This is a genomic window from Acidovorax benzenivorans, from assembly GCF_028680575.1.
Taxonomy (GTDB): Bacteria; Pseudomonadota; Gammaproteobacteria; order Burkholderiales; family Burkholderiaceae_C; genus Acidovorax; species Acidovorax benzenivorans.
The window spans coordinates 57,672-114,435 of record NZ_JAPCKI010000016.1 but is presented as its reverse complement, the minus strand read 5'-3'; the positions used below and the strand labels follow the sequence as shown (position 1 = coordinate 114,435).

Annotated in this window: 56 protein-coding genes (2 of these 56 only partly in view); 30 read left to right on the top strand and 26 right to left on the bottom strand. The window is 64.6% G+C overall.

Going from position 1 to position 56,764, the window contains the following annotated elements; genetic code table 11:
- Positions 1-857, top strand: partial view of a 5-methyltetrahydropteroyltriglutamate--homocysteine S-methyltransferase gene (gene metE / locus OIN59_RS20755; protein ID WP_274113430.1) — the end only. 1,537 nt of this gene lie to the left of the window's left edge; only the last 857 of its 2,394 coding nucleotides appear in the window; the start codon falls outside the window, past its left edge; the stop codon is at positions 855-857.
- Positions 858-869: 12 nt separating this feature from the next.
- Here the strand turns inward: metE and OIN59_RS20750 are convergent, their stop codons facing one another.
- Positions 870-1,823: a ketopantoate reductase family protein gene (locus tag OIN59_RS20750; protein WP_274113428.1), complete on the bottom strand. Its 954-nt coding sequence runs from the start codon at positions 1,821-1,823 to the stop codon at positions 870-872.
- Between the two features lie 147 nt (positions 1,824-1,970).
- Between OIN59_RS20750 and OIN59_RS20745 the strand changes: the two genes are divergently transcribed.
- The 8 genes from OIN59_RS20745 to OIN59_RS20710 all read left to right on the top strand — a co-directional run bounded on the left by OIN59_RS20745 (position 1,971) and on the right by OIN59_RS20710 (position 10,541).
- Entirely contained in the window at positions 1,971-2,312 is a 342-nt protein-coding gene (locus OIN59_RS20745) for a TA system antitoxin ParD family protein (protein WP_274113426.1), read from the top strand.
- Between the two features lie 6 nt (positions 2,313-2,318).
- Positions 2,319-2,960 (top strand): zeta toxin family protein, encoded by a 642-nt coding sequence (locus OIN59_RS20740; RefSeq protein ID WP_274113424.1) that lies wholly within the window; start codon positions 2,319-2,321, stop codon positions 2,958-2,960.
- Positions 2,961-3,155: 195 nt separating this feature from the next.
- The gene (locus OIN59_RS20735; RefSeq protein WP_274113422.1) at positions 3,156-3,677 is read left to right on the top strand and encodes a MarR family winged helix-turn-helix transcriptional regulator; all 522 of its coding nucleotides are present in this window, start codon (positions 3,156-3,158) and stop codon (positions 3,675-3,677) included.
- Between the two features lie 41 nt (positions 3,678-3,718).
- Positions 3,719-5,194 (top strand): efflux transporter outer membrane subunit, encoded by a 1,476-nt coding sequence (locus tag OIN59_RS20730; protein ID WP_274113420.1) that lies wholly within the window; start codon positions 3,719-3,721, stop codon positions 5,192-5,194.
- A 71-nt stretch (positions 5,195-5,265) separates the two neighbouring features.
- A complete protein-coding gene (locus OIN59_RS20725; RefSeq protein ID WP_274113418.1) occupies positions 5,266-6,591 on the top strand; it encodes an efflux RND transporter periplasmic adaptor subunit in 1,326 nt (441 codons plus the stop codon).
- A 12-nt stretch (positions 6,592-6,603) separates the two neighbouring features.
- On the top strand, positions 6,604-8,247 hold the full coding sequence (locus tag OIN59_RS20720; protein ID WP_274113416.1) for a DHA2 family efflux MFS transporter permease subunit: 1,644 nt from the start codon (positions 6,604-6,606) through the stop codon (positions 8,245-8,247).
- A gap of 158 nt (positions 8,248-8,405) precedes the next feature.
- Complete coding sequence (locus tag OIN59_RS20715; protein WP_274113414.1) at positions 8,406-8,564, top strand: DUF3309 family protein; 159 nt, start codon at positions 8,406-8,408, stop codon at positions 8,562-8,564.
- 327 nt (positions 8,565-8,891) lie between these two features.
- Positions 8,892-10,541: a sensor histidine kinase gene (locus OIN59_RS20710; protein ID WP_274113412.1), complete on the top strand. Its 1,650-nt coding sequence runs from the start codon at positions 8,892-8,894 to the stop codon at positions 10,539-10,541.
- A gap of 63 nt (positions 10,542-10,604) precedes the next feature.
- On the opposite strand, the gene OIN59_RS20705 is transcribed toward OIN59_RS20710, so the two are convergent.
- From OIN59_RS20705 to OIN59_RS20695, 3 genes are all read right to left on the bottom strand, one after another.
- The gene (locus OIN59_RS20705; protein WP_274113410.1) at positions 10,605-11,177 is read right to left on the bottom strand and encodes an EF-hand domain-containing protein; all 573 of its coding nucleotides are present in this window, start codon (positions 11,175-11,177) and stop codon (positions 10,605-10,607) included.
- Positions 11,178-11,366: 189 nt separating this feature from the next.
- Positions 11,367-11,819, bottom strand: coding sequence for a YiiD C-terminal domain-containing protein (locus tag OIN59_RS20700; protein WP_274113408.1), 453 nt, complete (start codon positions 11,817-11,819; stop codon positions 11,367-11,369).
- 141 nt (positions 11,820-11,960) lie between these two features.
- Positions 11,961-12,884 (bottom strand): LysR family transcriptional regulator, encoded by a 924-nt coding sequence (locus OIN59_RS20695; RefSeq protein WP_274113406.1) that lies wholly within the window; start codon positions 12,882-12,884, stop codon positions 11,961-11,963.
- Between the two features lie 157 nt (positions 12,885-13,041).
- Between OIN59_RS20695 and OIN59_RS20690 the strand changes: the two genes are divergently transcribed.
- The 6 genes from OIN59_RS20690 to mmsB all read left to right on the top strand — a co-directional run bounded on the left by OIN59_RS20690 (position 13,042) and on the right by mmsB (position 18,333).
- Positions 13,042-14,565 (top strand): CoA-acylating methylmalonate-semialdehyde dehydrogenase, encoded by a 1,524-nt coding sequence (locus tag OIN59_RS20690; protein WP_274113404.1) that lies wholly within the window; start codon positions 13,042-13,044, stop codon positions 14,563-14,565.
- Positions 14,566-14,706: 141 nt separating this feature from the next.
- Positions 14,707-15,123 (top strand): lysozyme inhibitor LprI family protein, encoded by a 417-nt coding sequence (locus OIN59_RS20685; protein ID WP_274113402.1) that lies wholly within the window; start codon positions 14,707-14,709, stop codon positions 15,121-15,123.
- A gap of 45 nt (positions 15,124-15,168) precedes the next feature.
- Positions 15,169-16,335: an acyl-CoA dehydrogenase family protein gene (locus OIN59_RS20680; RefSeq protein ID WP_274113400.1), complete on the top strand. Its 1,167-nt coding sequence runs from the start codon at positions 15,169-15,171 to the stop codon at positions 16,333-16,335.
- A gap of 66 nt (positions 16,336-16,401) precedes the next feature.
- Positions 16,402-16,887: a TfoX/Sxy family protein gene (locus OIN59_RS20675; protein ID WP_274113398.1), complete on the top strand. Its 486-nt coding sequence runs from the start codon at positions 16,402-16,404 to the stop codon at positions 16,885-16,887.
- Positions 16,888-16,928: 41 nt separating this feature from the next.
- Positions 16,929-17,330, top strand: a complete 402-nt coding sequence (locus OIN59_RS20670) for a DUF488 domain-containing protein (RefSeq protein ID WP_274113396.1) — start codon at positions 16,929-16,931, stop codon at positions 17,328-17,330.
- A 100-nt stretch (positions 17,331-17,430) separates the two neighbouring features.
- The gene (mmsB, locus tag OIN59_RS20665) at positions 17,431-18,333 is read left to right on the top strand and encodes a 3-hydroxyisobutyrate dehydrogenase (protein ID WP_274113446.1); all 903 of its coding nucleotides are present in this window, start codon (positions 17,431-17,433) and stop codon (positions 18,331-18,333) included.
- Positions 18,334-18,450: 117 nt separating this feature from the next.
- Here mmsB and OIN59_RS20660 read toward each other — a convergent pair whose 3' ends face one another.
- The 4 genes from OIN59_RS20660 to icd form a co-directional block, all read right to left on the bottom strand.
- Positions 18,451-22,083 (bottom strand): EAL domain-containing protein, encoded by a 3,633-nt coding sequence (locus tag OIN59_RS20660; protein ID WP_274113394.1) that lies wholly within the window; start codon positions 22,081-22,083, stop codon positions 18,451-18,453.
- Between the two features lie 18 nt (positions 22,084-22,101).
- Entirely contained in the window at positions 22,102-22,515 is a 414-nt protein-coding gene (locus tag OIN59_RS20655; RefSeq protein WP_274113392.1) for a response regulator, read from the bottom strand.
- The gene (locus OIN59_RS20650) at positions 22,512-24,362 is read right to left on the bottom strand and encodes a PAS domain S-box protein (RefSeq protein ID WP_274113390.1); all 1,851 of its coding nucleotides are present in this window, start codon (positions 24,360-24,362) and stop codon (positions 22,512-22,514) included. The genes OIN59_RS20655 and OIN59_RS20650 overlap by 4 nt, the downstream gene beginning before the upstream one ends.
- A 390-nt stretch (positions 24,363-24,752) precedes the next feature.
- Complete coding sequence (icd, locus tag OIN59_RS20645) at positions 24,753-26,012, bottom strand: NADP-dependent isocitrate dehydrogenase (protein ID WP_274113388.1); 1,260 nt, start codon at positions 26,010-26,012, stop codon at positions 24,753-24,755.
- Between the two features lie 225 nt (positions 26,013-26,237).
- Here icd and OIN59_RS20640 point away from each other — a divergent pair, with 225 nt between their 5' ends.
- Positions 26,238-26,459: a hypothetical protein gene (locus OIN59_RS20640; protein ID WP_274113386.1), complete on the top strand. Its 222-nt coding sequence runs from the start codon at positions 26,238-26,240 to the stop codon at positions 26,457-26,459.
- A gap of 185 nt (positions 26,460-26,644) precedes the next feature.
- Complete coding sequence (locus tag OIN59_RS20635) at positions 26,645-27,184, top strand: DUF192 domain-containing protein (protein WP_274113384.1); 540 nt, start codon at positions 26,645-26,647, stop codon at positions 27,182-27,184.
- Positions 27,185-27,348: 164 nt separating this feature from the next.
- On the opposite strand, the gene OIN59_RS20630 is transcribed toward OIN59_RS20635, so the two are convergent.
- Both OIN59_RS20630 and xseA read right to left on the bottom strand, forming a co-directional pair.
- Complete coding sequence (locus OIN59_RS20630; RefSeq protein ID WP_274113382.1) at positions 27,349-27,930, bottom strand: superoxide dismutase; 582 nt, start codon at positions 27,928-27,930, stop codon at positions 27,349-27,351.
- Positions 27,931-28,142: 212 nt separating this feature from the next.
- Complete coding sequence (xseA, locus tag OIN59_RS20625; protein WP_274113380.1) at positions 28,143-29,468, bottom strand: exodeoxyribonuclease VII large subunit; 1,326 nt, start codon at positions 29,466-29,468, stop codon at positions 28,143-28,145.
- Positions 29,469-29,820: 352 nt separating this feature from the next.
- Between xseA and OIN59_RS20620 the strand changes: the two genes are divergently transcribed.
- From OIN59_RS20620 to adk, 6 genes are all read left to right on the top strand, one after another.
- On the top strand, positions 29,821-30,468 hold the full coding sequence (locus OIN59_RS20620) for a MotA/TolQ/ExbB proton channel family protein (RefSeq protein WP_056062406.1): 648 nt from the start codon (positions 29,821-29,823) through the stop codon (positions 30,466-30,468).
- Between the two features lie 5 nt (positions 30,469-30,473).
- On the top strand, positions 30,474-30,908 hold the full coding sequence (locus OIN59_RS20615; RefSeq protein WP_274113378.1) for an ExbD/TolR family protein: 435 nt from the start codon (positions 30,474-30,476) through the stop codon (positions 30,906-30,908).
- Between the two features lie 5 nt (positions 30,909-30,913).
- Positions 30,914-32,023, top strand: coding sequence for a tetraacyldisaccharide 4'-kinase (lpxK, locus tag OIN59_RS20610; protein WP_274113376.1), 1,110 nt, complete (start codon positions 30,914-30,916; stop codon positions 32,021-32,023).
- A 28-nt stretch (positions 32,024-32,051) separates the two neighbouring features.
- Positions 32,052-32,234 carry a Trm112 family protein gene (locus OIN59_RS20605; protein ID WP_056062396.1) on the top strand — a complete coding sequence of 61 codons (183 nt, stop codon included), beginning with the start codon at positions 32,052-32,054 and terminating at the stop codon, positions 32,232-32,234.
- Positions 32,231-33,061: a 3-deoxy-manno-octulosonate cytidylyltransferase gene (gene kdsB, locus OIN59_RS20600; protein WP_274113373.1), complete on the top strand. Its 831-nt coding sequence runs from the start codon at positions 32,231-32,233 to the stop codon at positions 33,059-33,061. Before OIN59_RS20605 ends, kdsB begins: the two co-directional genes overlap by 4 nt.
- A gap of 256 nt (positions 33,062-33,317) precedes the next feature.
- Positions 33,318-33,974: an adenylate kinase gene (adk, locus tag OIN59_RS20595; protein ID WP_274113371.1), complete on the top strand. Its 657-nt coding sequence runs from the start codon at positions 33,318-33,320 to the stop codon at positions 33,972-33,974.
- Between the two features lie 178 nt (positions 33,975-34,152).
- Here adk and OIN59_RS20590 read toward each other — a convergent pair whose 3' ends face one another.
- The 3 genes from OIN59_RS20590 to OIN59_RS20580 are packed head-to-tail and all read right to left on the bottom strand — an operon-like array spanning position 34,153 to position 36,052.
- A complete protein-coding gene (locus OIN59_RS20590) occupies positions 34,153-34,623 on the bottom strand; it encodes a DUF6152 family protein (RefSeq protein WP_274113369.1) in 471 nt (156 codons plus the stop codon).
- A gap of 30 nt (positions 34,624-34,653) precedes the next feature.
- Positions 34,654-35,073, bottom strand: coding sequence for a hypothetical protein (locus OIN59_RS20585; RefSeq protein ID WP_274113367.1), 420 nt, complete (start codon positions 35,071-35,073; stop codon positions 34,654-34,656).
- A gap of 19 nt (positions 35,074-35,092) precedes the next feature.
- Entirely contained in the window at positions 35,093-36,052 is a 960-nt protein-coding gene (locus OIN59_RS20580; protein ID WP_274113365.1) for an asparaginase, read from the bottom strand.
- A gap of 83 nt (positions 36,053-36,135) precedes the next feature.
- Between OIN59_RS20580 and lexA the strand changes: the two genes are divergently transcribed.
- Both lexA and OIN59_RS20570 read left to right on the top strand, forming a co-directional pair.
- A complete protein-coding gene (gene lexA / locus OIN59_RS20575; protein ID WP_274113363.1) occupies positions 36,136-36,810 on the top strand; it encodes a transcriptional repressor LexA in 675 nt (224 codons plus the stop codon).
- Positions 36,811-37,878: 1,068 nt separating this feature from the next.
- Positions 37,879-38,886 (top strand): D-2-hydroxyacid dehydrogenase family protein, encoded by a 1,008-nt coding sequence (locus OIN59_RS20570; RefSeq protein ID WP_274113361.1) that lies wholly within the window; start codon positions 37,879-37,881, stop codon positions 38,884-38,886.
- A gap of 139 nt (positions 38,887-39,025) precedes the next feature.
- On the opposite strand, the gene OIN59_RS20565 is transcribed toward OIN59_RS20570, so the two are convergent.
- From OIN59_RS20565 to OIN59_RS20550, 4 genes are all read right to left on the bottom strand, one after another.
- Positions 39,026-40,153, bottom strand: coding sequence for a branched-chain amino acid ABC transporter substrate-binding protein (locus tag OIN59_RS20565; protein WP_274113359.1), 1,128 nt, complete (start codon positions 40,151-40,153; stop codon positions 39,026-39,028).
- Between the two features lie 131 nt (positions 40,154-40,284).
- Positions 40,285-40,878, bottom strand: coding sequence for a hypothetical protein (locus OIN59_RS25390; protein ID WP_407655127.1), 594 nt, complete (start codon positions 40,876-40,878; stop codon positions 40,285-40,287).
- On the bottom strand, positions 40,878-41,312 hold the full coding sequence (locus tag OIN59_RS20555) for a DNA polymerase III subunit chi (protein WP_274113356.1): 435 nt from the start codon (positions 41,310-41,312) through the stop codon (positions 40,878-40,880). Before OIN59_RS20555 ends, OIN59_RS25390 begins: the two co-directional genes overlap by 1 nt.
- A 7-nt stretch (positions 41,313-41,319) precedes the next feature.
- Positions 41,320-42,876, bottom strand: coding sequence for a leucyl aminopeptidase (locus OIN59_RS20550; RefSeq protein WP_274113355.1), 1,557 nt, complete (start codon positions 42,874-42,876; stop codon positions 41,320-41,322).
- 23 nt (positions 42,877-42,899) lie between these two features.
- Here OIN59_RS20550 and lptF point away from each other — a divergent pair, with 23 nt between their 5' ends.
- The 5 genes from lptF (at position 42,900) to OIN59_RS20525 (ending at position 47,748) form a co-directional block, all read left to right on the top strand.
- Complete coding sequence (gene lptF, locus OIN59_RS20545) at positions 42,900-44,006, top strand: LPS export ABC transporter permease LptF (RefSeq protein WP_274113353.1); 1,107 nt, start codon at positions 42,900-42,902, stop codon at positions 44,004-44,006.
- Positions 44,003-45,112 (top strand): LPS export ABC transporter permease LptG, encoded by a 1,110-nt coding sequence (gene lptG / locus OIN59_RS20540; RefSeq protein WP_274113351.1) that lies wholly within the window; start codon positions 44,003-44,005, stop codon positions 45,110-45,112. The genes lptF and lptG overlap by 4 nt, the downstream gene beginning before the upstream one ends.
- Before the next feature lie 20 nt (positions 45,113-45,132).
- The gene (locus OIN59_RS20535; protein WP_274113349.1) at positions 45,133-45,504 is read left to right on the top strand and encodes a sirohydrochlorin chelatase; all 372 of its coding nucleotides are present in this window, start codon (positions 45,133-45,135) and stop codon (positions 45,502-45,504) included.
- 72 nt (positions 45,505-45,576) lie between these two features.
- Complete coding sequence (locus OIN59_RS20530) at positions 45,577-46,518, top strand: CysB family HTH-type transcriptional regulator (RefSeq protein ID WP_274113347.1); 942 nt, start codon at positions 45,577-45,579, stop codon at positions 46,516-46,518.
- Positions 46,519-46,581: 63 nt separating this feature from the next.
- Positions 46,582-47,748 (top strand): pyridoxal phosphate-dependent aminotransferase, encoded by a 1,167-nt coding sequence (locus OIN59_RS20525; RefSeq protein WP_274113345.1) that lies wholly within the window; start codon positions 46,582-46,584, stop codon positions 47,746-47,748.
- A 21-nt stretch (positions 47,749-47,769) separates the two neighbouring features.
- On the opposite strand, the gene OIN59_RS20520 is transcribed toward OIN59_RS20525, so the two are convergent.
- From OIN59_RS20520 to kdpB, 9 genes are all read right to left on the bottom strand, one after another.
- Positions 47,770-48,672, bottom strand: coding sequence for a DMT family transporter (locus OIN59_RS20520; RefSeq protein WP_274113343.1), 903 nt, complete (start codon positions 48,670-48,672; stop codon positions 47,770-47,772).
- A 479-nt stretch (positions 48,673-49,151) separates the two neighbouring features.
- Positions 49,152-50,687: a RimK family protein gene (locus OIN59_RS20515; protein WP_274113342.1), complete on the bottom strand. Its 1,536-nt coding sequence runs from the start codon at positions 50,685-50,687 to the stop codon at positions 49,152-49,154.
- Between the two features lies 1 nt (position 50,688).
- A complete protein-coding gene (locus tag OIN59_RS20510; RefSeq protein ID WP_274113341.1) occupies positions 50,689-51,807 on the bottom strand; it encodes a peptidase C39 family protein in 1,119 nt (372 codons plus the stop codon).
- Complete coding sequence (locus OIN59_RS20505; protein WP_274113339.1) at positions 51,804-51,926, bottom strand: hypothetical protein; 123 nt, start codon at positions 51,924-51,926, stop codon at positions 51,804-51,806. Before OIN59_RS20505 ends, OIN59_RS20510 begins: the two co-directional genes overlap by 4 nt.
- 87 nt (positions 51,927-52,013) lie before the next feature.
- On the bottom strand, positions 52,014-52,313 hold the full coding sequence (locus OIN59_RS20500) for a hypothetical protein (RefSeq protein WP_274113337.1): 300 nt from the start codon (positions 52,311-52,313) through the stop codon (positions 52,014-52,016).
- Between the two features lie 210 nt (positions 52,314-52,523).
- Entirely contained in the window at positions 52,524-53,228 is a 705-nt protein-coding gene (gene kdpE / locus OIN59_RS20495) for a two-component system response regulator KdpE (protein ID WP_274113335.1), read from the bottom strand.
- Positions 53,229-53,236: 8 nt separating this feature from the next.
- Positions 53,237-56,008 carry a DUF4118 domain-containing protein gene (locus OIN59_RS20490; RefSeq protein ID WP_274113333.1) on the bottom strand — a complete coding sequence of 924 codons (2,772 nt, stop codon included), beginning with the start codon at positions 56,006-56,008 and terminating at the stop codon, positions 53,237-53,239.
- Between the two features lie 50 nt (positions 56,009-56,058).
- Positions 56,059-56,631 carry a potassium-transporting ATPase subunit KdpC gene (gene kdpC / locus OIN59_RS20485; protein WP_274113331.1) on the bottom strand — a complete coding sequence of 191 codons (573 nt, stop codon included), beginning with the start codon at positions 56,629-56,631 and terminating at the stop codon, positions 56,059-56,061.
- A 10-nt stretch (positions 56,632-56,641) separates the two neighbouring features.
- Positions 56,642-56,764 carry the 3' end of a potassium-transporting ATPase subunit KdpB gene (gene kdpB, locus OIN59_RS20480; RefSeq protein WP_274113329.1) on the bottom strand. It continues 1,977 nt past the right edge of the window, so only the last 123 of its 2,100 coding nucleotides appear in the window; its start codon lies beyond the right edge, outside the window; its stop codon occupies positions 56,642-56,644.

The window sequence follows — 56,764 nt, the reverse complement described above, 5'->3', positions numbered from 1 at the left end:
TGGACGTGCTCGTGCACGGCGAAGCCGAACGCAACGACATGGTCGAATACTTTGGCGAGCAGCTCGACGGCTTTGCCTTCACCGCCAACGGCTGGGTGCAAAGCTATGGCTCGCGCTGCGTGAAGCCGCCCATCATCTACGGCGATGTGGCCCGTCCCACGCCCATGACGGTGGCCTGGACGCAGTACGCGCAGAGCCTCACCGCCAAACCCATGAAAGGCATGCTCACCGGCCCCCTCACCATCTTGCAGTGGAGCTTTGTGCGCGACGATCAGCCCCGCGCCACCACGGCCGACCAGATCGCCTGGGCGATCCGCGACGAGGTGTGCGACCTGGAAGCCGCAGGCATCGCCATCATCCAGATCGACGAGCCCGCCATCCGCGAAGGGCTGCCGCTGCGCCGCGCGGGGTGGAAGAGCTACCTGGAGCGCGCCACCCGCGCCTTCCGCATCAGTGCCAGTGGCGTGCGCAACGACACGCAGATCCACACCCACATGTGCTACAGCGAGTTCAACGACATCCTGCCCGCCATCGCGTCCATGGACGCGGATGTGATCACGATTGAGACGAGCCGCTCAGACATGGAGCTGCTACAGGGGTTCGGTGATTTCCGCTACCCCAACGAGATCGGCCCCGGCGTGTACGACATCCACTCGCCCCGCGTGCCCGGCGTGCAGGAGATGGCCGCGCTGCTGGAAAAAGCCGCCGAGGTCGTGCCCGTGGAGCACCTGTGGGTGAACCCCGACTGCGGCCTCAAGACCCGGGGCTGGCCCGAGACCGAGGCTGCCCTGCGCCACATGGTGCAGGCCGCGCAGGAAGTGCGCGAGCGGTTGCTGGAAGAGGCTGCGTTGGCCTGACCGATCGCCAGCTCAGTCGGTAGCGCGCTTCATCTCGGCCAACTTGACCAGCACCTGCAGCGCGTGGTTCAGCGGCGTCGGTACCCCCAGGGCCGCGCCGCGATTCACGACATAACCGTTCAGGTGGTCGATCTCGGTGGGCTTGCCCCGCGCCAGATCCTGCGCGGTGGACGAGTACTGGCCGGGCATGGTGCTGGCAATGCCGCGCACGGCGGCCTGCACATCGCCAGGAATCGTCACCCCATCGGCCGCCGCCACCGCCAGGCACTCGGCCACGATGTCGGCAATCACCTGCGTCACGCCGGGCACCTGCACCAGCGGGCCATAGGGCTGCTGCGACAGGGCCGACAGCGCGTTGTAGGCGCTGTTGAGCACCAGCTTGGCCCAGAGCGCGCCACGCACGTTGTCTGACACCTGGGTGGGGATGCCCGCCGCTGTGAGCTGGCGGGCCACCTCGTCGCTGCGCGGCGAAGGCGCAATCACCAGCTCGCCCCGGCCATGGTGCACCACATGCCCGGGGCCGCCCATGGCAGTAGCGACATAGACCACAGCGGCTGCCACGGGGGTGCTGGCGTCCAGCACGGCGCGCACGCGCTCGTCGTTGTCCACACCGTTCTGCAAGGTCAGCACCAGCGCGCCGGGCGCCAGGTGCGGGCGAATCTGCTGCGCGGCGTCTTCCGAGTCGGACGATTTCACGCAGAACAGCACCACGTCTGCCCCCTCCACGGCGCTGGCCTCGGTGCTGGCCGCCAGGGGCACCTGCACGTCCATCGCCGCCGTCTGCAACCGCAGGCCGTTGTCGCGAACCGCCAGCACATGGGCAGGCCGCCCGATGAGCGTAACGGCATGGCCCGCACGGGCCAACAACGCGCCGAAGTAGCAGCCCACAGCGCCCGCGCCCATCACAGCAAAACGCAACGGCAGGGTGGCAGAACGAGCGGCAGGGGATGTGGTGGATTCAGTCATGGAGCGGCTGCAGGTTTGTGGGGCTGAAAGAACGAAAGTCAACGCATGGTATCGCCCGGAAAAACCGTGCAGCGACCGGAGGCGCTTGACCACGTTCATTGCAACCCCATCCTGATTGGCGCAAAATGCGCCAATCAGGAGATCGCCATGTCCGCCACCGCCTTTTCTTCCGTCAAGCTCCCCGCCCACCTGGTGGAGCAGGCCCGCCAGGCCGCGCAGCCCATGCGCCGCTCGGTGGCCAGCCAGATCGAATACTGGGCCACGCTGGGCCAGATCGTGGAGCACACCGGGCTGAGCGTGCAAGAGGCGCGCAGCGCTATCGAGCAGTACGAAGCCACTGCCACGCGCCCAGCCACCCTGGCAGCACCCACATCGGTGGACGCCCTCACCGCCCGCCTGCTGGCAGCACAAACACGCGGTACCCTCGCGCAGCGGGTGCGTGAAGTGGTGCTGGAGAACCAGGCCAAAGCCGCCACCCCTGTCGCCTGACACTGCATGGTGCCCCCCGCCCAGCAGCACTCCCCACCGCCCCGCCACAACACGCCCACCCGCTGGTTCCACCTGCTGGCGGGCCCGAACGGCGCAGGCAAATCCACTCTCTACCGCGCCCTGGTGCGCGAAGGCATCCTGGGCCCGCCGCTCGAGTTTGTGAACGCCGACCTGTATGAACAGGCGCACCTGCAACACATGGCCGACCCCGAAGCCCGGTCCGAAGCCGCCCGCCAATGGGCCGATGCGCGCCGCACTGCCTTGATGAACAAAGGCGCAGACTTCGCCAGCGAAACCGTGTTTTCGCACCCTTCCAAGCTGGCGCTGATTGAAGAAGCACAGCGCTGCGGCTACACCGTGGCCTTGTACATCGTGACACTGGACGACCCGGCCCGGCTGCTGCAACGCGTGGCCCAGCGTGTGCGCGAAGGCGGGCACACCGTACCGCCCGAACGCATCCTGGCCCGCTACCCCCGCACCATGGACAACCTGGCCCAGGCAGTGCGGCAGGCCGATGTGTCGTATCTGTATGACGCCGCCGAAGCCACCAGCACCGGGCCGCAACTGGTGGCGGTGTGCTCCCCCGCCGGGGCCACCCCCTTGGCCCAACCGCTGCCCACCTGGGCGCAACGCCTGACCGGGCAGTAGCCGCTCGCGGCCGTGGAGGCTGGCAAATGACCTGCGCCACGGTTTTATGCGAAATATGCCCCTAGCGCCTATCCATCAAGCGTAAATAGCTATCTTTTAGATAGCAAAAATAACCCCATACAAACCCCTGCTAGCGCCATGGTCGCTTACTAATTGCCAAGACAATAATTGTCTAGTCAATTAAATTCGCCACCCATGACTACCAGCTCCCCCAAGCCATCGCAGACCGCCCCAGGCTTTTACAGCTCCGCCCAGCTTCAGCCTGAAAACAGCGTGGGCTACCTGATGCGCAAGGTGATGTCCTCCATCCGCACCCAGGCCGATGCGCAGCTGTCGTCGCACGAACTGACCTATGCGCAGTGGCTGCCACTGTTCAAGCTCTCGCTGTGCAAGACCGCCACCGTGGCCAGCCTGGCGCGCGACCTGGAGACCGACCCCGCCTCCATGACCCGTTCGCTCGACCGCATGGAAGCCAAGGGCCTGGTCGTGCGTGAGCGCTCCACGGTTGATCGGCGCGTCGTGCAACTGCAACTTACCGCCGAAGGCCAGCGCATTGCCGCGCTGGTCCCGCCCGTGCTGGCCGATGTGCTCAACGGCCACCTCTGCGACTTCAGCCACGACGAATGGCAACTGCTGCTGTCCATGCTGCGCCGCATGCTGGCGAACGGCGAAGCGCTGCGCCAGCAGACACCGCCTACCGACACCACCGCCGGTTGACCCACGCCTACCCCCTATTGCCTTGCCCCCTGGAGATGCCCGTGACCCCCACCGCCCCCACCCCGCTGACCACCCGCTCTGCCCTCGCTGCCCACCTGGCGGTGTCGGCCATTGCCCTGGCCGCCGCCCTCTTCCTGGTCGGCTGCGCCAGCCCCGGCCCCAGCCACACGCCGCTGGCGCAGACCACCCCGTCGGCCGTCGGCCTGAACACCTCAGCCACCGAAACCGCCGCGCCTTCCCAGTGGTGGAAGGCGCTGGGCGACGACCAGCTCAACACCCTGGTCGACCAGGCTCTGCAAGGCAACCCCAGCCTGTCCGTGAGCCGGGCGCGGCTGGAGCAAGCTGTGGCGCTGAGCCAAGTGCGCGAGGCCGCCAACGGCCCCCAAGCCACCCTGGGCGTGGACGCCACGCGCCAGCGCTACACCGCCAATGGGCTGGTGCCCGCCCCCATCGCAGGCAACACCTACAACAGCGGCAACGTGCAAGCTTCGCTGAGCTGGTCGCCCGACTTCTTCGGCCAGCATGCCGCCGAGCTGCAGGCCTCCCTGGGCCAGGCCCGTGCCGCCCAGGCCGATGCCGCAGCCGCCGCCAACACCCTGGCCGCCCAGGTGGGCCGCAGCTATGTGGCCCTGGCCCGGCTGGTGGCCCAGCGCGACGTGGCCGTGCGCGCACTGGAGCAACGCGAGGAACAACGCAAGCTCACCCAGGAACGCACGGCCGCTGGCCTGGACAGCCAGGTCGAGCTGACCCAGGCCCAGGGCGCCGTGCCCGACGCCCGCACCCAGATCGAAGCACTGGAAGAGCAAATCACCCTGGGCCGCCGCCAACTGGCCGTGCTGACGGGCCAGGCGCCTGACGCCTTGCCACAGCTCACGCCCCAGCTGGCCGCACTGCAACCCAGCGCAGTGCCCGAGGTGCTGGGCGCCGACCTGCTGGGCCGCCGCCCCGACGTGGTGGCCGCCCGCTGGCGCGTGGAGGCCGCCACCCAGGGCGTGAACAGTGCCCGCAGCGAGTTCTATCCCAACATCAACATCAGCGCCTTCATCGGCCTGAACTCGCTGGGGTTGGACAAGGTGTTCAACGGCAGCTCACGCCAGATGGGTGTCACGCCTGCCCTGCGCTTGCCCATTTTTGACGGTGGCCGCTTGCGCGCCCAGTTGGGGGGACGCCAGGCCGAGCTGGACGCCGCCATCGCCCAATACAACGGCGCCGTGCTCGATGCGGTGAAGGAAGCCGGAGACGCCGTGGCCTCCATCCAATCGCTCACCCGCCAGCAACCGCTGCAAGACGATGCCGTGGCCAGCGCAGAAAAAGCCTACCGCTTTGCCCAAGACCGCTACCGCGCAGGCCTGGGCAACTACCTGGTGGTGCTGAGCACCGAAAGCCAGGTGCTGGCCCAGCGCCGCCTGGCGGTAGACCTGCGCGCCCGCCAGCTGGACACGCGCCTGGTGCTGATGAAAGCGCTCGGTGGCGGTTGGACGGACGACACGGCGGTGCTGCACACCGCAGCCCGCTGAGGCCAAGGCCAGCCACAGCAACCAACGAACACAAAAACCATACAACAACACATTCCCGAAAGACCACTGCCATGACCGCTGCCAGCGAACCCCTCACCGCCAACGAAGCCAACACCGCCCGCCGCCGGGGCCTCACCCTCATTGCCGCCGCTGTGGCCATCGCCGCCCTCGGCTGGGGTGGCTGGCACTGGGCCAATGGCCGCCATGTCGAAACCACCGACAACGCCTACGTGGCAGGCAACGTGGTGCAAATCACGCCGCAAATCGGCGGCACGGTGGTCTCCATCGGTGCGGACGATACCGACTACGTGAAGGCCGGCCAACTGCTGGTCAAGCTGGACCCGGCCGACGCCCGCGTGGCGCTGGAGCAGGCCGAAGCCCAGCTGGCCCAAACCGTGCGCGAAGTGCGCACCCTGTTTGCCAACAACTCCACCCTCAAGGCCCAGGTGAGCCTGCGCAACGCTGACCTGGCCCGCGCCCAAGCCGACGCCGCCCGCATGCAAGACGACGTGACACGCCGCGCCCCGCTGATGGCCAGCGGCGCCGTGGGCAAGGAAGAGTTCCAGCACGCCAACGCCCAGCTGGCTGCCGCCAAGAGCACCGTGGCCGCAGCCCAGGCCGCCGTGGTGGCCGCGCAAGAGCAACTGGCCGCCAGCCAGACGCAGACCGAGGGCACCTCCATCGAGCAGCACCCCAATGTGCAGCGCGCCGCTGCCCGTGTGCGCGAGGCCTATCTGGCCGTGCAACGCGCCCAGCTGGTGGCACCGCTGGATGGCCATGTGGCCAAGCGCGGCGTGCAAGTGGGCCAGCGCGTGCAGGCCGGTGCCCCGCTGATGACACTGGTGCCGCTGCATGACCTGTGGGTGGACGCGAACTTCAAGGAAAGCCAGCTGCAAACCCTGCGCATCGGCCAGACCGCTGAGCTGGAAGCCGATGTGTACGGCACCAAGGTGGTCTACCACGGTACGGTGACGGGCCTGGGTGCTGGCACCGGCGCCGCCTTTGCGCTGCTGCCCGCGCAAAACGCCACGGGCAACTGGATCAAGGTGGTGCAGCGCGTGCCCGTGCGCATTGCACTGGACCCCAAGGAAGTGGCCGACCACCCGCTGCGCGTAGGCCTGTCGATGGAAGTGAAAGTGAACACCGCCGACCAAAGCGGCAAGCGCCTGGCCGACACCCAGCGCACCGCACCCGTGGCCGCCACCGCTGTGTTCGACGCGCAGTTCAAGGCCGCCGACGACGAAGTGGCCCACATCATTGCCGCCAACCTGGGGCGCAATGGCAAGGCCGCCGTGGCCGTGGCGTCGCCCAAGGTGAGCAGCCAGCCCGCAGTGCAGGCGCAAAAGCATGCATCGGCCCCGGCGCAGCCCGCCATGCAATCCCCGGTGGTGCAGTAAGCGGGGCGCACCATGACTGCCGCCAACCCCACTGCAGACCACGCAGAACAGGCCCCCGCCAAGGCGGCCCCTGCTGTGGCTGCCCCCTCTGGGCCACCAGCAGGGCCACCCGTGGCCCACCCACCACTCAAGGGCACCGCCCTGCTGCTGGGCACGCTGTCGCTGTCGCTGGCCACGTTCATGAACGTGCTCGACTCGTCCATCGCCAACGTCTCCATCCCCGCCATCGCCGGTGACCTGGGCGTGAGCCCCGGCCAGGGCACCTGGGTCATCACCAGCTTTGGCGTGGCCAATGCGATCTCGGTGCCGCTCACCGGCTGGCTCACGCAGCGCTTTGGCGCGGTGCGGCTGTTCACCATGAGCGTGCTGCTGTTCGTGCTGACCTCCTGGCTCTGCGGCTTTGCCTCGTCGCTGGAGATGCTGGTGTTCTTCCGCGTGCTGCAAGGCCTGGTGGCCGGACCGATGATTCCGCTGAGCCAAACCCTGCTGCTGGCCAGCTACCCGCGCGCTCTGGCGGGCACGGCGCTGGCGCTGTGGGGGGTGACCACGCTGGTCGCGCCCGTGGTCGGGCCGCTCTTGGGTGGGTGGATCACCGACAACATCTCGTGGCCGTGGATTTTCTACATCAACGTGCCCGTCGGGCTGCTGGCCGGCGTGCTGACGTGGGGCATCTACCGCAAGCGGGAGACGCCCATCCGCAAACTGCCCATCGACACCGTGGGCCTGACGCTGCTGGTGCTGTGGGTGGGCGCACTGCAGCTCATGCTCGACAAGGGCAAAGAGCTGGACTGGTTTGCCTCGGGCGAGATCATCACCATGGCCGTGATTGCCGTGGTAGCGTTTGCCGTCTTTTTGGTATGGGAGCTGACGGACAAGCACCCCGTGGTGGACTTGAAGCTCTTCAAGGGCCGCAACTTCACCTTTGGTGCGCTGGCGTTGTCGGTGGCCTACGCGCTGTTCTTTGGCAACGTGGTGTTGCTGCCGCTGTGGCTGCAGCAATGGATGGGCTACACGGCCACCTCGGCCGGCATGGCGCTGGCGCCTGTGGGTGTGTTCGCCATCTTGCTCACACCGCTGGTGGGCAAAAAGGTAGGCCAGTGGGACCCCCGCCGCATGGCTACGGGTGCGTTCATCGTGTTCAGCACCGTGCTGTGGATGCGCTCGCAGTTCACGGTGCAGACGGACTTCATCCACATCCTGATCCCCACGCTGCTGCAGGGCGCGGCCATGGCGTTCTTCTTCATTCCGCTCACCACGCTGACGCTGTCTGGCATTGCGCCCGAGCGCATTCCGGCCGCGGCGGGCTTGTCCAACTTCGTGCGGATCACCGCCGGGGCCATGGGCACGTCGATTGCCACCACGCTGTGGGAGAGCCGCGCCGCCATGCACCATGCGCATTTGACCGAAGGGCTGGTGCAAGGCCAGGGGGTGTTTGCGCAAACGCTGGACGGCCTCGTGGCCTCGGGCCTCACGCAGATGCAGGCGCTGGCGCAAATCAACCGGCTCATTGACCAGCAGGCCTTCACCCGCGCGGCCAATGACATTTTCCTGGGCTCGGCGGGGCTGTTCCTGGTTCTTATTGGTTTGATCTGGCTAACCAAACGCCCGGCTCGCGCCGCAGGTGCGGCGGCGGCAGACGCTGCGGGCGCGCACTGAACTCGCGGTAACAAACGGCAGCCCATCTGCCCGCAGCGGCACCCGCAGTCCCACGCCCGTTGTCGGAAAACCCTGACCAGCGCGCAGGCCCAGCGCCTGCGGCTGGGCTGGCGCGGCCGCCCAAGAATGCAGTGACCCCAACACACCAAGGAACTGCCATGTCCCTCTCGCTGATTCTGCTGATTGTCCTGATCCTCATCCTGGTAGGTGCCCTGCCCACATGGGGTCACAGCCGATCCTGGGGGTATGGGCCCAGCGGTGGGATTGGCCTGATCGTATTGATCCTGGTGATCCTGCTGCTCATGGGCCGGATATGACCCACCGTTAGACACTCAGCGCAGAGGCGGCGTAGCCCGTCACTGCCAGCAACATCTTTCAAGCACCCGCCAAGGGTGTTTCCCAGGGCCCCTTCGAGGGCCCTTTGTCATATGCGCCTTGTGGTGGCGGGCGCCTTGACCGGACCGCCGGGTAAACCATACCCATACGGCCGCAAGCGTCGCTCAAAAGATGATCAATGTGAACCAATCAACATATTGAATTGATATAAATTGCATTTTTATAATTTATTTGATACAAACGATAAATTCACCCAGTAATCTGTCTGTCCTGCGTCCATGCCTCTTCCACCTTCTACCGTCGGCAACATGCGGCAGTTTCAAATCCGTCTGCTCCAAGGGATTCTGTTGGCCAATATGGCTTTTGGGCTGCTGCTGCTGGGCGTGGGCTCTGCGGGACTGGTAGTCACCCCGGGGTCATGGAGCCTCACTCTCGGTACAGGCACCGTGCTGATGGTCGCGCTGTGGTGGGCCTTGCGCCGTTGGCCACAGGTGTATGCAGCGGTTGCGGTCGTTCAAACCATCATCGGGCTCGCGCTGTTCACCTACGCCCTCTGGCAGCCCCTGGGTCACGAACTGCGCGCCGTGTGGTTTCTGATCGGCCTGGGCGCTGCCTACCTGTTGCTGGGACGGACAGCAGGCATCGGCTACACGATGGTGACCTTGGCGCTCGTATTGGGTAGCAATGGCATGCAAAGGGTGCCGTATTCGTCGCATGCGCTCATCACCTTCACGCTGGCCCTGTTGCTGAGCAGCCTGTGTTTTTACCTGTTTGTGGACGAGGCGCTGCGCATGTACCAGCACCTGTCCGACCGGGATCAGCAGTTCACGCTGCTGACGGAGGGTGCTGAAGAAGTGATCTGGCGCATCAACCCCGACATGACGGTGGCGTATGTGAGCCCCTCTGACGAGCGCGCACGCGGCATCGCAGCACACGAGGTCATTGGTCGCTCCATCCACCAGACAGTGGCGCCCGAGGGCATTGCGGCACTGAACCTGGCCGTGCGCGAGCGGCAGCGGCTACTGACACTGCCGATGCGCTGCGCCAATGGCGGCGTCCGCTGGTTCGAGATGTCCAGCCGCCTGTACCGCGACGCTCAAGGCCACCCGGCCGGGTACCACAGCATTGGCCGCGACGTGACCGGTCGATTGGAGCTGGAGCGGGCCCTGCAAGCAGAGCGGCAGCACCTGGAGGCCCGGGTCAAGGAACGCACAACGGCGCTGTCCATCGCCAAAGAAGCCGCAGAGGCCGCCCTGCGCACCAAGAGCATCTTTTTATCCAACATTGGCCACGAGCTGCGTACTCCCATGACACTGATCCTGGGCATGACCGAATTGGCACGCAACCGCACACAGGATGAGCGCCTGAAGCCCGTGCTCAGCAATGTGATGGACGCTGCCAAAGGCCTCATGCGCATGCTGAACGACCTGATCGACCTGGCAGCGCTGGAGACACGGCAGGTGGCGTTTCAGTTTGCGCCACTGTCGCTGCCCGAGGTGGCTGCGGATGCCTTGCTACTGCTGGAGCCGCAGGCGCGCCAAAAGGGCTTGCAGATGTTCCTGGCGATCAATGGCGTGGGCAGCGATGCCTGCCATGTAGGGGATGCAGACCGCATTCAGCAGGTGCTAGTCAACCTGCTGGACAATGCCGTGAAATTCAGCCCGGCGGGCCACATCCAGTTGGCCGTTGAAACCGAGCAAGACACCCCGGAAGCGACGGTTTGGCGCTTGCGTGTGACCGACCAGGGTATCGGCATTGCGGCTGGAGACCTGCACCGCATCTTCACGCTGTTTGAGCAGGTCGACGGGTCATCCACGCGCAGCTTTGAGGGCGCCGGACTGGGGCTGGCGCTGTGCAAACGCCTCGTCGAAGGGATGGGGGGCAGCCTGGGGGTGGAGAGCGAACCAGGCAAGGGCAGTAGCTTTTGGGTATCGCTGTCACTGCCCAAGGTGGCCTGACACCCGCCAGCCTCTACACAACACAGGCGCCCGTCGGTACAGGTACCGGCCTACCCAGGAAGTTCAGCCTGTGTGCACACGCCGTCCTGCCAACGCAAACGCCGAGGAGAGCGCAGCAAACTCATCCTTCGCCACGGTGCCATCGGCATTGCCCGCACGGTCCATCACCTGCAGCACAGCTTGCGAAAACGGATCGTTCTCCGCTTGCGAGCCCTTGGTGCGTGCAAGCCCCTTCACGAATTCATCGTGGGTGATGACACCATCCTTGTCAGCATCAAAGCCCGCTGTGAGCTGCTGCTTCTGATCCTCGGTCGCGCCAAAACGGGTCAGCAGCGCCTGAAAATCGTCCTTGGACACAGCCCCCGCCGCACGGCCACCAGGCAATGCCGGGCTGGCCTGGCTCGCCGAACGCCCCGCAGCAGTGACGGCGCTCGAGGGTGAAGTCTGGGTCGCCAGCATGCCCTGCCCAGCCATCCCCGCCAACGTCTGCGCCTCGGGGCTGAGGGTGACCACGGCCGATGGCTCGGGCGCCGCAGCCTCGCCCCCTCGCCGCGCGGACGCCTTGCCCGCGCCGCTGGAAGCCGCATTGAAAATCATCGACGCCACCGATGCGAGGCCGGAAATGAGAGGGGACATCGCCATGAACTCCTGTGTGGCGACTGCCTTCGTGGCCCCATCCATCCAGAGTCCACGGCATCGCCCTGTGCCACAAGGTTACGCGCCTGCCGCACAGGCAATGGGGGAATCAGCGGGGCCTAAAGGGGCGAATTTGGCGCGTCGTGCATAGGTGCCCCGCGTGAGTCAAAGCCCAGCCACCCAAAGCTGTCACGCATGGCCTGGGCCGAAAGCCACAAACTCGCCAGAGAGCGATCCCACGGCCTGGCCTTGATAGTGCAGCATCGCCGTCTGCGTCAATCTACCCAGCCCCTTGCGCTGAATCATGCGGGTGAACGCTTGCCAGGCGGGCTGCGCCGGAGCATGCGCCACTGCGGTAAAGCTGCCCTCAATGGGCGCCAAGTAGTCCATGGTGTTGCGCTGGATCACCAGGCGGCTGCCCATCCCTTCGGCTGAAAGCCCCACGTGCAGCATCGACCAGGCCGCCAGGATGGCTACGGCCGACGCGCTGCCGCCAAACACCGTCTCGCGGTGGTTGATGTTGGGGGCCAATGGCGCACTCAACACCACCTGATGAGGGGACGCCTCGACCACCGTGACCTGCATGGCCAGGGACAAGGGGATGTGTTGATGGAGATATGACTGGAGTTCGAGAGAGTTCACGAGACGATGTCCAATATTCAATGGTGGGACGGGGATACAAGGCAAGGCGATCCTATTCACGGGTGGAGCCCCTCTTGGCATCTTGATGCCCAGCCAGGTTGCAAGCAATCACAACACGAAGTGTCCGCTGGCGCCTATCCATCAATCGCGATCCACACGTGACTCCACAGCACCGGCTTCCGGCAACAGCAACCCCTGCTGCGCCGCCACCGCCTCGCGCAAAAACGCCCAGGTGGCCTGCATGCGCGCTACATGTTTGTTGTCGCCGGGCATGGACATCCAGAAAGTGCGCTGAAACCGCGCGACCCCGGGCAACACGGGCACCAGCGATGGGTCTTGGGCTGCCACAAAGGCGGGCAGCACCGCTAGCCCCGCCCCCACGCGCGCAGCCTCGTACTGCGCCAGGATGCTGGTGCTGCGCAGCACAAAGTGCGCGGGGCGGTGCAGTTCGTCCAGGATCTGCAGCTCCTTGCTGAACAGCAGATCGTCCACATAACTGATGAAAGCATGACCGCGCAGGTCGTCTGCCGTGTGGATGGGCCCATGCCGGGCCAGGTAGCTGCGCGTGCCGTAGAGCTGCAGCACATAGTCGGTGAGCTTGACCACCAGCACTGCGCCGCGCGCCGGGCGCTCCAGCGAGATCACGATGTCCGCCTCGCGGCGCGACAGGTGCACCAGGCGCGGCAGGGCCAGCAGGTCCAGCACCAGGCCCGGATGCTCCAGGGCAAAGTGCGCCAGCTGGGGCGCCAGGATCAGGTTGCCAAAGCCCTCGGTGGTGCCGATGCGCACCAGACCCTGCAACCCCTGGCGCACGCCGGGTGCTGCGTTTTCCACCACCAGAAAGGCTGCTTCCATAGCCTCGACCTGTGGCAGCAGGGCGCGCCCGGCCTCGGTCAGCCGGTGGCCACCCGCCTCGCGCGCAAACAGGGCCGAGCCCACTTGTTTTTCAAGCGCCTGCAGGCGGCGCGCCACGGTGGTGTGGTCCACCGCCAGGCGGCGCGCCGCGCCCACCAGCGTGCCCGCACGGGCCAGCTCCAAAAAGTAGCGCAAGTTGTCCCAGTCCATGGTGCGGTCCGTATGGGTTGATGGAAAGCATCGATGTGCATTTTTGCAAATCTGATGCGCACCATTGTCTATTGTGCAGACAATTCTGCACAGATAGGATGGCGATGTTTTGGGCATCTTGCCCCCATCACTGCCCGCTTTTTCAGGAGACAAACCCATGAACGCACCCACTTCCTCGGCCGTACTGGCCCCCACCGTCAAGCTGCTGATCGGCGGCCAGTTCGTCGAGTCAAAGACCACCGAGTGGCGCGATGTGGTGAACCCCGCCACGCAGCAGGTGCTGGCCCGCGTGCCGTTTGCCACGGCAGACGAAATCAATGCCGCCGTGGCCTCGGCCAAGGAAGCGTTCAAGACCTGGAAGAAGACGCCCATCGGCACGCGCGCCCGCATCTTCCTCAAGTACCAGCAGCTGATCCGCGAAAACATGGCCGAGCTGGCCGCCATCCTCACGGCCGAACAAGGCAAGACCCTGCCCGATGCCGAAGGTGATGTGTTCCGTGGCCTCGAAGTGGTCGAGCACGCTGCCAGCATCGGCAACCTGCAACTGGGCGAGCTGGCCAACAACGTGGCCGGTGGCGTGGACACCTACACCCTGCTGCAGCCCCTGGGTGTGTGCGCAGGCATCACGCCGTTCAACTTCCCGGCCATGATCCCGCTGTGGATGTTCCCCATGGCGATTGCCACGGGCAACACCTTCGTGCTCAAGCCCTCCGAGCAGGACCCCATGGTGACCATGCGCCTGGTGGAGCTGGCACTCGAAGCAGGCATTCCACCCGGCGTGCTCAACGTGATCCACGGCGGCGAAATGGCCGTGAACGCGATCTGCGACCACAAGGACATCAAGGCCGTGTCCTTCGTGGGCTCCACCAAGGTAGGCACCCATGTGTACAACCGCGCCACCCTGGCCGGCAAGCGCGCGCAATGCATGATGGGCGCCAAGAACCACGCGATCATCCTGCCCGACGCGAACAAGGAACAGTCGCTCAACGCCATCGCCGGTGCCGCGTTCGGCGCCGCCGGCCAGCGCTGCATGGCCCTGCCCGTGGTGGTGCTGGTGGGCGAGGCGCAAAAGTGGATTCCCGATCTGGTGGCCAAGGCCAAAACGCTCAGGGTCAACGGCGGCACCGAAAAGGGCACGGACGTGGGGCCGCTAGTGTCCTGCGCGGCGCTCTCGCGTGTGGAAGGCCTGATCGAACGCGGCATCGCCGATGGCGCCACGCTGGAGCTGGACGGCCGCAAGCCTGTGGTGCCCGGCTATGAAAAGGGCAACTTCGTGGGCCCAACGATCTTCTCGAACGTGAAGCCCGGCATGGCCATCTACGACCAGGAAATCTTTGGCCCCGTGCTGGCCCTGGTGCCTGCTGCCGACATCGACGAAGCCATCGAGTTCATCAACAGCAACCCCAACGGCAACGGCACCGCCATCTTCACCCAGTCGGGTGCGGCAGCGCGCAAGTTTCAGGAAGAAATCGACGTGGGCCAGGTCGGCATCAATGTGCCAATCCCTGTGCCAGTGCCCCTGTTCTCGTTCACGGGTTCGCGCGCGTCCAAGCTGGGCGACCTGGGCCCTTACGGCAAGCAGGTCATCATGTTCTACACGCAGACCAAGACGGTGACGGCCCGCTGGTTTGACGACAGCACCACGTCGCATGGCGTGAACACCACCATAAGTCTGAAGTAACCCCCAGAGCCGCTTCGCGTCGTCCCCCTTCTGCATCGCTGCGGGGGACGCCACCAGCGCGGCAGGGTGGCCCTTGCGCGGTGGCACTGGCTTAGTGCCGCGCCAGTTTTTGCGCGCGGTTGTCGGTGGTAAAAGCAGGGCATGCAAATTTTCAAGACGAAGAAGCGGGGATTCGCAATGGTCTTCGGTGCGGCTTGCGTGATGCTGATGGGAGCCAATGCCCACGCACAGGCCGGCGCCGCCTGCAAGCCTAGCGGCAGCGTAGACGAAACCAATGCCTGCGCCGTGCAGGCCTTTCAGGCGGCAGACACGCAGATCGCAATCCTCTACGGCGATGTGATGCGCGCCCTGTCGGCGCATGAACGGCCCCAGCTGCGCCAGGAGCACACGGCCTGGCAACGCGAGCGAACCACCCGCTGCAAGCAGGCCACGCGCAGTGCCGAGTCGCAGCCCCAGTGGCCGCGTCTGTACCACGAGTGTTTGACGGCCGAGACCGAGGCGCGCCGCAAGGGCCTGATGCGCTGGCTGACGCTGGACCACCCGTCCGCCAAGCCCTGAACCGGGCGCACAGAACAACAAGAACCGACGACGAGACAGAACACCATGGACTTTGAACTCACCGAAGAACAACGCGCCTTTGCCCAGACGGCCCGCGACTTTGCGCAAGCCGAGTTCGCGCCCCATGCGGCGTTGTGGGACGCCGAGGGCATCTTCCCCAAAGAAGCCATCGCCAAGGCGGGCGAGCTGGGTTTTTGTGGCCTGTACGCGCCCGAAGCCGCCGGTGGCCTCGCCCTGCCCCGCCTGGACGCCACGCTGGTCTTTGAAGAAATGGCGGCCGTGGACCCCAGCACCACCGCCTTCATCACCATCCACAACATGGCCACCTGGATGCTGGGCACCTGGGCCACCCCCGCCGTGCGCGACCACTGGGGGCCGCTGCTGACCACGGGCGAAAAGCTTGCCAGCTACTGCCTGACCGAACCCGGTGCGGGCTCGGATGCCGCATCGCTCAAAACCCGCGCCGAGCTGGTCGGCAACGCATACGTCATCAACGGCGCCAAGGCATTCATCAGCGGCGCAGGCAGCACCGATGTGCTGGTGCTCATGGCCCGCACGGGTGATGCGCAATCGGGCGCAGGTGGCATCAGCGCCTTTGCAGTGCCAGCCGATGCACCCGGCATCACCTATGGCAAGAAGGAACACAAGATGGGCTGGAACAGCCAGCCCACCCGCACCATCAGCTTTGACAACGTGCGCATCCCCGCCGATCACCTGCTCGGCCGCGAGGGCGAAGGCTTCAAGATCGCTATGAAGGGCCTGGACGGCGGCCGCATCAACATCGCCACCTGCTCGGTGGGCGCGGCGCAAGGCGCACTCAACGCTGCCCAGCAGTACATGCAAGACCGCAAGCAGTTCGGTAAACCCATCGCCAGCTTCCAGGCCCTGCAGTTCAAGCTGGCCGACATGGCCACCGAGCTGGTCGCTGCCCGCCAGATGGTGCGCCTGGCCGCGAGCAAGCTCGACGCCGGTGCGCGCGACGCATCGACCTACTGCGCCATGGCCAAGCGTTTTGCCACCGACGCAGGCTTCACCGTCATCAACGACGCCTTGCAGCTGCACGGCGGCTACGGCTACATCCGCGAATACCCGCTGGAGCGCCTGCTGCGCGATGCGCGCGTGCACCAGATTCTGGAGGGCACCAACGAAATCATGCGCGTCATCATTGCGCGGCGCATGCTGGATGGCGACGCGACGGAGGCCATTCGCTAGCACTACATATTTGATAGCTGCTTGCGCTTATTTAACAAGCGCTAGCGGCCAATTTGATTCAAATCCATGCCTGCACGCCCCCTCAGCGACGAAACCCTGCACCTGATCGACGCCGTGCGCGGCGCATTCGCGCACCGCAGCGACGTGGACGAGCGCACGATGTTCGGCTGCTACTGCTTTTTTGTGGACGGCAAGCTGTGCATCGGCATCAAGGGCGAAGACCTGCTGGTGCGCCTGCCGCCCGACCGCCACGGCACGCTGCAGGAGATGCAGAACACCCGCGAACTCTCGCCCGGCGGGGGCATGCAGGGCTACTTCTGGGTGGAGCCCAACGGCTACACCACGCGTGCGCAGTGGAACTACTGGCTCGAAGAAGCCCTGGCCTACAACCCACTGGCCAAGGCTTCGCCTCGCAAGAAGAAGCCAACCACCGGCCCCCCAGCTGCGGGCAAACAGGTGCCCGCCCGCAGCCGCGCCAAGCCGAAGAACACAGCAACCAAAGCCACGGCCGCTGCCAAAAAGAAGCACAACATCTTCGAAGCCGACGACTGACCGGCCCGCCCTCTAACAACGCCCACTCGGAGCCCACCACCATGCCCCTTCGCATCGTCCGCCTTGGCACCCCGCGCGCCGCCGGGGAAGGCACCCGCATCGGCACTGTGCGCCGCCCGCCGCGTGGCGTGCCCAAGGCCGAGTTCGCCAGCCGCGACTACTACGACGTGTGGTACCCCCTGCTCTCCCCCAGCGCCGACTTGATGGCCCAGGGCCAACAGGTGCAACCCGGCCAAGAAGGCGACAAGGCGTGGGAGGCGTTCGCCAAACAGTTCCGCAAGGAGCTGGCTCAGCCCGAGGCCAGCCGCACGCTGGATTTGCTGGCCGCGCTATCGCACCACAGTGCGATGTCGCTGGGCTGCTACTGCGAAGACGAGGCGCGCTGCCACCGCTCGGTGCTGCGGGCCGAGTTGGCCAGCCGTGGAGCAGACATCGCCGAATGAACTTCAAGTCTTTTTAGCCTCTAGCGCTTGATGGACAAGCGTTACCAGCTATTAATTTCATATCAAACACAGACCCTTTCCCTTTCACCATCACAACGACATCCAGGAGCAACACACCATGAAAATCGCATTCATCGGCCTCGGCAACATGGGCGGCCCCATGGCACACAACCTGCACAAGGCAGGCCACGAAGTGCGCGCGTTTGACCTCTCGCAACCCGCGCGCGACAAGCTGGCCGCAGACGGCGTGCCCATCGCCGCTGACGCCAAGGCCGCCGTGGCGGGTGCCGAAGTCGTCATCAGCATGCTGCCCGCCAGCCAGCATGTGGAAGGCCTCTTTCTGGGCGCAGGCGAGCTGCTGGCCCAGTTGCCTGCAGGCACGCTGATCATCGACTGTTCCACCATCGCCGCCGCCACCTCCCGCAAGGTGGCCGAGGCCGCCAAGGCCAAGGGCGTGGCCTTTATCGACGCCCCCGTCTCGGGCGGCACCGGCGGCGCCATTGCAGGCACCCTCACCTTCATGGTGGGCGGCGATGCGGCCGACCTGGAACGCGCCCGCCCCGTGCTCGAAAAAATGGGCGCCAACATCTTCCACGCAGGCAGCGTGGGCGCAGGCCAGACGGCCAAGATCTGCAACAACATGCTGCTGGGCATCCTGATGGCAGGCACCAGCGAAGCCATCGCCCTGGGCGTGGCCAACGGCCTGGACCCCAAGGTGCTGAGCGAAATCATGCGCCGCAGCTCGGGCGGCAACTGGGCGCTGGAGAAGTACAACCCCTTCCCCGGCGTGATGGAGACCGCACCCGCCAGCAAAGGCTATGCGGGCGGCTTTGGCACGGACCTGATGCTCAAGGACCTGGGCCTGGCGCAAGAGAACGCGATGGCGGTGAAGGCCGCCACGCCCCTGGGCGGCATGGCGCGCAACCTGTACGCCGCGCACAGCCTGGCGGGCCATGGCGCGCTGGATTTTTCCAGCATCATCAAGATGGTGCAAAAAGGCTGAGGGTGAAGGGCTGGCGGCCCTGCCGATCATTGCGGCGGCCCCACCAGCCACACACTCCACGTCGGCCATGCCGACCCTGCCGACCCTGCCGACCTTCGGGTCGGTTTTTTTTGCCTGTTATTTCCCTACCAGAGTCCGCAGAAACTGCGCCTCAAACACCTCGGCGGGCACAGGCTTGCTCAGCAGATATCCCTGGATCTCGTCGCAGCCCAAAAGCGCAAGGCGTCGAGACTGGTCCTCGGTCTCCACGCCTTCGGCCACCACCTCCAGCCCCAGCGAGTGACCCAGGTTGATGATGGTGGACACCAATGCAACACCCTGCGGACCCGAGGCCATGTTCAGGATGAAGGACCGGTCGATCTTGAGCGTGTCCACCGGCAGTTTGGCCAGGTAGCTCAGTGACGAGAACCCCGTGCCAAAGTCGTCGATGGCGATGGTGATGCCCATCTCGCGCAGCGCATGCAGGCTGGCGGTGCTGTGCTGCACATCGTCCATGACCATGCTTTCGGTGATCTCCAGCTCTAGCCCCGCTCCAGCCCCGGCATCGTGGGCCACGGCGTCGCGTACCTCGGCGATGAAGCCCCGGTGGCGCAGCTGCAAGAACGACACATTGACCGCCACCCGCAGCGGCGCCAGCCCCGCCTGGCGCCAGCGTAGGTTGTCGGCCAGGGCCTGGCGCAGCGCCCAGCGGCCCACGTCGTAGATCAAGCCGGTTTCTTCCAGCACGGGGATGAATTGGGCGGGCGGCACCAGGCCCCGGCGGGGGTCGTTCCAGCGGATCAAGGCCTCGGCACCGGCGATGGCACCGGTGGCCAGGTGCTGCTTGGGCTGGTAATGCAGCACAAACTGGCCCTGCTCCAGCGCATCGCGCAGGCGGCCTTCCAGGCTCAGGGCCTCGGCCACGCGGGTGTTCATCTCCGAGGTGTAGAACAGCAGACTGTCGGCCGAGGCCTTGGCCTTGTTGAGGGCTGCCTCGGCGTTGCGCAGCAGGGTTTCTGCATCGGCGCCGTCCATGGGGTACAGCGCGACCCCGGCCTTGGCCGCCATGCGCAGCTCGGTGCCGCCCAGCACAAAGGGGGCGTCAAAACAGGCCCGCATCAGTCCGTCCAGCGCCATCGCCACCGCCCCCGCGTCACGCGCGTCGGTCACGGCGATGCCAAAGCTGTTGACACCAATGCGCGCCACGTCGTACGCGTCGCCCGCAGCTTGTTGCAGCCGCAGCGCCACCTGCTTGAGCAGTTCGTCCCCCTCCTGGCGCCCCAGGGTGTCGTTGACGAAGCGAAACCGGCTGATGTCCATGAGCCCCATGCCCTTCAGCGCCTTGGCCCCTTCGCGAGGCCGCAGGTGCTGGCCGCTGCGCTCCAGAAACAGGGTGCGATTGGGCAGACCGGTGATGTCGTCGTAGTACGCCAGGTAGTTCAGCCGCTCTTCCTTGTCGAGGTGATCCATGGCAAAGCCGATGTCCCCCGCCAACTCGGTGAGCAGGTGCATCTCGTCATCGTCAAAAAACCTGGCCTCATCGGCAAACAGGGCCATCACGCCCACCACCTCATGTGCCACCAGCAAGGGCAACACGGCCATCGAGGCCACGCCGCGCGCGGCCAGTTCTTTGGGCACGAGGACGCGCGGGTCGTTGCGGATGTCTTCGCACACTGCGGCCTGCTGGGTGCGCACCACGCTGGCGCTCAGGCTTTCACCCTCCCTGGGGGTTCCGCTGAGCCACAGCCGACGCCGCACGAGCATCAGAAAGTCCGCCTCTGCGCCTGCCAGGGCGACTGGAACCACCTCTTGCAGCGTGTGGTCCACGCGGCCGATCCAGGCGATCTTGAACTGGCCGTGCTCCACCGCGATGCGGCAAGCCTCGCGGAACAACTCGTCGCGCTGGCGCACGCGCACGATCAGGGTGTTGATGCCGCTGAGCACGGCGTACACGCGGTTGAGGCGCTTGACTCGGTGTTCGGCATCACGGCGTGCGGTGATGTCTTCTCCCAAGGCCGCCACCCCCGTCACCTGCCCACCCACCGAGCGCAGCACGGTGTTGTTCCAGTGCACCAGGCGCCGCCCGCCCGAGCGGGTCAGTATCTCGTTGTCGTAGTGCCAGGCAGACGGCCGGTCGGCCAGCACATCGGCAAAAACGCCGCGCACATTGCCCAACTCGGGCGGCACAAACAGGTCGAACCAGTTGCGGCCAAACACCTCGTCGCGCTGCCAGCCCGTCAGGCGCAGCAGGTAGTCGTTGCAATAGGTGATGCGCCCTTCGCAGTCCAGCATCAGCGAGATCATCTCGACCTTGTCGAGCATGTCGTTGAAGCGACGATCGCTCTCGTGCAGTTCTTCCTCGGCCCGCTTTTCCTTGGTGACGTCCTGGATGGTGTTGAACCAGCGGCCCTGCTCGCCCCGGCCCGCTTCGTCCTCCAGCGGCTCCATCACCTGGCGCAGGTACAGCGGCTGCCCGTCGCCACACAGGACGCGGTAGGTGAAGTCCATGCGCGCCCCCTGTTGCGACGCCTGCAGCGCATGGCGGCGGAACATGTCGCGGTCGTCAGGGTGCACCAGCACCAGCCAGTCGCGGGCCGAGCGGGGCATGGCGCTTTCGTCCAGCCCCAGCATGTCGGGCAAGGTGTCCAGCCAGCTTTCGAAGGCACCATCGGGCCCGCTGATGACGTGGGATATCTTGGCCAGCGCCTGGGCCCTGCGCAGGCTGGCCTTGTTGGCACGCAGAGCATCCATGGCCCGTTGGCGCTCTTGCACCTGCACCTGCAACTGCTCAGCGTGCTGCTGGATCTCCAGGTACAGGCTGCCATTCTCATAAATGCGCCCCACCTGCGCGCCCAAGATGGCCAGGACTTTCTCGTCGTCGGCGCTGAAGGCGTCGGCCCCTTGCTTGTTGGCCAGGCACAGCCAGCCGTAGGAGAACGACAACGACACGATGGGCGCGACCACCGCTGTGTGCACCGGCGGATAGCCTGCGGGCAGTCCCAGCGCCACCGGGTCGCCCCCCGGGTTGGCAAGGCGGTGCGGGCGGCGTTCCGCCCGCAACTGGCCCAGCAGCCCGTGCGATACCACGGGCAGATCTAATAGTCCGGTCTGCTGGGCAGGTTCGATGCCGCTGGTGCAGGCGATGGAGCCGTCGCTGTGCTTGCGCACCACGCACAATACGGCGTACTGCGCGCCCACCAGCTCGCGCGCCACCCGGCACACGTTGGCCAGCAGCACCTGCGGGTCGCGCTCGGAGGCCAGCTGCAGGTTCAGGTCGGTCAGCGCGGACAGGCGCCGGTTCATGGCCTCCAGCTCGGCCATGTTGCCTGTAAGCTTGTCGGTCATCAGCTGCAGGTGGCGGGTCTGAAAACTGTGCTCCAGCGCCACCGAGGGCTGGTGACGGATCTGCGTGAGCGCCTGTTCGATGGCGGCGAGGATGTCCTGCGGCTCACAGGGCTTGAACAGCACCTGGGTCACGCCACAGGCCTCGGCGAGGCGCAGGGCTTCGTCCTCGCGGTAGTGGGCGCTGCAAAAGATCACCTGCGTGGCCGCCAGGCCGTGTTCGGAGCGCAGTTGCCGCACAAACTCAAAGCCGTCCATAGTCGGCATCAGGATGTCGGAGATCACCAGGTCGGGCCGCTCGGCACGGACAACGGCCAACGCCTCGGCGCCATCGGCAGCCTCCAGCGCCTGATGGCCGCTGTGCCCGATGAGCGTGACCACCAGCGCGCGATTGGCGGGGAGGTCATCAACGACAAGGATCTTTGCCATGCTGTACGTACTGGGTGTTCAACCTGATTGGGGCGGAGTCGGACGGGTGCTGGCCAAAAACGCCTCGATCTGCTGCACAAAGGTTTCGGGCGTGATGGGCTTGGACAAGTGTTCATTAAAGCCGAATTCGAGCGCCTTCTCACGGTCGCCCGGCATCGAAAACGCCGTGACCGCCACCAGAGGCACCGCCCGCCAGTGCGGGCTGGCACGCAGGCCGCGCGCCACTTCGTAGCCGTTCATCACCGGCATCTGCAAGTCGCACAGCACGATGTCCGGCCCCTCGGCCAGGGCCAGGTCCAGCCCCACGGCGCCGTTTTCGGCGGCCAGCACCCGGTGGCCGGCGGCTTCGAGCAGGTAGGTGACCAGCATGCGGCTGGCGTCATCATCCTCAATGACCAGAACGGTGGCGGGATTTGTGGTGGTGGTAGTCATGCCACATGCTCCGGCAACTGCAAGGTGAAGGTACTACCCAGGCCCTCGGTGCTGTCAAAACCCAGCGTGCCACCCAGGGCCTCGGCCAGCTTGCGGCTCAGGTGCAGGCCCAGGCCTGTGCCCTCGTGGTGGCGCCGGTCCGCGCTTTCTACCCGCGAAAACGCCTCGAACAGGCGGGGCTGCTCCAACAGCGGTATGCCAGGGCCGGTGTCCTGCACCCGCAGCTGCACGGCGCGGCCGCTGGGTAGTTGCAGCTCCTGCAGCACTACATCCACCCGCCCCTGCCGAGTGAATTTAATGGCGTTACCCACGAGGTTGATCAGTATCTGGCTGAGCGCGCGCCGGTCAGTCTTCAGCATCAGCTCGCCCGGTGGCGTGTGCACTGCAAAGGCCAGGCCCTTGCGCCGCGCCTCCAGTTCCAGTGTGGCAGACACTTCTTCGATCAGGGTTTTGCAGTCCACCGGTTCCAGGTTCAGCGTGACTTTGTTGGCGCTGAGCTTGGCCACGTCCAGCAGGTCATTGATGAGCGACAGCAGGTGCTTGGCCCCCGTCTGCACAATGCGCAACTGCTTGTCCTGCTCGGCATTGAGCGGGCCGGGCAGCTTCATGAGCAGCGTGCCGGTAAAGCCAATGATGGCGTTGAGCGGCGTGCGCAGCTCGTGGGACATGCTGGCCAGAAAGCGGTCTTTCACCAAGGCCGCGTTCTCCAGCTCAAGGTTCTTGTCGCGCAGCACCTGCTCGATGCGCTTGCGCTCGGTCACATCGCGGATGGCGCTGGAGACAAACAGGCCCTCCTCCGTCTCCAGCGGGCTCAGGCTGATCTCCACCGGAAACTCGCTGCCGTCCTTGCGCAGGCCATGCAGCTCCAGCCCTGCGCCCATGGAGCGGGTGCGCGGTTCGGTAAAAAAATTGCGCCGGTGGTCGGGGTGGCGGGCACTGAAACGCTGGGGCACCAGCAACTCAATGGGCCGGCCCAGCAGCTCGTCGCGGCTCCAGCCAAACAGTTTGACCGCCTGCGAGTTGACGAGCACGATGCGCCCCTCGCGGTTGACGATGACCATGGCGTCGGGCGCGGCCTCCAGCAGGTCCTTGAACTTCTGGTCCGCGCGCTTGCGATCGGTGATGTCGCGGATGGCGCTCATCACCATGGTGCCCTCTTCGGTGTCGATGGGGCTCAGGCTGATCTCGACCGGAAACTCACCGCCGTCCTTGCGCAGGCCATGCAGCTCCAAGCCCGCGCCCATGGTGCGGGTGCGCGGCTGGCCAAAAAAACCGCTGCGGTGGCCCAGGTGGGCGCCCCGGTAGCGGTGGGGCAACAACACCTCCACCGCCTGGCCCAGCAGCTCGGCGCGGGGGTAGCCAAACACGCGCTCGGCCTGCGAGTTGACGAGCACGATGCGCCCGGTCACGTTGACCATCACGATCGCGTCGGGGGTGGATTCGAGCAGGTCACGAAACCGGGCCTCCAGCAGCTTTGCATCGCGCTGCACCTTGAGCTGGGTGACATCCTTCTTGCTCGACAAGAAGTACAGCACCTGCCCACCCGCATCGCGCACGGCCTTGGTCGATACATTGACATGCACCAGCGAGCCGTCTTTGCGGCGGCGCACGGCCTCTTGTACCGAGGTGCCCAGGCGCAGGGCTTCGGCACGGAAAAGGTCTTCTTCGTGTGCGCGGCCCTGGGGCACGATCAGGTCGAGAATGGAGCGCCCCTGCACTTCGGCCTGCGAGTAGCCAAAAATCAGCTCGGCCGCCGGGTTCCACTCCAGCACCACACCCTGGGGCGATAGCACCAGCAATGCATCGGGGTTTTGCTCCCAGTACGCAGCAGAAAAATCAGTCGCCATGCAGCCCTCTTACTCCAGGACGGGGCGGCATCGCAGCGTCTGCTGTGCCTGGTGCGCCCTCGCTTTCGCCCCGGTGTCGGTGTTGTTGTATGGGTGGTGATGGTGCACAACACCCTCGCCGTACTGTGCATCGTCACCACGCCTTCGTCGCACCGCAGACCCATCCCCCGCTTCGTGACGGCAGGGGCTGCGCATTGCGGCGAAAGCGCCAACCCATATTAGGGGGGAACGCGGCAAAACTCCAACACAGAAATGCCAACATGGCCGCACCCCGTCACCGGCCGCAATGGACAATGGCCGCCGCAAAAAACAAACCCCTGAGCCCATCAAGGGATCAGGGGCGCCAATGCATCACGGGCCGTTCCGCCCAGGCGGCGGTGCAGTGCAAGATTACATGTGGTCGATCATGACCTGTCCAAAGCCCGAGCAGCTCACCTGCGTAGCGCCTTCCATCAGACGCGCAAAGTCGTAGGTGACCCTCTTGGAGGCGATCGATTTTTCCAGCGAGCGGATGATCAGGTCGGCAGCTGCGGTCCAGCCCATGTGGCGCAGCATCATCTCGGCCGACAGGATCTCGGAGCCGGGGTTGACGTAGTCCTTGCCAGCGTACTTGGGCGCCGTGCCGTGCGTGGCCTCAAAGCAGGCCACCGAGTCGGACATGTTGGCGCCGGGTGCAATGCCGATGCCACCGACCTGCGCGGCCAGCGCGTCGGAAATGTAGTCACCGTTCAGATTGAGCGTAGCCACCACCGAATACTCTGCCGGGCGCAGCAGGATCTGCTGCAGGAAGGCATCGGCAATGCTGTCCTTGATGGTGATTTCCTTGCCCGTCTTGGGGTTCTTGAGGCGGCACCAGGGGCCGCCGTCGATGAGCTGGGCACCAAACTCCTTCTGTGCCAGCGCATAGGCCCAGTCGCGGAAGCCACCCTCGGTGTACTTCATGATGTTGCCCTTGTGCACGATGGTCACGCTGGGCTTGTCGTTGTCGATGGCGTACTGGATGGCCTTGCGCACCAGGCGCTCCGTGCCCTCGATGGAAACGGGCTTCACGCCCAGACCGGACGTATTGGGGAAGCGGATCTTTTTGACACCCATTTCGTCCTGCAGGAACTTGATGAGCTTTTTCGCCTTGTCGGACTGAGCTTCGAATTCGATGCCGGCGTAGATGTCTTCCGAGTTCTCGCGGAAGATGACCATGTTGGTCTTTTCGGGCTCCTTCAGCGGCGAAGGCACGCCCTTGAAATACTGCACAGGCCGCAGGCAGACATACAGGTCCAGCTCCTGGCGCAGCGCCACATTGAGCGAACGGATGCCGCCGCCCACGGGCGTAGTCAGCGGGCCCTTGATGGAGACCACGTACTCGCGCAGTACCTGCATGGTTTCTTCAGGCAGCCAGACATCGGGACCGTAGACCTTGGTGGACTTTTCGCCCGCGTACACCTCCATCCAGTGAATCTTTTTCTTGCCCCCATAGGCCTTGGCCACGGCGGCATCGACCACCTTGATCATGACGGGCGTGATGTCGAGGCCCGTACCGTCACCTTCGATGAAGGGGATGATGGGCTCGTCCGGCACATTCAGGGACATGTCGGCGTTGACGGTGATTTTCTGGCCTTCGGCAGGCACCACGATGTGCTGGTAGGTGGTCATGGGTGGGGAGTCTCCGGTATGCGCCGAGTGTGATTCGGTCGATGAGGGGCAAAGCGAGGAAAAGGAGGGCCGCCACAGGCGCGGCAGTGTGGTTTCAAACCATTCTAATGAGAAAAATTTTCTTCCAAGCCCCTGTCCACGTGCTGGGCACTGCTATCGTTGCGAGCGGATTCGTGCGGGTTTCGCACAGTCCTTCAACCTTCGTTCACACTGGAAACGGCATATATGAAAAAACTCCTCGCTGTCCTCGTGGCCGGTCTGTTCACTGCTGGCGCTTTTGCACAGGCACCCGCAGCAGCTCCTGCCCCAGCCACTGCGCCTGCAGCAGCCCCCATGGCCGCTCAGGCTCCTGCGCCGGTAGCAAAGACCAAAGCAACCAAGACCGCCAAGAAAAAGAAGACCCACAAAAAGGTCGCCAAGAAGAAAACCGCCCACAAGGCAGCCTGAAGCAGTCCGGCACGGCCTAGCGCACCCGCAACAGGGGCCTCGGGCCTTCACTGATTCAAAATCGCCCGCTGCTGCGGGCGTTTTCTTTGGCGCTGCTACAGCCCCTGCGCGCCGCCAGAACTTTTTGCACCCCCTGCAGTCCGTCGTTATTCGCCATGTTCCTTGTTGACCAGAAAGCCACGTCCATGACCGCCTCACGCTCCACCCCAGCCCTTCCGAATGACGCTCCGCGTGGTGCCACCGGCATTCAGCGCTTCGCCCGCCGAGCCGTCGGGGCGTGGGGTGTTTGGCTGGCGGCATGTGCACTGGTGGTGCCCGCCGGGGTCACCCAGGCGCAGGAGGGCCCACAGATGAATCTGCGGCGCGTGGAGCTGACCGCCGGCATGCACCGCATCGACGCCCAAGTCGCCCTCGCTCCCCAGGAGCGCCAGACGGGCCTGATGTACCGCAAGGAAATGCCCGCGCACGAGGGCATGCTGTTTGTCTTTGAGCAGACCTCCCAACAATGCTTCTGGATGAAGAACACCTTGCTGCCGCTCACTGCAGCCTTCGTTGCCGATGACGGCACCATCGTGAATCTGGAGGACATGAAGCCCCAGACGCTGGACTCGCACTGCTCAGCCAAGCCCGTGCGGTATGTGCTGGAGATGAACCAGGGCTGGTTTGCCAAGAAAGGCATCAAGGCAGGGGCCAAACTCAGCGGCACGCCGTTTGCCCGGCAATGAGGGCAAGGCCGCAAAAACTATCAATTTAATAGCTGCACAAGCATGATTCACTAGCGCATCAGCCCCAAAAGGCCACAATCTGGGATATGCAACAAAAAACGGCCCGAAGGCCGTTTTTTGTTGTCTGCGCGATGTGGACACGACACCGCGACGGACTGGATCGATCAGGCGAAGTTGGCTTCGGCAAACTTCCAGTTCACCAGCTTATCGAGGAAGGTCTCGACGAACTTGGGACGCATGTTGCGGTAGTCGATGTAGTACGCGTGTTCCCACACGTCCACGGTCAGCAGCGCCTTGTCGGCGGTGGTCAGGGGCGTGCCGGCGGCGCCGGTGTTGACGATGTCCACGCTACCGTCGGCCTTCTTCACCAGCCAGGTCCAGCCCGAACCGAAGTTGCCCACGGCGGACTTCACGAAGGCTTCCTTGAAGGCTGCGTAGCTGCCCCACTTGGCGGTGATGGCTGCAGCCAGTGCGCCAGAAGGCTCACCGCCGCCCTGGGGAGCCATGCAGTTCCAGAAGAAGGTGTGGTTCCAGATTTGCGCAGCGTTGTTATAGATGCCGCCGCTGGCCTTCTTGACGATCTCTTCGAGCGTCAAGGCTTCGAACTCGGTGCCCTTTTGCAGGTTGTTGAGGTTCACCACATAGGCGTTGTGGTGCTTGCCGTGGTGGTACTCCAGGGTTTCCTGGCTGTAGTGCGGAGCCAGGGCGTCGATGGCGTAGGGCAGCGGGGGAAGGGTATGTTCCATGGTGGTGTTTCCTCGTGGTTTGAAATTCTGGGATGCCGTCTGCAACGCGGGCTTTCCTGATCAATGCAGTCGGACACAGCGCGAAGGGGGCATTGTAGGAACATCAGGTGACCTGTGCAGCGTGAGGACTCCCGCACCCCACCTGTAACGCAGCAAACCGCCACTGTCCTACAAAAAGGCCCCCAGTCGCACCCTCGCCCTGCGCAATCCGGTTACAGCAGCCGTGGCTGCGACACCGTCACATCCACCGCACCGTCGGCCAGTGTGGCCCGCAGCGCGTCGCCCGGCTGGGCCTGGCGTACGCTGGTCACCGCCTGGCCGCTGGTGTCGGTCAGCAGCGCATAACCACGCTGCAGCACGAGGCGTGGGTCCAGCAGCTCCAGACGCAAGGCGGCGCGGTCCAGCCGCTCGGTATGCTGCGCCACGCTGCGTTGCAGTGCTTGGGGAAAATTGACCTCTAGCGCTTGTTGCACTTGCACCAGGCGCTGCATTTTCAGGAGCACGCCGTGGCGCATGCGCTGCGCGAGGCGCGCCAGTTGCAACTGCTGGCGCGCCACCAGGCCCGAGGGGCGGCCCAGCCGCGCTGCCGCCTGATCCAGCCGCTGGTGCCGGGCGTCGATCTGGCGCTGTACTCCGTCGCTGATGCGTCCGGCCAGCAACCCCAGCGCGCCCAGCCACACATCGCGCGGCTGGGCCACCAGCTCGGCCGCCGCCGTGGGCGTTGGTGCGCGCAGGTCGGCGCAAAAGTCAGCGATGGTGAAATCTGTCTCGTGCCCCACACCGCTGACCAGCGGCACCGGGCTCTGCACGATGGTGCGGGCCAGTTGTTCGTCGTTGAAGGCCCACAGGTCTTCGATGGAACCGCCCCCGCGCACCAGCAGGATTACGTCAATGGGCGGATTTTTGGTCCAATCAGCCCCTGGCGCTTGTCCTGCTTGCGCGAGCAGATACAGTTTTGATAGCGCAGCAATGATCGACGGCGGGGCAGCCACGCCTTGCACCTGCGCTGGCACCAGCACCACCGGGATGTGCGGCACACGGCGGCGCAAGGCCGTGACCACATCGTGCAGCGCCGCCGCACCGGTCGAGGTGACCAGGCCAATACCACGGGGCTGCAGCGGCAACGGGCGCTTGCGCGCCGTGTCGAACAGCCCCTCCGCTTCGAGCTGTGCCTTGAGCCGCAGGAACTGCTCGAACAGCGCACCCTGCCCTGCGCGCTGCATGCTTTCGACAATGAACTGCAGATCGCCTCGCGCCTCGTACACACCGAGGCGCCCGCGCACTTCCACCAATTCGCCATCGCGCGGCGAAAAGTCAAGCAGGGTGGCAGCGCGGCGAAACATGGCGCAGCGCAGTTGCCCGTTGGCGTCTTTGATCGAAAAATAACAATGCCCGCTGGATGCGCGCGAGAAGCCCGTGATCTCCCCGCGCACCGCGACAGGATTGAAGCGCGCCTCTAGGGCATCAGCAATGGCGCGGCACAGCGCACCAACTTCCCAAATTCGGGGCGCCGCTGCTGGGCCCGGGCGCTCAAACATGAGAAACGGCGGGCGTTGGCGCCGCGCACACCATGCAAGTACTCCACAGTTTCGGGCCAGCGGCAGCGCCTCCCAGCATAGGCACCCCAACCGGCTGCAAAACACGAGCGCACGTGCAAGTTATTGATTTATATACGTTTTTCATTGCACAATTTTTCATCAATCTGTTGTAAGCACGGCGCGGAGCCACTTTGCGGGGCTCTGGATGCGGGTTGCCCACAAAGTTATCCACAGTTTTTGTGGGTGAGCGCGGCAACGGATGGCGTGCGCGATAACGTAACGGTTTGTGACGCAGCGGCCACCGCAAGCTAGGCCATAATCGCCGATTGCTTTCATCTGCGCGGAGAGAGATTTGCTGTCCATCATACAAGCCGCAGGCTGGCCCATCTGGCCCCTGATCGCGTGTTCCGTCCTGGGACTGGCACTGATTTTTGAACGTTTTCTGGCCCTGAAAACGGCCCGCGTTGCCCCCCCCAAACTGCTCGACGAAGCCATCACGGTGTCGTCCAAGGCCTTGCCTACGCCCGATGTGGTAAACCAGCTGGCCCAGAACTCGGCCTTGGGCGAGGTGCTGGCCAGCGGCCTGCGCACCCTCAACAGCAACCCCCAGTGCAGCGAGACCGACCTGCGTGCTGCCATGGAGGGCACCGGCCGCGCGGTGGCGCACCGGTTGGAAAAATACCTCTCCGCCCTGGCCACCATCGCCTCGGCGGCGCCACTGCTGGGCCTGTTGGGCACCGTCATCGGCATGATCGAGATCTTTGGCTCGCAGGCGGGCGGCGGTGGTGTGGGCCAGGCCATGGGTGGCGGCAACCCGGCCCAGCTGGCACACGGCATCTCCATCGCGCTGTACAACACGGCGTTTGGCCTGATCGTGGCCATCCCTTCGCTGATCTTCTGGCGCTACTTCCGGGCACGTGTGGACGCCTATCTGCTCACGCTGGAGCTGGCGTCGGAGCAATTCGTCCGCCACATCCTGCGCCTGCGCAAAGCCAAATAAGCCCCATGAATTTCCGCCCCCGCGCCAAGGATGAGCCCGAGATCAACCTGATCCCGTTCATCGACGTGCTGCTGGTGATCCTCATCTTTCTGATGCTGACCACCACGTACAGCAAGTTCACGGAGCTGCAGCTCACCCTGCCCGTGGCCGACGCCGAGCAACAGCGCGACCACCCCAAGGAAGTGATTGTCTCTGTGGCCGCCGATGGCCGCTACGCCGTCAACAAGACCGGCGTGGAGGGCAAGAGTGTGGACGCGATCGCCCAGGCACTACGCAGCGCCGCCACGGCGGGCCGTGACAGCGTGGTGATCATCAGCGCCGACGCCATGTCGCCGCACCAATCCGTGGTCACCGTGATGGAAGCCGCGCGCCGCGTGGGCCTCACGCAAATCACGTTTGCCACGCAGTCGTCCGCGTCGGCACGCGCGGCCAGCCGCTGACGGGCATGGCTGGCTCCGGGCCGCAGGCGCCTCGGGCTCCGGCCCCACCGGCTCCACCCCCCTCCTCACCCGCGGCCGAACAACGGCTACAAAAAATCTGGCAGTCCAGGGGCCCAGCCGCCTGGGCGCTATGGCCTGTCTCACTGGTGTACGGCAGCTTGGTGACCCTGCGCCGTTGGCTGTACCGCTGGGGCTGGCTCCGGGCCGAACACCCGGGCCGCCCCGTCATCGTGGTAGGCAATGTGATTGCCGGGGGCGCCGGTAAAACCCCTGTGGTTATCGCACTCGTCAAACACCTGCAGGCACGCGGCCTGCGCGCGGGAGTGATTTCGCGCGGCTATGGCCGCAGCACGCAGGACTGCCGCGCGGTGCGGCCCGACAGTCCGGCCAGCGAGGTAGGCGACGAACCCGCCCTGATTGCACGCAGCGTGGCGGGCGGCGGCACGGTGCCCGTGTTTGTGGCCCCGCGCCGCATCACCGCCGCGCGCGCGCTGCTGGCGGCCCACCCCGATACCGATGTGATCATTTGTGACGACGGCTTGCAGCACCTGGCGCTGCAGCGGGACCTGGAGATCTGCATCTTCAACGACCAGGGCATCGGCAACGGTTTTCTGCTGCCTGCAGGCCCGCTGCGAGAGCCCTGGCCCCGCCCCGTGGATCTCGTGCTGCACGCGGGCAGTGCGCCACCGCGCAGGACCACGGCGCCTGCATTTGCGCTACAGCGCAGCCTGGCGCGCTATGCCCTGCAGTCGGACGGCCACCAGGTGCCGCTGGCCGATCTGCGCGGCCATCCGCTGCATGCGGTAGCTGCCGTGGCCAGGCCTGGTGACTTCTTTGCCATGCTGCGCGCCCAAGGCCTGACGCTGGAACGCACCGAGGCCCTGCCAGATCACTATGATTTTGATAGCTGGCAGCGCATATCTGATAAGCGCATACCGCTGATTTGTACCGAAAAGGACGCGGTGAAGCTCTGGGGCCACCACCCGGACGCGCTGGCCGTACCGCTGGCCGTGCAGATGGCACAGCCCTTTTTTGACGCGCTGGATGGCTGGTTGACCCAGGTCGTCCCCAGCCCTGCGGCAACCAGGCCGCCGCTATCATCTGCCCCTGCCTGAACGAACCCTCCCGGAAAGCCCCTCCCCCATGGACCCCAAACTGCTTGAACTGCTGGTCTGCCCCGTCACCAAAGGCCCACTGACCTATGACCGCGAGGCGCAGGAACTCGTCTCGCGCAGCGCACGGCTGGCCTACCCGGTGCGCGACGGAATCCCGGTGCTGCTGGAAAACGAAGCCCGCACGCTGACCGACGAGGAACTGGAACAGTGAGCGCACCCGTGGCCACTGCAGCCCACAGCCCCTTCACCGTGCTGATCCCGGCACGCATGGCTTCGAGCCGTTTGCCAGACAAGCCCCTGGCTGACATTGCCGGTCTGCCCATGGTCGTGCGCGTGGCCCAGCGTGCTGCGCAGAGCGCTGCAACCCGCGTCGTGGTGGCTGCGGACGACGCACGCATCCTGCAAGCCTGCGCAGCCCATGGCGTACAAGCCGTCATGACCCGCGCCGACCATGCCAGCGGCAGCGACCGCCTGGCCGAGGCCTGCACTCAATTAGGGCTGGAGGGTGACGACATCGTGGTCAATGTGCAGGGTGACGAGCCACTGATAGACCCCGGCCTCATCAATGCCGTCGCGAATCTGCTGCAAGACCGTGATGAAAAGCGCCCCGAAGCCAGCATGGGCACTGCCGCCCATGCCATCGCATCCCTGGCTGACTACACCAACCCCAATGTGGTGAAGGTAGTGGTGGACGCTCGGGGCCTGGCGCACTACTTCAGCCGTGCGCCGATTCCGTTCGGACGGGACCATGCAGGTAACGCGTGGTGGGAGGGTGCAGCGCAGGCCGCACACCCTGGCGTGGCAGCACTGCAAGGCTTTGCGCCGCTGCGGCATGTGGGCATCTATAGCTATCGCGCGGGGTTCTTGCGGGAATTTCCACAACTGGCGCCTGCACCGACCGAGGCGGTCGAGGCACTGGAGCAGCTGCGCGCACTCTGGCACGGCTACCGCATCGCCGTGCACCTGGCCGACGCAGCGCCAGGCCCTGGCGTGGATACGCCGGAGGACCTGGAGCGGGTGCGCGCGCTGTTTCGCTGAACGCTGCCTATAGCTGCCAGCGGCGCGCACTTTGGCCACACTTTGAATGCATTGGGGGCGTATAGCGGGCTCACATGGAGGCCAGATGGAGGAGCCGACCTAGGAATGGCTCCCCATGTAAGTCGACACAAGGTGGTCACATGCTATCCTCAACTGTAACGAGAGCACCGCATCCCGGGCGCACAGAACGGCTTCAGGCGCCCTTCGAACGTCCCCGCCAGCGGCGCCACCCGATTTCTAACCTTCGAGGACATCCATGAGACTGATTCTGTTGGGCGCGCCTGGCGCCGGAAAGGGCACGCAAGCCACGTTCATCTGCCAGAAGTACGGCATTCCCCAGATCTCCACCGGCGACATGCTGCGCGCAGCCGTCAAGGCCGGCACCCCCCTGGGCCTGCAAGCCAAGGCGGTGATGGATTCAGGTGCCCTGGTCAGTGACGACATCATCATCGGTCTCGTCAAGGAACGCATCACGCAAGCAGACTGCGCCAACGGCTTCCTGTTTGACGGTTTTCCCCGCACCATTCCCCAAGCCGATGCCATGAAGGCAGCAGGAGTCAAGCTCGACTACGTGCTCGAAATCGATGTGCCCTTTGACGCCATCATCGAACGCATGAGCGGCCGCCGTTCACACCCTGCCAGCGGCCGCACTTACCACGTCAAGTTCAACCCACCCAAGGTGGAAGGCCAGGACGACGTGACAGGCGAAGAGCTGATCCAGCGCGAAGACGACAAGGAAGAAACCGTCAAGAAGCGCCTGCAGGTCTACAGCGACCAGACACGCCCCCTGGTGGACTACTACAGCAACTGGGCCAAGGCCGAACCCGCCGCAGCGCCCAAGTACCGCGCTATCAGCGGCACAGGCAGCGTGGACGAGATCACCGCACGCGCACTGCAAGCGCTGGCCAGCTGATCCATTGAACTGATCGAAAACCGTCTGACGCCCGTTTGGCGGTCAAGCTCCACCAAAGCGACGCTCTGTATCAGGGCGTCGCTTTTTTCATGGGCCACCTCTACACGCGGTGCGGTGACCTAAACGCAGGTGCAGTGACATCCCGCTTATCCCACTTGTCGCAGGCATGTATTGCGACTCAGGCTGGGCTGGACCGCAGCCCATAGGCTTTGCCGTCCACAAACAGGTATTCGGCGCGCAGCACCGCCTCGCCCTTTTCGCCGCGCAAGCCAAAGCCCACCACCGACACAGCCGCGCCCAGTTTGATCTCGGGCACCTGCCAGGCCTGCATGCGGGTCAGAGGCGCCAACTCAATCCCCCAGACGCGGTCCTTGCGGACGGGTAGCACCGTTTTGGCCAGCAGTGCACGCCCATCCACAGGCGCTGTCTGCACTGGGATGGCGCGTTGCGCAAGGTCCGCTGGCAACCGGAGCGCGGCGGGTAGCTCCAGCTCCAGTTCCGCATGCGGGTTTTGCCAGCGCACTTTGCGTACCGCACCCTCCAGATACAGCGGTCGGTCCGCATCAAAACGGCTCCAGCCATGGTGCGCATGCGCCCCCAAAGGCAAGGCACTTGCGGCAATCAGCACATGGCGACGTTGCAGGCTCATACAGGCTCCTGATGGACGAGGGGGCCAACATCAAAGGTACGCAATCCAGCGGCCACAGGCCACCACCACCAGCCACACCACGGTAGATGCCAGCATCTGCAGGCGTGCCAGGCCATCCAGGCGCGTGAGCGAACCACGTGCATGAAACCACCCCGCATTGCAGCCCGCAAGCATTAACAACAGCATCTTCAAGGTAAAGGCCCGATTGCCGAGCAACTCGGCGGGCTGGGTGGCAAACATCAACAGACCCGACGCCGCTGCCAATCCAAAGCCACACAGCGCCAAGGTCAGGCTCAGCCTGGCGAGGTCTTTCACCGGCAAAGCGGCGCCGCGCCCAAACACCCGCAACTCCAACAACACCAGATTGCCCAGCAACAGCGCAATGCCCACGATGTGGACGACTTCGAGCGCGGGATAAGCCCAGGCGTGTGTTTTGAGGGCAGTGAACACGGTGCGCAGCCCTTCTCGCTCAATCCGCCCGCAGCAAATCAAGGATCAAGGCGACCCGCGCCTTGACGGGCGACAGACCTTGCGAGGTCGGCAGCACATCCCCCGGCTTGGACAGCACCTGCCCCTCGGCGCAGCGGGTAGAACGCAGCACCCGCACCCCTGCGTGCTGCGCGCGCACCAACGCAGCCTCCAGATCGTGGTGGATGGTGCCGTTGCCAGTGCAGGCCACCACCAGGCCCTGCACGCCCTCTCGCACCAGGGCATCGACCGCCCTGCCCGACGCACCTGCATGGCTCATGACGATTTCCACCCAGGGCCAGCCAGCCGCAATTGCTACGCTATTCATAGCAATATCTGTATATTTCACGGGCGCTACAGGCCCATTACATGCCCAACGAACGTTTCCCTCTTCGATCCAGCCCAAAGGGCCTGCCTCCCCAGAGCTGAAAGCATGGACACGGTACGGATGCACTTTTTGCACATGCCGAGCGCCATGTACTTCACCTCCAGCAACCGCCAGCACGCCCATCGCCTCGGGCGCCAGCACCGTTGCCACCGCGTCCAGCAGGTTCTGGGGGCCATCGGGGGTCAGGGCAGTGGCTGGCCGCATGGCACAGGTCAGCACAACGGGTTTGCGCGCATTCAGTACCTCGTGCAAAAACCACGCCGTCTCTTCCAAGGTGTCCGTGCCGTGGGTGATGACCACGCCCCGCACCTCCGGGTCATTCAGATGGTGCGCGCACCGCAGTGCCAACGTGCGCCATACCTCGCAATCCATGTCCTTGCTGTCGATCTGGGCCACCTGCTCCGTCACCAAGGCGCCGCCTGCCAGCGCCTGCAGGCCGGGCACAGCCGCCAGCAGTTGCTCCACTCCCACCTGCGCAGCGGTATAGCCGATGTTGTCCCCCGCCTGAGCCGAGGTGCCTGCAATCGTGCCCCCTGTACCCAAAACCACAATTTTTTGCCCACTCACTTGCATACTCCGAAAAACTGGTGAAAAATACAGTTACTGGATTAAAAAACAGTTGTTCGCCACTGTAACCGCCTGCACCGGAAACCACCATGCTCGACAACCCCAAACTCACCGCCCGCCAGCAGCAGATTCTGGATCTCATCCAGACCGCCATCGCACGCACTGGCGCGCCCCCCACCCGCGCAGAAATCGCGGCCGAGCTCGGTTTCAAGTCGGCCAACGCTGCAGAAGAACATTTGCAGGCCCTGGCCCGCAAAGGCGTGATTGAACTGGTCAGCGGCACCTCTCGCGGCATCCGCTTGCGCAGCGATACGGTGCGCTCCATCAACGCAGCCCGCGGCAACCAATTCAGTCTGCCCATCCCGGGCCTGTCACAGCTGGTGCTGCCCCTGGTGGGGCGGGTTGCTGCGGGGTCGCCCATTCTCGCGCAGGAACATGTGGACCAAACCTATAGCGTGGAAAACAGCCTCTTCCAGCACAAGCCCGACTACCTGCTCAAGGTGCGGGGCATGTCCATGCGCGACGCCGGCATCATGGACGGCGACTTGCTCGCCGTGCAGTCCACCCGCGAAGCTCGCAACGGCCAGATCATCGTGGCCCGTCTGGGTGACGACGTCACCGTCAAGCGCCTGCGCCGCACGGCCACCACCATCGAGCTGCTGCCCGAAAACCCCGACTATCCCGTCATCGTGGTGCAGCCCGGCGAACCTTTCGAAATCGAAGGCCTGGCAGTCGGTCTTATCCGCAACACCATGCTGATGTAACGCATGTCCACAGGGGCCGCGCCGTGGGTGGCGGGCGTTTGGTGAACGGATTGCGATCGGTACACCAGCCCTGCGGTGCAGGTCCCGTTGAATACCAAGGCCTCTCAGGCAAGGCGTGATGAATCGGCGGAGCAGTTGGCTGCACCGCCGGGGATCAACTCGCGCTGCTTCTGGCCGCATTGGCGTTCGACCACTTCGCAATCCTGCCTATGTTCAACCCCCGACTTTCGGAGTTTTCACATGGGAATTGCTTTGTTCACCCTCTCTGCCGTGCAGAACCCCCTTCGCAGTCTGAAAAGACTGTTTGCAAGTCCAGAACGCGCCTCCACGGGCCCGCTGGACTTGCTCGTGCAACCAGTCGGCATGGGAGAAGTCAAACCCGGCAACTCCTTAGCATCGGCCTCTCGCGGGAACTCGATCCAAGCCTTGGTACCCGGCAAATCGACGGAGCACCAGGGGCAACGTCCATTGCGCGGAAACTGGCCTTTTACCGCCAAGCCGCCAGTACGAACGCCAGAAAGCCCCGCCAGACCAACCGCCGCCCACCGCTCTTTTCTGCCCACGCACATGGCTGGCAGCAAGCGACAAGCCTTTTTGGCGTCATTGGGCACAGACACCTGCCCCCCACGGTCCGCCAGAGTGCTGCGCCAGGCCTCTGACGCAGGCGCTGTCCGCCTGGTGATTGCGGGGCGTATGGCCGACGTCTGCGCAGAGCTGGACCGTTTGGCAGCATCCGAGGCGCTCCGGGCCTGATTCGTTTGGCACAGCGGGTTGTATGAGCGGGAGCCCTCCTCTTACACCCGTACACTGCGGCCGGCCGCAGTTTCGGGTAGAGGATCGATCCGCAAACGATAGACACCAAGACGCCGACAGGTCCCAAACTCAAGGCCGTGCTGCTGCAGACCTCGCGCGTAGACGCTCTCTGACTCTAATCTGCACCACACATGCGGTGCCACGGAGTCATCTTCAGCATCTGTGCAGCACTCAGTCACCAAAAACCGCTGGCTTTGGTATGCCCCGCATGACCTGGGTGGCATTCACCCGTGCCTGCCAAGGCACAATGTCGGGATGAATATTGTGATCCTCGACGATTACCAGGATGCGGTACGCAAGCTGCATTGCGCCTCTCGGCTCGACGCGTATACCGCCAAGGTTTACACCAACACGGTCAAGGGGCTGGGGCAGCTCTCGGTGCGGCTCAAAGACGCTGACATCATTGTGCTGATCCGTGAACGGACCCAGATCACACGTCAATTGGTCGAAAAGCTCCCTCGGCTCAAGCTCATCGCGCAAACCGGCAAGATTGGCAGCCACATTGATGTGGCGGCGTGCACCGAACGGGGCATTGCCGTGGCAGAAGGGGTCGGCTCTCCCGTGGCCCCTGCGGAGCTGACCTGGGCCCTTGTGATGGCCTCCATGCGCCGCCTGCCTCAGTACATCTCCAACCTCAAGCATGGCGCGTGGCAGCAGTCCGGCCTCAAGACCGCATCGATGCCCGCCAACTTCGGTGTCGGCAGCGTGCTGCGGGGTAAAACACTGGGCATTTGGGGCTACGGCCGCATTGGACAATTGGTGGCAGGCTATGGACGGGCGTTTGGCATGAACGTGCGCGTCTGGGGCCGTGAAGCATCGCGCGCGCAAGCGCTCACGGATGGCTATCAGGCCGCGGCCACGCGCGAAGAGTTCTTTTCGCAGTGCGACGTGATCTCGTTGCACCTGCGCCTGAACGACGAAACGCGCGGCATCATCTCGCTCGAAGACCTGTCGTGCATGAAGTCCACGTCGCTGCTGGTCAATACATCACGTGCAGAACTGATTGAGCCCGACGCGCTGATCGCGGCCCTCAACCGAGGCCGCCCTGGATTGGCGGCGGTGGACGTATTCGAGAGCGAACCCATTCTGCAAGGCCACGCCCTGCTCCGTCTGGAAAATTGCATCTGCACGCCACACATTGGATACGTGGAGCAGGACAGCTACGAACTCTACTTTGGTGCAGCTTTTGACAACGTGGTGAATTTCATCAAAGGCACCCCTACCAACATCGTGAACCCTGGCTCGCTGCAGGTCAGGCGCTAACTGGCTAGGCAGTTACCAGGCAGTTGCGACGTTGGCCGCTTTGTAGTCGTACTCACAGTAAAAAAGGCTTCCCGAGGGAAGCCTTTTTTCATGGCTGCAAGGCACTGAAAGTGCCCTGCAGCGGGAAGCCACGCTCCAATTACAGAGGTGTCTTCTTGCCGTCCTTGTAGACGTACAGCGTGATGGCTGGGTTCTTCATTTCGCCGTTGGGTTCAAAGGCGATGGTGGAGGTCACGCCCTTGAAGCTTGCCTTGGCAAGTTCGTTCACGTACACCTTGGGGTCCACGGAGTTGGCACGCTTCATGGCGTCCACCAGCAGGAACGTCGCATCGTAGGTATAGGGGCTGTAAACCTGGAACTGGTTGGGGTACTTGGCATCGTACTTGGCCTTCCAGGCCGTGCCGCCAGGCATCTTGGCCAGCGAAGAACCGCCTTCTGCGCAGATCACGTTCGCCAGGGTCTTGGCACCAGCGGCCAGCTTGGCGATTTCGGACGTGCAGACGCCGTCACCACCGAAGTACTTGACGTTGGCCATACCCAGTTGCTCCATCTGGCGCAGCATGGGGCCTGCCTGAGGATCCATACCGCCGTAGAACACGGCATCAGGGTTCTTGGACTTGATGGCGGTCAAAATGGCCATGAAGTCAGTGGCCTTGTCGGTCGTGAACTGCTCGTCCACCACCTTCATGCCCTTGGCCGTAGCGGTCTTCTTGAACACGTCGGCAACACCTTGGCCGTAAGCGGTACGGTCATCAATGATGGCAACGGTCTTGAGCTTCAGGGTGTCCACGGCGTAGAAAGCCAGACCAGCACCCAGTGCGTTGTCGTTGGCGATGATACGGAACGTGGTCTTGTAGCCAGGCTTGGTCAGGTTGGGGTTGGTCGCAGCGCCCGTCACCATGGGGATGCCGCAGTCGTTGTAGACCTTGGATGCAGGGATCGTCGTACCGGAGTTGAGGTGACCGACAACGCCAGCGACCTTGGAGTCGCACAGCTTTTGTGCAGCAGCAGTGCCCTGCTTTGGATCGGCAGCGTCATCTTCAGCTTGCAGCTCGAACTTGATCTTCTTGCCGCCGATGGTGACGCCTTGAGCGTTCAGCTCTTCAATGGCCATGCGGGCGCCATTTTCGTTGTCCTTGCCGTAGTGGGCTTGGGCGCCGGAAACCGGAGCCACGTGGCCGATCTTGACCACCTGCTCTTGTGCAGAGGCCACACCAGCAACAGCCGCGATAGCAGCAACCACGGTCAGTTTCAACTTCAATTGCATATCAAATCTCCAGTAAAGATAAACGCTGAGAATCTTCTTGTGTCTCAACGCAGGCGAACATATCGCAATTTACGGGCCAGATCATTAGGGAACACGATTAAACGCGAGAGAAACCACAGGGGAATACCCTGTCATCCCTTGGGCACAGGGGGCGCGCCACTGGCCAACTCGTCCGCCACCGCCTCGTACACAGCATGCCGTACCACCGATTCGATCTCTTCGCGCAGACGTGGAAGCACTGACCGCGTCTGCTCCTGCACCACTGTGGCGATTGCCTCGCGCAGGCGCTGATCCAGTACCACATCCACGCGCTGCATGACGCGGTGTACCACGTATTCCTCCATCCCATCGGGCAGGACACGGGCCGCGCCAGGTACAGCTACCGGTGTTGGTCTTGTAGAGGTTGCAGCGGACATTGCCGGGCGTTGCGGGACAGGTGAAGCCGGAGCGCGCGATACAGGAGGAGAAACCACAGGCTGTGGTGCAGCCAGAGGAGGCGCCACAGGACGCGCAGGTGTAGCAGACGCGGCGACCTGAGCCGCCGCACTTGGTCGCAGAGCGGGCGCTGCTGCCTTCGCCAGGATCGCAGACTGCGACGGCGACAAAACCGTAGTGCGTGCCGCCGGATTCGAAGCACCCGACGCGAGGGGCGCGACATCGGGCACCTGCACCACTTCGGTGAGCGTCGGCACAAAACGCGGCGGGGTCTTGGGTGGCAGCGCCATCAGCCCGCTTTCAACACCAGATCATGGCGGGTAATGGCGTAGCCCCGGGAGGCGTAGTGGCGCCATCGCACACGCGCCTGGGCCCGGTCGGTTTCGTCCTGAGCGCTCACCACCTCCACCAGGCGGTCAAACCGGCCAAAACCTTCAGGGACTTCCGCATTGAGGTTCAACAGGACTTCATGGTGCGGCGCCAGGCGTGCGTCCTGCGCCAGCAACACCAGCGAAGCCTGAACCAACTCCTCGTCAGCATCGGCGTGGCAGTGGGCTACAAAATCCTGAGGGGCCATCAGCCACAGCATGCGGTCAAGCGCCTGAAGCGCATCCGCAGGCGCCGCAATGACCAGGCGAGCCCCGCTGCGCTGCACCTTGCGTGCAAAGCGGCACGCATAGGCCAGCTTGTCTGGAGCGTTGAAGTGAAAGGCCACCTCAGTCATGGCACTGTCACGCAGTCTTGGAGCCGGAGGACCGTTTGGCGGCGGGCTTGCCAGCAGCCCCCACAGCGGCCGTCTTGGTCGCGGGGCGCGATGTGGACTTGGGTGCCTTGGCCTGACGGACCTGCGACGTGGACTGCTCCAGCACATAGTGCACCAACAGGGCGACCGGGCGTCCTGTGGAACCCTTGGCCGCGCCTCCCTTCCAGGCAGTGCCCGCGATGTCCAGGTGAGCCCAGGGCATGTCGCCGACGAACTTTTGCAAGAACTTGGCAGCGGTGATGGAGCCACCCGCACGGCCCGCCACGTTGCCCATATCCGCAAAGTTGCTCTTGAGGCCGTCGGCATAGTCATCATCCAGCGGCATGCGCCAGCAGAGGTCTTGCGCAGCCTCACCAGCTGCCTGCAAGGACTCCGCCAGACCGTCGTTGTTGGCAAACAGACCGCTGCGCACGCCACCCAAAGCGATCACGCAGGCGCCGGTCAGCGTCGCAATATCCACCACTGCTGCCGGCTTAAATCGTGCGGCATAGGTCAACGCATCGCACAACACCAGGCGCCCCTCAGCATCAGTGTTCAAGATCTCGATGGTCTGGCCACTCATGCTGGTGACGACATCACCCGGCTTGACGGCACGCCCGTCCGGCATATTTTCGCAGGCTGGGATCAAGCCCACCACATTGATGGCAGGCTGCAGTTCGCCCAACGCGCGGAAGGTACCCAACACGCTGGCAGCTCCGCACATGTCAAACTTCATCTCATCCATCTCGGGCGCAGGCTTGATCGAGATGCCGCCGGTGTCAAAGGTGATGCCCTTGCCCACCAACACGATGGGTGCCTGGTCCTTGGCAGCGCCGTTGTAGCGCAGCTCGATAAAACGCAGTGGCTCTTCAGAGCCCTTTGCCACCGCCATGAAGGCGCCCATGCCCAGACGCGCCACCTCTGCCGGGCCATGGACCTTGCACTGGATGCGTGGCAGCTTGGCCAGGGTTTTGGCCGCATCCGCCAGCAGGCTGGGGGTGGCGTGGTTGGCCGGGCGGTTGCCCCACTCCCTCGCAAACTCCACACCAGCGACCAGGGCGACCCCGCTGTCAAACCCGTCACGCGCACCGGCAGCATCCGGCACACCCACCACACAGCGACTCAAGCTGCGTGCCTCCACCTTGGTCTTGGTGGTGGTGTAGACATAGCTCACGTCTGCCACCGCCTGCACAGCAGCGCTGACAGACACCGCCGGGGCTGCGCCGGCAAAACACAGCACCACGCGCTTGGTCTGGGGCGCCTTGATGGCACCACCCAGTGCCTGCAGCGCCTGGCGCGTTGCGCGCGCCGATCCATCGCCCAACCCCACCAGCACCACGCGGCGGGCTGCAACGGCAGGCACCTGGTACAGCTGCAGGTGTTTGCCCGCCTTGGTGGTCAGATCTCCGTTCTTGAGTGCCAAGGCCGCCAGGGCAGAAAGCGCGTCCTTGCCGGGCTTGAAGCCCTCTGGAAGCAGGACGATCAGCAGGTCGCATTTCTCCGAAGCTGCCGCAGCAAGTTCAAGGGTCTTGAGATCAAAGTTCATAATTGGTGTTTTCCTTCCAGCCAATGTTATTCGATTCATCCATCCGCAAGGAGCTGGCGCGCAGCTTCGGCGCGACCCTTGTGGTGCTGGTGACCGTGGTCATGACCATGATGCTCATCCGCACGCTGGGCCAGGCCTCCAAGGGCAGCGTCAGCCCGTCCGACGTGATGCTCGTCATGGGCTTCACCGTATTGGGGCAGTTGCCCACCATCCTGAGCCTCAGCCTGTTCATTGCGGTGGTCGGCACGCTGTCGCGCATGTACCGCGACAGCGAAATGGTGATCTGGTTCGCCAGCGGGCGCGGCCTGATCAGCCTGGTGCGGCCACTGCTGCGCTTTGCCTGGCCGGTGATGGTGGTGATCGCCGTGCTGTCGCTGCTGGTGTGGCCCTGGGCCAACTCCCAGATCCAGGAACTCAAAACCCGCTACGAACAGCGAAGCGACATCGACCGCATTGCACCAGGCGAGTTCCAGGAGTCGTCCAACGGCAGCCGGGTGTTCTTCATCGACAAGGACACCCCAGACACGCAGGCCGCCAACAACGTCTTCATCGCAGCCAACGACGGCAAACGTGAATCCGTCACCTCCGCCCGCAGCGCCCGACTGGAGACCCAGGGAGGTGAACGCATGGCCCTGCTCAGCGACGGTCAGCGCCTGGAGACCTCGCGGGACAAGCCCGGCGTCAAGATCAGCGAGTTCAGCCTGTACGGCACCCGCATCGGCAGCGCAGCACCGGGGGCAGCGGAAGAACTGGCGGTGAAGACACGCACCACCTACGACCTCTTGATGCGGCCGCTGCCGGCCTACCGTGCCGAGCTGGGCTGGCGGCTGGGCCTGGCACTGGCCGCGCTCAACTTTGTGCTGCTCGGCTTGGCCGTGGCCAGCGTTAACCCCCGCGCAGCGCGCAGCACCAGCATGGTGTTTGCGCTCTTTGCCTTCATCGTTTACTACAACCTCATGACCCTGGGCCAGAGCTGGGTGGGTGCTGACCGACTGGGCCTGATCAGCTTCATGGTGTTGCTGCACGGCGGCATGCTGGTGGCCTCGCTGCTGGTGCTGGCTGTGCGCCATAACCAATGGACGGTGCGCCGCCTGTGGCAGTCCCTGCGCACCGAAGGGCTGTCCGCATGAAAACTATTCGCCGCCTGATCCACCGCGAGGCGCTGGGCGCTGTCACTTTTGTCACCATCGGCTTTCTGGCCTTGTTCTTTTTCTTTGACCTGGTGGATGAACTGCGCTGGGTCGGCCGTGCGGGCGACGAGGGCTACCAGCTCTCGCATGCACTGCTGTTTGTGGTGCTCAGCATCCCCAGCCATCTCTACGAACTGCTGCCCATCACCGTACTGATCGGCACCATCTTTGTCATGGCGCGCCTGGCCCAAAGCTCGGAGTTCACCATCATGCGCACCAGCGGCATGGGCCCATGGCGCGCGCTGCGCACCCTGCTCACGCTGGGCGGGGTCTTTGTACTGCTGACCTTTGCCGTGGGGGATTACCTAGCCCCCCTGACCGACCGCACCGCCCAGCTCATCAAAGTACGCTACCTGGGACGGCTGACGGCAGGCGCCACGGGCGCGTGGCTCAAAGAGCGGCAGGAAGACCACTCGTTTGCCGTCAACGTGCGCGCGCTCACCCCCAATGGCGGCATGCTCGACGTGCGTATCTTCGAGTTTGACGACAAGGGCCGCCTGGCTTCGCAGACGCGGGCCGCGTCAGGGCAGGTTGGCTCGGACGGATCGTGGACCCTGGAGAAGGTGCAGCGCAGCCACTTTGAACAGCAGAGCGACAAGAACGAAGCCCGCGTGGAGCACCAGGACAGCCCCTCCCTGCAATGGCCGACCAAAATCAGCGCCGACATGGTGGCCGCATCCCTGCTCAAGCCAGACCGCATGGCCACGCTGGACCTCTTCCAGTTCATCCGGCACCTGAATGCCAATGGACAGTCCGCCCAGAAGTACGAGATCGAGTTCTGGCGCAAGGTGTTCTACCCCTTGAGCTGCCTGGTGATGGTGGTGCTGGCGCTGCCCTTTGCCTACCTGCATTTCCGCTCGGGTGGCATCGCGGGCTATGTGTTTGGTGGCGTGATGGCAGGCATCAGCTTCTTTCTGCTCAACAACGTCTTTGGCTATGCGGGCAACCTGCAGAACTGGTCGCCGTGGCTGACAGCGGCGGCTCCCGGACTGATTTACTCCTTGCTGTCGCTCGCGGCTTTTGGTTGGCTGGTGCTCAGACGCTGAGCCTTGCACCGATACCGATCATGAACAAAGCCATTGTCCTGTTTGCCCACGGCTCCCGCGACCCCCTGTGGCGCGCGCCCATGGAGGCTGTGGCGACACGTATCGCCACGCAGCACCCCGACCGCCGCGTCAGCTGCGCTTATTTGGAGCTGTGCACGCCAACTCTCCCGGATGCCGTCCGCCAGTTGGTGGATGAAGGGGCTACTACCGTGACGGTGGTGCCCATGTTCGTGGGCACTGGTAAGCACGCCCGCGAAGACCTGCCCCAGTTGGTGCAGGCGCTGCGCGCCGCCCACCCTGGCGTGCAGTTCCACGTGCAGGCCTCTATTGGTGAGGACCCGCGAATGACGGCGCTGATGGCGGAGATCGCCTGCGAAAGCCCATCAGCCTGAAAATTCTCCGTGTCGGCACATTCGCTTAGATGATTGCAGCATAATGATGCAATTCTTTAGGCGATATTCGATATGAATCTGCATCAATTCCGCTTCGTGCAAGAGGCGGCACGCCGTAACCTCAATCTGACCGAGGCCGCCAAGGCCCTGCATACCTCGCAGCCCGGGGTGTCCAAAGCCATCATCGAGCTAGAAGAAGAGCTGGGCGTGGACATCTTTGCCCGCCACGGAAAACGCCTCAAGCGCATCACCGAGCCCGGCCAGCACGTGCTCAAAAGCATCGAAGTCATCATGCGCGAGGTGGGCAACTTGAAGCGCATTGGCGAGCAGTTCAGCGCACAAGACAGCGGCACCCTCAGCATCGCTACAACCCACACCCAGGCCCGCTACGTGCTGCCCGTGCCCGTGGCCCGCCTGCGCGAGGCCTATCCCAAGGTCAACATCAGTCTTCACCAGGCCACACCCCACGAAGTGGCGCGCATGATCATCGACGAGGTGGCCGAGATCGGCATGGCCACCGAATCGCTGGCCGACTACCCTGAGCTGGTCACCCTGCCCTGCTACGAGTGGCAGCACGTGCTGGTGGTGCCCAACGACCATCCGCTGGCACAAAAAGAGCGCATCGGCCTCGACGACCTAGCCCATGAGGCACTGATCACCTACCACCCCTCCTTCACGGGCCGGGGCAAGATCGACCACGCCTTTGCAGCGCGCAAGCTCACGCCCCGCATCGTGCTCGAAGCCATCGACTCCGACGTGATCAAGACCTATGTGCGCCTGGGCCTGGGCATTGGCATCGTGGCCGAGATGGCCATGCGCGACGACCCGGTGGGCGACCTGGCCGTACGCCCTGTGGGCCACCTGTTCGGCCAGAGCGTGGCGCGCGTGGCCTTCAAGCGCGGCGCCTACCTGCGCAACTTTGTCTACAAATTTGCGGAGCTGCTCAGCGACCGCCTGAGCCGCGAGTTGATTGCCCGCGCGATGACGGGCCATGTCAACGACTACGAGCTGTAAACAGCCGCCGAGCAGCCCCCCTCTTCCAGCCAATCCAGATTCTTTCATTCACGCCGTTGTGCCATGACCCAAGCCATCGCCCGCACCCCCGCCTTCCCCAGCAAGCTGCCCCATGTCGGCACCACCATCTTCACCGTGATGTCAGCCCTGGCCACCGAACACAAAGCCGTGAACCTGGGCCAGGGTTTTCCTGACTTTGAATGCGCCCCCGAGCTGGTGAACGCCGTCACGGCCGCCATGCAGGCCGGCCACAACCAGTACCCGCCCATGCCCGGCATCCCCGCGCTGCGCGAGGCCGTGGCCCACAAGATCCAGGCGCTGCACGGCCGCGCCTACAACCCCAACACCGAAATCACCATCACCGCAGGCGCCACGCAGGCCATCATCACCGCCATCCTGGCCATCGTGCACCCGGGCGACGAAGTCATCGTGCTCGACCCCTGCTACGACAGCTACGTGCCCAACATCGAGTTGGCGGGCGGCAAGGCCGTGCGCGTGCCGCTCACACCCGGCACCTTCCGCCCCGACTTCGCCAAGATCAGCGCCGCCATCACGCCGCGCACCCGCGCCATCCTCATCAACAGTCCGCACAACCCCAGCGCCACCATCTGGACCGCCGAGGAAATGCGCCAGCTGGAAGACCTGCTCGCGCCCACCGACATCTTGCTCATCAGCGACGAGGTGTACGAGCACATGGTGTTCGACGGCGCCGAGCACCAGAGCGCCGCGCGCTTTCCGGGCTTGGCAGCACGCGCCTTCATCGTGTCGAGCTTTGGCAAAACCTTCCACGTCACCGGCTGGAAGGTCGGCACCGTGGCGGCCCCCGCAGCCCTGACGGCCGAGTTCCGCAAGGTGCACCAGTTCAACGTGTTCACCGTCAACACGCCCATGCAGCACGGCCTGGCCGCCTACCTGCAAGACCCCACGCCCTACCTCCAGCTGCCCGCGTTTTACCAGGCCAAGCGCGACCTGTTCCGCGAAGGGCTGGCAGGCTCACGCTTCAAGCTGCTGCCCAGCACGGGCAGCTACTTCCAGTGCGTGGATATCTCGGCGATCAGCGACTTGAACGAGGCCGATTTTTGCCAGTGGCTCACCCGCGAGGTGGGCGTGGCGGCGATTCCGCTGTCCGCGTTTTATGGCGACGGGTTTGACCAGCGTGTGGTGCGGTTCTGCTTTGCCAAGAAGGACGAGACGCTGCGCGCCGCGCTGGAGCGGCTGCGCAAGCTGTGATCCGCAGGGCCTTTGAAGGCCCTACCGGGTCTGCCGCGCCAGCCAAACACCCACAGCCGCCAGCGCCATCCCCACCAGCGCCCAGCCGGTCAGCGTTTCGCCAAACATGGCCCAGGCAATCAGCGCCGTGGTGGGTGGGGTCAGGTAAAACAGGCTGGCCACGTTCACCGCGCCGCCTCGGCGGATGAGCAGATTCAGCAGGCTCACCGCCCCCAGCGACAACACCAGCACCAGCCAGCCCAGTGCAAAAACGAACTCGCCGGTCCATGTGATCGCCATGGATTCGGCGGCATACGCCAGCACTGCCATGGCGATGGCGCATGGCAGGTACTGGATCACCGAGCCTGTGCGCAGATCGAACGAGGGGCAGAAGCGCTTCTGGTACAGCGTGCCAGCAGTGATGCCCAGCAGCGCCACCACGGCGGGCAGCAACATGCCCACCAGTGCGCCCGCCGGGACCGTGGCGACTTTGCCCGCCACCACCAGCGCTACGCCGCTGAACCCCAGCGCCAGCCCCACCCACTGTGCAGGCCGCACCTTTTCGCCCAGCAAAGCGCCCGCCACCAGTGCAGTCAACAGCGGCTGCAAGCCCACAACCAGCGCAGTGATGCCCGAAGGCAGCCCATGCCCGATGGCCATGAACACCCCACCCAGGTACACACCATGCACCAGCAGGCCCGACACCGCGATGTGGCCCCAGGCCCTGCCCGCCAACGGCCAGGGCGCACGCACCACCGCCACCACAGCCAGCATGAGCACGGTGACGATGGCAAACCGCAGCCCGAGAAAGGTCAGCGGTTCCACATACGGCAAGCCTAGCTTGGCACCGATGAAACCAGTGCTCCAGAGCGCGACAAACAACAGCGGGACGAGTGAATCCAGCGGATTCGAGACGGAGGACTGATGGGGCGTTGCCTGGGTCATGGGGTGTGGAAACGAAGCGCCTGGGGGCGGAAGTCACGCCAGATTTGGAAAGATGCCAAGGGTAGCGGGAGCACGGCAGAGGGGGCCCATCATCGCACCGTCTGCCCGGCCGCAGGGGCCTCGTCCGCGCGCTCTGACCGCAAAGCCTCTCACCACCCAGGCATGAAAAGCCGCCTTCGCAGCCGTGCCGAACCGGCCCGAAGGTCGCACCGGGTAGACACCTGCGCCGACTGCACGGCAAAAAACGGTACCGGCGTGGCACCTCTTGGTGAGCGCGGCGCAGACATGAGCCAGAACCACAAGAAAAATGCCACCTAGCGCCCATCCATCATGCGCCACAAGCTATAAATTTAATAGCAAAATAATCACTAACCTATTCCCATAGGAAAGAGCGGGTGTGAGCAGCCCCACCACCTGCCCACACCCTCCCTTTGCAAACGGATCGACATCGGGTGGCGACACGCAACCCAAAAAAAGCGCTATCCAGCAGCCACTACAAGGCCCTTGAGGGGCTGGCGATCCAGGCTACCCACCGCCCTGCTGACGCTGAAGCGCTGCTCTACCTGTTTGAGGAAATGCGCGAGCAGCAGGCGGTACAGGCCATCGCCCAGGGCCGCGTCCTCCACCCCCACGTCCAGGTTGGGGTTATCGTTGATCTCGATCACATACACCCCGGACGCCGTGGCCTTGAGGTCCACGCCATAAAAGCCGTTGCCCACCAGGCGGGCCGAATTGACTGCCGCCGCCAGCACCTGCGCGGGCACCTGGTCGAGCGGCACAGCCTGCACCCGGCCTTCGGTGTATTTGCCGTTGGCGGTGTGTTGCAGGATCTGCCAGTGGCCGTCGCACATGAAGTATTTGGCCGCAAAGATGGCCTGGCCCGCCAGCACACCAATACGCCAATCGAAGTCGGTGTACATGAACTCCTGCACGAGGATGATTTCCGACTCTTTGAGCATGTCCCGGGCAATGGCATGCAGTTGTTCAAAGCTCTCCGCCTTCTTCACGCTGCGGCTGAATGCTCCGTCGGGCACCTTCACCACCACCGGGTAGGCCAGCCGGTGCTGCATATCGGCCAGCGTGCGGCGGCTGACCATGTGCGTGAGCGGGGTGGCAATCGCATGCTCGCGCAGCAACTCCGCCAGAAAGGCTTTGTTGGTGCAACGCAGGATGGACACAGGGTCGTCAATGACCGGCATGCCTTCGGCCACGGCCTTCCTCGCAAACTGGAAGGTGTGGTGGGTCACGGCCGTGGTCTCGCGGATGAACAAGGCATCGAACTGGGTCAGCCGTGAGAGGTCCTTTTTCTCGATCAGCTCCACGGCGATGCCCATCTCCTGCCCCACATCGACCAGTTTGCGCAGTGTCTTGAGGTTGGAGGGCGGCAGGCTGTCATGGGGATCGTGCAGCACCGCCAGGTCCATGCGCGGCTGGGGCATCGCGATCATGGGGCGCCAGCTGCGCCGCGTGTACTGGAGCAGCGCTTGCACGAAGACCTCGTCGCGCGCGGCATCCACATCGCGCAGGTCCAGCGCCTGCAGGCCACCGATCTGCCAGTGGGCCGACTGCTCCTGCCGCTCCAGCGTGACCTCCATCAGCGGGCAACGGAACAGCTCGAAGCTTTTGCGAGCCAACGCGGCCAGTGCAGGGTCTTCCATGATCCCGAAGAAGACATGCAGCGTCAGCGTGTTCACCGAGCGCGGTATTTCCTTCATCGGGCCAAGCAGACGGTTCAGCTGCGCCAGCGCCGATGGCTCGATGCGTTTGCGCTGCAGGCTCAGGATGGTGTCCACGCTGGGCGTTACGCGGTCACCACGCGCCTCGGCCAGCAGCGAGCAGTAGTAGCCCATGCTGAGGTAGCCGTAGTTTCTGCACAGGTTGGTGACCTTGCGCAGGCGCCCACGGTGCAGCGGCTGCTCTGCTACGAATTGCTCTGCCGTGATGACCTTGATGTCGGGTGGGCTCCATCGGAAATCGGCCAGCTTCTCCACCACGATGACATGTTCTGAGGACAACTTATTTCTTTCCAGAAAGAACAACTGCGGCGGTACGACCACGGCGGCCGTACCTTGCAACCTTCTTGAATTCGCTCCAGCTGATGGACACACCGCCATCGGGATCGCCGGAGCGCACCATGGGGTCCAGCAGACGAAACACCGCACCGTCGAAGCCTGTGATGACCACCCAGTGCGGCGTCTTCTGCCGGTGCAGGCGCCACAAGCTGATGAGCACAATGGGCAGGCGCCCCGCCCGCAGCTGCTCGATCACGCTGTCGGGCGACACGGGCCGTGCATGGATCGGCACCTGGCGCGCCTCCAGCGCCGCCCTGAAGTCGTTTTCCACCAACTGGATCACATCCTTCTTGCGGGGGTCGCGCACGCTGTCCATGAACAGCGAGGCACCGGCAGCCGCATACACAGACACCTCAAAGCCGTGGGCCAGCGCGGCATGCGCCAACCCAAAAGGCCCACATCCGCCATGGCCGGCAGCCATGAACACCGTGGTGGCCTCTCGCCACAGGCGGATCTCGGCCGCCTGGTTTACCGGCATGGCCGGGTCCATGGCGGACATCGCCATCAGCAATGCACACGGGCCACAGGTGAAATCCAGCGTCTGCGCATAGTGGCGCACCTGGTGCGACGCCGCTGCCTGGGCCAATGCGCCATCAAACAGGTCCTTCTGAAAGCACAGGGCCTCTTCGCCATCGTCGTAGTAAGCGGGTTTGCAAACGGTGTGCACAAAGCCGTGGCGCGCGAACAGACGGTGCGCCGCCAGGTTACCAGCCCTGCTCTCCAGCCGCAGAACCGCGCAGCCCGCATCACGCGCACCCTGGATTGCCGCCGCCAGCAGCCTGCTGGCCACGCCCGCGCGCCGCACGGACGGTGCCACTGCAATGGAGTACAGGCGTGCCACAGACGATCCTTCGCGGCGCAATACCACGCAGGCACCGTCCAATGCATTGCCAGACCGAAACACCAGCACGCGGACCGAGGGGCTCAACAACAGACGCCCCCAGCTCCTGCGCGAGATCCTGTCGCTGGAGAACGCGGCATTTTCCAACTGCTCCAGTGCGGGCAGATCTGCAGGGCCAGCCAGTGCGACGCCCCGCACGTCCATCGATGGTTGTCGCTTCACGGGCTGTCCCCACGGGGCCGCTGCGCCTTGCGATCAGACAGCTTCAATGCCACCCAACCCACCCCGATCGGAACCACAAGCACCAGCACGGCCATCAGCAACGCGACCCAATCAGCCATGGTGCAGCAGCTCCAGGCCCACGCCACGCAGGGCGCTGCGTACAGAGCCAGCCTCAATGGTTTGGCACCTTTGCGCACTGCAATGGCTCAATGGCATGAAAGCGCCCCCGCACAAGAGACACTGGCCGCACAACCGATTTCAAGCTGGGGCAGACCAGAGGCCAGGCAACGCGTAGCGCGCTCCAAGTCGCACCGGTGGATGTAGAGAGTGCCCTTGGCCATGTGGCGGGGCACATCGAACGCCAGGCTGTAGCCGCGCAGCTGCCGCCCCAGCAAAGCCTGCAGCGTTGCACGCAGGTTTTGCCCATCGGCATACGGCGTGATGAACGAAACCAGCACCAACGCGGTGGGGTCGCCATCGCTCTCACACAGAGGCAACAGGGACACCCGGTGCAATCCGATACTGGGGCAATTCTTGAGCATGTTTTCACCACATAGGCCCTGAACAGAGCGCTTGTGGCCAGTGTTGAACATGCTTTCAGTCTAGGAAATCTGGCGTAAATCGTTCGTAAAAAATGCGAGGGCAACCATCAAATCGCCGTCAATGCACCGGGGTTCGGCACGCACCTGCGCGGGTGCGTCGGGCAGGCGCCAGCGCTACACCGCCAAGCGGTATCCCACCCCAGACTCGGTGAGCAGGTGGCGGGGCTGCGCGGGGTCGGCCTCCAGCTTTTGGCGCAGGTGCCCCATGTAGATGCGCAGGTAGTGGCTCTGGTCCGACCGCATGGGCCCCCACACCTCGCGCAGCAGCTGCTTTTGGGTGATGACCCGCCCTGCGTTGGCCACCAGCACCATCAGCATGCGGTACTCGGTGGGGGTCAGGTGCACCTCTACACCAGCCTTGCGCACCAGGCGCGCACTGCGGTCCACCTCAACATCGCCGAAATGGAACACGGGCTCTGCCGCATCCTGCACCAGCCCGTTGCCAGTGGCTGCGCGGGGCCTGCGCAGATTGGCCCGCACCCGCGCCAGCAGCTCGCCGGTGCCAAAGGGTTTAGTGAGGTAGTCGTCCGCACCCGCGTCGAGCGCGGCAATTTTGTCCGCCTCGTCGGTGCGCGCAGACAGCACGATGATGGGCACGGCAGACCAGCCCCGCACATCGCGGATCAGCTCCACGCCATCGCCATCAGGCAGTCCCAGATCCAGCACCAGCAGGTCTGGCTGGCGGGTGCCAGCGGCGGACAGGCCCTCGCGCAGAGTCCCGGCCTCATGCACCTGCCAGTCCTCGGCCTCCAGCGCACTGCGCACGAAGCGCCTGATTTGTGGTTCGTCCTCGACCACCAAAACGGTACGTATCTGCATCGCTTTCTTCAAGGGGCAGAAACGCCCCGCTCCACATCATCAAAACCGGGGACCGGCGGAGGCTCGCGCCGCGCAATGGTGAACGTGAACTCCGCGCCGCCCCCTTCCACACTGGCAGCAGTAATTGTGCCGCCATGCGCTTGCACGACGGCCTTGCAGATTGCCAGGCCCAGGCCCACGCCCGGGGTTGCCGATTCAGTCTGCCCCCGGGTGAATTTTTCAAACAGGGTGTGCTCCCTGCCCCGCACCGAAGCTGGCAAGCCTGGGCCATGGTCTCGCACCTTCAGCACCAGCATGTTGTCTGTGGTGGATGCTTTCACCACCACCGGCCCCGCACCGTATTTGGCCGCATTCTCCAGAAGGTTGACCAGCACGCGCTCGATGAGCACAGGGTCAAACTCCACCAGCGGCAGGTCGGCGGGCAACTCAGTGCGCACGGGCATGTCGCCCAGCGCTGGCCTGGCGGCCCGGATGGCAGAGCCAACCACCTCTTCCACCGACTGCCAGTCCCGCCGCAGATTGACGGCCTGCCCAGACACATCGCTCTCCAGCCGCGCCATGTCCAGCAGGTTGCTGACCAGCGCATTGAGCTGGTGCGCCTGGTGCACGATGGCTTTGGCCACGGCGTCTGTCTCTTGCGGCGGCGCGCTCTGCAGCGTTTCGGCGAGCGTGATCAAGGCCGTGAGGGGGGTGCGCACATCGTGCGACACCGCACCCAGCAAGGCATTGCGCAGCCGCTCTGACTCCATGTCCACCACGGCCTGCTGCGCAATGTTCACGTAGTGCACACGCTCCAGGGCAATGGAGATCTGCCGGGCCAGGGTGTCGAGCTGCTGCGCCTGCTCGGGGATCAGCAGCCAGCGGGGCTGCACAGGCTCCAGCGCCAGCACGCCACGCACACGCATGGGGGCCTTCAGCGGCACATAGCGCCAGGTCTGTGCGGCCAGGGTGTTGGTGGCCAGGCCCGCGCTCTGGCCCTGGCGCAACGTCCAGTCCGCCACACTTTTGTCAAAACCCGGCGGCAGGTCATCGGGGTACTGAAGGCGATCCGACGCATCCAGCGCCACCACCACGGCGCGGCCCCCAAAATGCCCCTGTACAGCCGCCGCGCCGATCTCGATAACCTGGCTGGTCTCCAGCGCTGCGGACAGCTCGCGTGTGAGCTCAAAGAGAGACTGGGCCCGCCGCTCCCGGCTGATCGACACCCCGGCGGCAAACCGCAACCCGGCGGTGAGCTGCCCCACCAGCAGCCCCACGCCCAGCATCACCGCAAAAGTGACGATGTACTGCACATCGCTCACCGCGAACGACAGGCGCGGCGAGACGAAGAAGAAATCGAACGCCAGCACATTCAGCAGCGCCGCCATGGCCGCAGGCACGCGGCCAAAACGCATGGCCACCGCGACAACCCCCACCAGGTAGAGCATCACGATGTTGGTCAGCTCCAGCAAACCATGCAGCGGTGTCGCCAGCACCGTGACGGCAATGCTGGCGCCCAGCGCCCACAAAAAACCCTGCCAGTGATAACGCCCTGTACCGTGCTCGCCAACATCTCCATCATCATCCAGGCCAAGGTTGCGGTCCCACAGCGCCTGTGGAAGGCGCCGCGAACTGCCCGCATGCGCTGCCTCGACGATGTCGAGCGAAGGCGCCCGATCGGCCAACTCGCGCGCAACACCTTTGGAGGCGAGAAGTTTGCGCCACCCCACCCGCGCGGCGGGGCGCCCCAGCACCAGGGTGGCGCAGTTCAGATGCAGCGCCTGGGCCGCCAGGGCGGGCGCCACGTGGTCGCCCGTGAGCACGGCCGTCTCGGCACCCAGCTCCTGCGCCAGTTGCAGCACGGCCAGAATCTTGTCGCGCTGGGCTGCGCCCAAGCGCTGCAGTCTTGGCGTCTCCACATAGGCAGCATGCCACTTCACATTGAGCTGCCCCGCGAGGCGGGCAGCTGTGCGCACTGTCTGTGCCGCGTCTTCATGGGGCCCGACACAGGCCAGGATGCTGCCCGAGGTGTTCCAGGCACTGGCCACGCGGCTGCCGGAAGCGCCCGACTGCTCCACCCGCCAGCCCAGCACATCGTCTTCCACGTGCTCCGCCGTGCGCCGCAGCGCAATCTCCCGCAGGGCGATCAGGTTCCCCTTGCGGAAAAAGCTCTGCGCCGCACGTTCGGCCTGCTGGGGCACGTAGACCTTGCCAGCGCCCAGGCGGGCGATCAGCTCGTCGGGCGTGGCATCGACCAGCACCACTTCGTCGGCATTGTCCAGAACGGTGTCGGGCACCGTTTCGTGCACACGCACACCGGTGATGGCGCCCACGGTGCCGTTCAGGCTCTCCAGATGCTGGACGTTGAGTGCCGTCCACACATCGATGCCAGCGGCCAGCAGCTCCTGTACATCCTGCCAGCGCTTGGCATGCCGGGAGCCCTGCACATTGGAGTGCGCGAGTTCATCCACCAGCAAAATGGCTGGCTTGCGGGCCAGGGCCGCATCCAGATCGAACTCGGAAAGGCTCCGGCCCCGGTACTCCACCTGCCTCAGGGGCAGCGACTCCAGCCCCTCCACCAGCGCTGCGGTTTCGGCGCGACCATGGGTTTCCACCACGCCGATGAGGATGTCGCGCCCGGCACGCCGCTCACGCTGCGCGGCGCTGAGCATGGCCCAGGTCTTGCCGACCCCGGCATTGGCACCAAAGTAGATGCGCAGCTTGCCCCGCTGGGTCAGCTCTTCCTGGGCGCGCAGTTGCGCAATCAAAGCATCGGGGTCGGGGCGCTGGATGTCAGTCATGCATCAACGAGTATCGGTGCCAAGTAAATGTCAGCCCAAGTCAGAGCACATCAGCGCAGGCCATCCAGCGCCAGGTTCAGTGCCAGCACGTTCACCCGGGGCTCACCCAGCAGCCCCCACAGCGGCTGCTCCGCATGCTTGCCAATCACGGCATTCACGCTGGCCACCGGCAGGCTGCGGGCCCGCGCCACGCGCCCTGCCTGGTACTGCGCCGCAGCCAGGCTGATGTGAGGGTCCAGGCCACTGGCCGAGGCCGTGACCAGGTCCACCGGCACGGGGGCCGTGTTGCCGGGGTCGGCCGCGCGCAGGGCTTCCACGCGTGCCTTCACGGCATCGGCCAGCGCCGGATTGAGCGGCCCCTGGTTAGAGCCACCGGACGCCGCCGCGTTGTATGGCATGGGCGCGGTGGCCGAGGGGCGGCCCCAGAAATGCCCGGGGTCAGAGAAGTTCTGGCCGATCAGCGACGAACCAACGGTCTGGCCATTGCGCTGCACCAGGCTGCCAGCAGCCTGCTGGGGGAACACGGCCTGGGCGGCGCCCGTCACCACCAGCGGATACAGCAGCCCGGTCAGCACGCTCAACAAGGCAAACAGCACCAGCGCGGGGCGAAGAATGTTTTTCATCAGAATCTCCTCAGATCAGCCCGACGGCCACAAGTATCCAGTCAATCAGCTTGATGCCCACAAACGGCACCAGCAGCCCGCCCAGCCCATAGATGGCCAGGTTGCGACGCAGCAGCGCCGCCGCACCCACCGG

Coding starts and splice junctions, on each gene's coding strand:
- OIN59_RS20750 (WP_274113428.1), bottom strand. CDS start 1,823: ATGACTGAATCCACCACATCCCCTGCCGCTCGTTCTGCCACCCTGCCG.
- OIN59_RS20745 (WP_274113426.1), top strand. CDS start 1,971: ATGTCCGCCACCGCCTTTTCTTCCGTCAAGCTCCCCGCCCACCTGGTG.
- OIN59_RS20740 (WP_274113424.1), top strand. CDS start 2,319: ATGGTGCCCCCCGCCCAGCAGCACTCCCCACCGCCCCGCCACAACACG.
- OIN59_RS20735 (WP_274113422.1), top strand. CDS start 3,156: ATGACTACCAGCTCCCCCAAGCCATCGCAGACCGCCCCAGGCTTTTAC.
- OIN59_RS20725 (WP_274113418.1), top strand. CDS start 5,266: ATGACCGCTGCCAGCGAACCCCTCACCGCCAACGAAGCCAACACCGCC.
- OIN59_RS20720 (WP_274113416.1), top strand. CDS start 6,604: ATGACTGCCGCCAACCCCACTGCAGACCACGCAGAACAGGCCCCCGCC.
- OIN59_RS20715 (WP_274113414.1), top strand. CDS start 8,406: ATGTCCCTCTCGCTGATTCTGCTGATTGTCCTGATCCTCATCCTGGTA.
- OIN59_RS20710 (WP_274113412.1), top strand. CDS start 8,892: ATGCGGCAGTTTCAAATCCGTCTGCTCCAAGGGATTCTGTTGGCCAAT.
- OIN59_RS20705 (WP_274113410.1), bottom strand. CDS start 11,177: ATGTCCCCTCTCATTTCCGGCCTCGCATCGGTGGCGTCGATGATTTTC.
- OIN59_RS20695 (WP_274113406.1), bottom strand. CDS start 12,884: ATGGACTGGGACAACTTGCGCTACTTTTTGGAGCTGGCCCGTGCGGGC.
- OIN59_RS20690 (WP_274113404.1), top strand. CDS start 13,042: ATGAACGCACCCACTTCCTCGGCCGTACTGGCCCCCACCGTCAAGCTG.
- OIN59_RS20685 (WP_274113402.1), top strand. CDS start 14,707: ATGCAAATTTTCAAGACGAAGAAGCGGGGATTCGCAATGGTCTTCGGT.
- OIN59_RS20680 (WP_274113400.1), top strand. CDS start 15,169: ATGGACTTTGAACTCACCGAAGAACAACGCGCCTTTGCCCAGACGGCC.
- OIN59_RS20675 (WP_274113398.1), top strand. CDS start 16,402: ATGCCTGCACGCCCCCTCAGCGACGAAACCCTGCACCTGATCGACGCC.
- OIN59_RS20670 (WP_274113396.1), top strand. CDS start 16,929: ATGCCCCTTCGCATCGTCCGCCTTGGCACCCCGCGCGCCGCCGGGGAA.
- OIN59_RS20660 (WP_274113394.1), bottom strand. CDS start 22,083: ATGGCAAAGATCCTTGTCGTTGATGACCTCCCCGCCAATCGCGCGCTG.
- OIN59_RS20655 (WP_274113392.1), bottom strand. CDS start 22,515: ATGACTACCACCACCACAAATCCCGCCACCGTTCTGGTCATTGAGGAT.
- OIN59_RS20650 (WP_274113390.1), bottom strand. CDS start 24,362: ATGGCGACTGATTTTTCTGCTGCGTACTGGGAGCAAAACCCCGATGCA.
- icd (WP_274113388.1), bottom strand. CDS start 26,012: ATGACCACCTACCAGCACATCGTGGTGCCTGCCGAAGGCCAGAAAATC.
- OIN59_RS20640 (WP_274113386.1), top strand. CDS start 26,238: ATGAAAAAACTCCTCGCTGTCCTCGTGGCCGGTCTGTTCACTGCTGGC.
- OIN59_RS20635 (WP_274113384.1), top strand. CDS start 26,645: ATGACCGCCTCACGCTCCACCCCAGCCCTTCCGAATGACGCTCCGCGT.
- OIN59_RS20630 (WP_274113382.1), bottom strand. CDS start 27,930: ATGGAACATACCCTTCCCCCGCTGCCCTACGCCATCGACGCCCTGGCT.
- xseA (WP_274113380.1), bottom strand. CDS start 29,468: ATGTTTGAGCGCCCGGGCCCAGCAGCGGCGCCCCGAATTTGGGAAGTT.
- OIN59_RS20615 (WP_274113378.1), top strand. CDS start 30,474: ATGAATTTCCGCCCCCGCGCCAAGGATGAGCCCGAGATCAACCTGATC.
- lpxK (WP_274113376.1), top strand. CDS start 30,914: ATGGCTGGCTCCGGGCCGCAGGCGCCTCGGGCTCCGGCCCCACCGGCT.
- OIN59_RS20605 (WP_056062396.1), top strand. CDS start 32,052: ATGGACCCCAAACTGCTTGAACTGCTGGTCTGCCCCGTCACCAAAGGC.
- adk (WP_274113371.1), top strand. CDS start 33,318: ATGAGACTGATTCTGTTGGGCGCGCCTGGCGCCGGAAAGGGCACGCAA.
- OIN59_RS20590 (WP_274113369.1), bottom strand. CDS start 34,623: ATGAGCCTGCAACGTCGCCATGTGCTGATTGCCGCAAGTGCCTTGCCT.
- OIN59_RS20580 (WP_274113365.1), bottom strand. CDS start 36,052: ATGCAAGTGAGTGGGCAAAAAATTGTGGTTTTGGGTACAGGGGGCACG.
- lexA (WP_274113363.1), top strand. CDS start 36,136: ATGCTCGACAACCCCAAACTCACCGCCCGCCAGCAGCAGATTCTGGAT.
- OIN59_RS20570 (WP_274113361.1), top strand. CDS start 37,879: ATGAATATTGTGATCCTCGACGATTACCAGGATGCGGTACGCAAGCTG.
- OIN59_RS20565 (WP_274113359.1), bottom strand. CDS start 40,153: ATGCAATTGAAGTTGAAACTGACCGTGGTTGCTGCTATCGCGGCTGTT.
- OIN59_RS25390 (WP_407655127.1), bottom strand. CDS start 40,878: ATGGCGCTGCCACCCAAGACCCCGCCGCGTTTTGTGCCGACGCTCACC.
- OIN59_RS20555 (WP_274113356.1), bottom strand. CDS start 41,312: ATGACTGAGGTGGCCTTTCACTTCAACGCTCCAGACAAGCTGGCCTAT.
- OIN59_RS20550 (WP_274113355.1), bottom strand. CDS start 42,876: ATGAACTTTGATCTCAAGACCCTTGAACTTGCTGCGGCAGCTTCGGAG.
- lptF (WP_274113353.1), top strand. CDS start 42,900: ATGTTATTCGATTCATCCATCCGCAAGGAGCTGGCGCGCAGCTTCGGC.
- lptG (WP_274113351.1), top strand. CDS start 44,003: ATGAAAACTATTCGCCGCCTGATCCACCGCGAGGCGCTGGGCGCTGTC.
- OIN59_RS20535 (WP_274113349.1), top strand. CDS start 45,133: ATGAACAAAGCCATTGTCCTGTTTGCCCACGGCTCCCGCGACCCCCTG.
- OIN59_RS20530 (WP_274113347.1), top strand. CDS start 45,577: ATGAATCTGCATCAATTCCGCTTCGTGCAAGAGGCGGCACGCCGTAAC.
- OIN59_RS20525 (WP_274113345.1), top strand. CDS start 46,582: ATGACCCAAGCCATCGCCCGCACCCCCGCCTTCCCCAGCAAGCTGCCC.
- OIN59_RS20520 (WP_274113343.1), bottom strand. CDS start 48,672: ATGACCCAGGCAACGCCCCATCAGTCCTCCGTCTCGAATCCGCTGGAT.
- OIN59_RS20505 (WP_274113339.1), bottom strand. CDS start 51,926: ATGGCTGATTGGGTCGCGTTGCTGATGGCCGTGCTGGTGCTTGTGGTT.
- kdpE (WP_274113335.1), bottom strand. CDS start 53,228: ATGCAGATACGTACCGTTTTGGTGGTCGAGGACGAACCACAAATCAGG.
- OIN59_RS20490 (WP_274113333.1), bottom strand. CDS start 56,008: ATGACTGACATCCAGCGCCCCGACCCCGATGCTTTGATTGCGCAACTG.
- kdpC (WP_274113331.1), bottom strand. CDS start 56,631: ATGAAAAACATTCTTCGCCCCGCGCTGGTGCTGTTTGCCTTGTTGAGC.